This is a genomic window from Vibrio sp. Of7-15 (assembly GCF_022347565.1).
Classification (GTDB): Bacteria; Pseudomonadota; Gammaproteobacteria; order Enterobacterales; family Vibrionaceae; genus NORP241.
The window spans coordinates 230687-285301 of the sequence record NZ_JAKRGH010000005.1 but is presented as its reverse complement, the minus strand read 5'-3'; the positions used below and the strand labels follow the sequence as shown (position 1 = coordinate 285301).

The following is a 54615-nucleotide window of genomic DNA, read 5'->3' as shown; positions in this document are numbered from 1 at the left end:
TTTAGCTTCACCACCGTATACTTTAGATAAAGTAGTACAGATTGCAGCAGTTAGAGTTGTTTTACCGTGGTCAACGTGGCCGATAGTACCAACGTTTACATGCGGTTTCGTACGTTCAAATTTTTCTTTAGACACGATCGTGTTCCTTCCTAGTTAAGAGACGCCCTACCGTCGTATGGACGTATCAGAAGTCTTTTAAAATAAAGCGTTAATGTAATGATTAACGCTCAAAATAACAAGCTATGTACGCTCTGCAATTATACCATCAGCGATGTTCTTTGGAATATCAGCATATTGGCTAAATTCCATTGAGTAAGAAGCACGGCCTTGAGTAGCAGAACGCAAATCAGTTGCGTAGCCAAACATCTCAGCAAGTGGTACTTGAGAACGAATTATTTTAAGGCCTGCTGGCCCTTCATCCATTCCTTCGATCATGCCACGGCGACGGTTAAGGTCACCAACAACATCACCCATCCACTCTTCTGGTGTTGTTACTTCAACTTTCATCATTGGCTCAAGAATAACAGGTTGCGCTTCAAGTGCACCTTTCTTGAAAGCCATTGAACCAGCGATTTTAAACGCCATTTCGTTGGAGTCAACATCATGGTAAGAACCATCAAATAACGTTGCTTTAACGTCTAGAACTGGGTAACCAGCTAGAACACCGTTAGTCATTTGTTCTTCGATGCCTTTCGCTACCGCACCAATGTATTCACGAGGTACAGCACCGCCAACGATTTCATCAACGAAAACGAAACCTTCATCTGGTTCAGAAGGTTCAATTTTCAGCCATACATGACCGTATTGACCACGACCACCTGACTGACGAACGAACTTGCCTTCAACTTCAGTTTTACCACGAATTGTTTCACGGTAAGCAACTTGAGGTTTACCAACGTTACATTCTACGTTGAATTCACGACGCATACGGTCAACGATGATATCTAAGTGAAGTTCACCCATCCCAGAAATCAACGTCTGACCAGATTCTTCGTCAGTTTCAACCCGGAAAGAAGGATCTTCTGCAGCTAGTTTACCTAGTGCAACGCCCATTTTCTCTTGGTCAGCTTTTGACCTAGGTTCAACCGCGATTTGGATTACTGGCTCAGGAAACTCCATGCGCTCTAGAACTACTTTTGAGTTCGGATCACATAAAGTATCACCAGTAGTCACATCTTTAAGGCCGATAGCTGCTGCAATATCACCCGCGCGGATCTCTTTGATCTCTTCACGTTTGTTTGCATGCATCTGTACGATACGACCGAAACGCTCACGCTTCATTTTTACTGAGTTGTACACAGAGTCGCCTGAGTTTACAACACCAGAATAAACACGCATGAAAGTCAGGTTACCAACGAACGGGTCTGTAGCAATTTTAAATGCTAAAGCCGAAAATGGTTCGTTATCATCTGATTTACGTTCAATCTCGTTCTCGTCTTCATCAGTACCAGTAATTGCTGGTACATCTGTCGGAGCTGGTAAGAATTCAACAACTGCATCAAGTACTGCTTGAACACCTTTGTTTTTAAAGGCAGAACCACAAGTCGCTAATACAATCTCGTTGTTAATAGTACGAGTACGCAGGGCTTCTTTGATTTCAGCTTCTGATAAATCACCTTCTTCAAGGTATTTTTCCATCAGCTCTTCAGAGGCTTCTGCTGCAGTTTCGACTAGGTTTTGACGCCATTCATCAGCAAGCTCAACCATATCTGATGGAATATCTTCATAGGTAAACGTGGTACCCATGTCAGCATCATTCCAGTTAATCGACTTCATTTTAATTAGGTCAACAACACCTTGGAAATCTTCTTCAGCACCAATGTTGAGCTGAATAGGAACCGGAGTTGCGCCTAGACGATTTTTGATTTGATCAACAACACGTAGGAAGTTTGCGCCAGCACGGTCCATTTTATTAACGAATACCATGCGAGGAACTTCATACTTGTCAGCTTGACGCCAAACAGTTTCTGATTGAGGTTCAACACCAGAAGAACCACAGAAAACAACTACAGCTCCATCTAGAACACGCAAAGAACGTTCAACTTCGATTGTGAAGTCAACGTGTCCTGGGGTATCAATGATGTTGATACGGTGTTCTTGGAATTGGCTTTCCATACCGCGCCAGAAAGTCGTAGTCGCTGCGGAGGTGATAGTGATACCACGCTCTTGCTCCTGCTCCATCCAGTCCATTGTTGCTGCACCGTCATGTACCTCACCAATTTTGTGAGATAGACCAGTGTAGAACAATACGCGTTCGGTAGTCGTTGTTTTACCAGCATCAACATGAGCACAGATACCGATATTACGGTAGCGCTCGATAGGTGTCTTGCGAGCCACAATTGTATCCTCTTACTAAGGTCGACCTTAGAAGGTAAAGTTGGCGCAGTAAGAAATACTGCGCCATCGATATTACCAGCGGTAGTGTGCGAATGCTTTGTTCGCGTCTGCCATACGGTGAACGTCTTCACGTTTCTTAACAGCAGTACCTTTGTTTTCTGATGCATCTAGCATTTCACCAGCTAGACGCTGTGCCATAGATTTTTCACCACGCTTACGCGCAGCTTCAACCAACCAACGCATAGAAAGAGCGTTACGACGAACCGGACGAACTTCTACAGGTACTTGGTAAGTTGAACCACCCACACGGCGAGACTTAACTTCTACCGCTGGGCGAACGTTTTCAAGCGCTTGCTCAAAAACTGCTAAGCCTTCTTTTTCAGAACGCTCAGCCATGATGTCTAGTGCACCGTAAACGATTTTTTCAGCAGTAGATTTCTTACCGTCAACCATTACGATGTTTACAAATTTTGCCAGCAGCTCAGATTTGAACTTAGGATCTGGAAGGATCTTACGCTGACCGATTACGCGACGACGTGGCATGGATATATCTCCGTTGTCTTCTTCAGGTTATCCAAAACTTTTCAGTTTCTTCAAATTATAAAAATTAGTGTTTGGCCTTACTTAACGGAATCCATTAAGACTTAGGACGTTTAACACCGTACTTAGAACGACCTTTCTTACGGTCATTTACGCCTGCACAGTCAAGTGCACCACGTACAGTGTGGTAACGAACACCCGGTAAATCTTTAACACGACCACCACGGATAAGAACAACACTGTGCTCTTGAAGGTTGTGACCTTCACCGCCGATGTATGAAGTTACTTCAAAGCCGTTAGTTAAACGAACACGACAAACTTTACGTAGTGCTGAGTTCGGTTTCTTTGGAGTAGTAGTATATACGCGAGTACATACACCACGTTTTTGCGGACACGCTTCAAGTGCAGGCACGTTGCTTTTTACAACTTGCTTTGCACGCGGCTTGCGTACCAGCTGGTTAATAGTTGCCATTAAATAGCTCCTGATATTACTTACGTAAACATGTGAAAAATCTAGTCCCACAAAATAGGGACGCGAAATTTTAGGCATCGCGCTATAATGTGTCAAGAAATATACAACGATCTTCGCGATCTTCTTGCTTTTTTTTTCGAACAGCTGACAATAAAACAGAACGCTTGCTCTTAACTACGCCCACGTCAGCGTAGAGGCATGCTCCTCTGTCAGCTCAACAAAACCATTAAAATCAATTAATTTACAATCACTTAAAAAAGAAACAGGCACTCCGCGAGCCCTTAAATCTTCTTCGAGTACAAAAATTTGTACAGCTAGCTCCATTAAACGCGGATATAACGCATGTTTTGTGTTTGCAGCGTAAACTGCGTCTTGCGACAGCAAAATAACGTCATTCTGATCGATATAGTCTAGCCAACTTACGCCAGATTGCATAAATGTGTCTGTTGTTGTAACGATGTGCAGCATATTTTCCCCTAAAACATTAATAGGCGATCACACTCACCCATTAACTGTTTTATCTCTTCGGTTGTTTTTGCTTCTGCATCTAAAATTAGTGGCAAGCCATCAAATCCACGCTCGATTAATGACTGCTGACAAAAGAAAACCTGCTCAATATCGTATAAATCGAGCATCTTAAATGTCGCAATATAGTCTCGGGATTTGATCTTCTCCGGTTGCTGGTTCGCCAGTAGTTGCCCTGTACCATTACCAATGAAAAAGACTCGAATGTCTTCACTGTATGCAGAAGCTGCAAGTAAAGCATCAAGCCCTTCTCGTCCAGCATTGCTTGTATGAGGGGCACTTTGAAAAACAAACCCTAGTTTTTTCATTGCCATATTAAAACTGTATCACTCTATCTGCGGTTAATAAGGCTTCTGCTAACCCACCCAATCCGGCTTGAGAGAAACCGCTGGCTAAGTTAGAGCTGGGTAATTGATGTTGCTTGGCTTCATCTTCACTCACAACCCCACGGCGCAGCGCTGCTGCTACGCAGGTTTCAAGTTCAATATCATGCTGTTGTGAGAGCTCTTGCCATGCTTTAGTCAGATCAAATTCATCTGATGCCGGAACTGTTAATCCCGAGCCATTGGTAACACCGTCTTGATAGAAAAAGATTTTTGCAATGCTATGACCGCGCTGCAAAGCCGCTTTCGAAAACAAATAAGCGCTTCTTGCCGATTGTGAACCATAGACAGGGCCATTTACGATTAAGGCGTAAGTCAGGCTCATTTGTCGCCGTCCTCGGTTTTACGCTGACGGATATACAGGTACACAGTGTGTTTGGAGATGTTAAGACGATCCGCCACGCGATTAATGGCGTCTTTAATGTCAAAAATACCTTTATCAAACAGTTCCATGACTATCTGACGGTTTTTCGTGTTATTCGATACGCTTTTATCTGCGTTGATTTCTTCAATGGTTCGTTCCACTGTTTGGTCAACAAGCTCATCCACATCACTAGCAAAGTTAACTGAAGAAGCGGCATCTTTCGCTTCGTCTGTTGGCATAAAGGCTTGCAGTACTTGTGAAAACGGCGCGTCTAAGTTGATATTAATACACAACAAACCAATCACTCGATCATCGCCATTACGGATCGCAATCGTAATGGACTTCATCAATACGCCACCTTTGGCGCGTGTGAAATAGGAACGTGAGAAGTTTCGCTCTGAGCCTTCAATGTCTCTTAGCATACGGAGGGCAAGATCTGTGATCGGTGAACCAACCTGACGTCCGGTGTTTTCTCCGTTGGCAATTTTGATGGCGGATTTATTGAGGTCGTCTAGCGAGTGAAGCACAATTTCACAATACGAACCGATCAAACTCGCTAAGCCATCAACTACGGCTTCATACGATTTTAAGATCTGGTAATCGTGTTCAGTGAAAGGTTGGCTTTCAATTAGCTCACTCTCGACCAACACATCTGAGGTGAGATTATCTGTTGGTATCACTTGGCACTTAATCCTTGCTGATATTCAGCGTAAATTTAAAATCATTAAGGCAAGTTTATCAGAATATTTGTAAAGAAAAGACAAGACCCGACATTTGCCGGGTCTTAAAAGTGATCTAAAACAAGCGATTAAAGATTATTGATGCGCTGTTTCAGGTTTTGCTTCGTCTGCTTTAATTTCGATTAGCTCAACTTCGAATACTAAAGTTGAGTTTGCAGGAATCGTTGGTGTGTCTTGCTCACCGTAAGCTAGCTCTGATGGGATCACAAACTTGTATTTTGCACCAACAGGCATTAGCTGAACACCTTCAGTCCAACCAGGGATAACACGGTTAAGTGGGAATGTCGCTGGCTGATCACGATCGTATGAGCTATCAAACTTAGTACCATCGATTAGCGTACCTGTGTAGTGGACTACAACAGTATCAGTATCTAGTGGCTTGTCGCCTTTACCTTCACTTAATACTTGGTATAAAAGACCAGAGTCAGTTTTAGCTACGCCTTCTTGTTTTTCAAACTCAGCACGGAATTCTTCACCTGCTTTTAGCGTCGCTGCTGATTTTTCAGCTGCTTTTGCTTGTGCGAGTTCAGCAACACGCTTATCTAGCTCTTGTAGAGCAGCTTGTACTTCTTCATCTGTTAGGCGAGACGTGTCAGAAAATACGTCTTGTACCCCAGCTAAAACCATATCTTGTTTAAGATCTAAGCCAAGTTCCGTTTGTTTTTCTAAGTTAGCACTCAAGTAACGCGCCAGTGATGCACCAATCGCGTAAGCGGCTTTATCATCTTCAGATTCAAATGTGGCTACTGCTGCTACTTCTTCTACCGCAGGCTCTACAGCAACTTCTGCTTTTGGTGCTTCTTCTTTTTGACAACCAACAGCCAGCATTACTGTCGCAGCTAATAACGACACTTTAAGAATAGGTTTCATTAAATTCTCCAAATTATGATGAGGAAACGCCTCAATTTTTTATCTGCTTTTCGTTTGAACCGTGCGAAATGTTCACAACACCAATATACTAGGGTCAGCTGCCATTAGACAAACTGGATATCCATTTTGATGCGAACAATCTCTCACTATCTCACATACTTGGCTACCATCGCACTATTAAGCGGTTGCTTTTTCAATGGCAAAGAACTCCAACGCTGGTCAATTTCACCGGAAGGAGCCACCAGCTTCGCTTTAAGTCGAGACGGTCGGTTTGCCCTACTGTACTCCAAAGAACAAGATATTCTGCTCTGGGATTTAGAGCAAAACAAACAACTAGCTCAGCTTGGAGAACAAGATGCCGATGGTTCAGCAGTGTCTCATATCAAAATATCAGACAACAATCGCTACGCTGTTACCGCAAGTCAGCAAAACTTTGCTGTGTGGGATTTAGCTTGGGGGCAATCTGAGGGACTGTGGTCCATATCAGACAGCTTGATCCGCGATATTGATATCTCTAACAATGGTGAGAAAGTTTTACTGGGGTTATCCAACGGTAAAGCGATCTACGTGGACTTGGGCACCGGAAGACGCTTAGAGTTCCTTGCTCACCGAGAAAAAGTTAATTCTGTTTCGTTATCCGCGAACGGTAGGTATGCCTTGTCCGGCGGAAATGACTATTTTGCTTACCTTTGGGACACCACTTCAGGACAAATCATTCATGCCTTTGAACATACTCAGCGCATTAACCGAGTGGTCTTACAGCGTGATGGAAAGCTCGCATTTACCGCAGACGGGGGCAATGATGGCCAAATTTGGGATTTACAAACTGGCTCCTCTGTCAGTAAGTTAAAAACCTTTTCACGACAGCAAGTGTTCTCCACCGCTCGCTTTTCTGATGATGGGTCAAAATTAATCACAGGAACTCCAGCAAGCCGAATCATGTTATGGGATACCCAAAGCGGTAAGAAGATCGGTCAATGGGAAGCAGAAGCTTTAAAAGATGCCCGTCCAGCAACGGCAGTGGTGTATGATGTGGCCATAGATTCACAAGACCGAGTTATTTCAGGTACTTCTGCCGGAATCGCTCAAGCTTGGTTAGTAGAGTAGAAACAATGCCAGAAACAACAAAGCTACAAGAAAAAATCGACGACTTAGAATGCCGACTGGCGTTCCAGGAACAAACCATCGAAGAGTTAAATGATGCTTTAAGCCAACAACAACTGCTGATAAATTTAATGCAAGATCAAATGAAATACGTGGTAGGCAAAGTCAAAAATATGGATACGTCTAATCTAGCGGACCCATCGGAAGAAACACCACCACCGCATTATTAACATGTCGGTGAATGAGGTTGTTTGTTCTTAATATACGACAACCTCTTATTTCAAGCTCACTCGTGTTTATGCCATCTAAGCCATTTCATCTGCAAAAATGGCAACGTACATTTCTCCTTTCGTATTCACACTCGCACGATACATCCCTGAGCTGTTCATGCCAAAATGAATCTTTCCTTGTGCATCTAATGCGATTAAACCGCCTTCACCACCCAGCTCTTTTAATTCTCCCTGAATGATGGCCTCAGAAGCTTGGTGTACCGACTCCCCTAAATAACGCATTCTCGCACTCACATCACTGGCTACAGTACATCGCAAAAAATACTCCCCCATTCCAGTGGCCGATACCGCGACATTCTCGTTACGTGCGTAGGTGCCCGCCCCAATAACGGAAGAATCGCCAACACGGCCATATTTTTTGTTAGTTACACCACCAGTACTGGTTGCTGCCGCCAAGTTACCATTCATGTCTAAGGCGACCGCTCCCACTGTGCCATGCTTACGATCATCTGGGTATTGAGATTCAGATAGTGCAAACAACCCTTTTTCTTTCATCGACTGCAATTGCTCATAGCGACGATCCGTGAAAAAGTAATCTTGCTCGGTAAACTCATGCTCTTGAGAGAACGCAAATTTCTCCGCACCGTCACCAATCAACATCACATGCTCAGATTTCGTCATAACATCTTTTGCTAACTGAATCGGGTTTTTAATATGACGAACCCCCGCAACAGCACCAGCATCAATACCAGCACCCGACATAATAGAAGCATCCATTTCCACCATTTCATCATGAGTAAGCACCGAGCCTTTGCCTGCGTTAAACAGTGGTGAATCTTCCATTACCGTTACCGCAGCAACCGTCGCGTCCACCGCTGACCCACCTGCCACTAAAATCTGATGGCCAGCTTCAACCGCTTTTTGTAATACTTGGCGATAATCGCGTTCCAATTCTGGAGTCATCTGCGCTTTTAAAATGGTTCCCGCACCACCGTGAATGGCTATCGCTATTGGTCGACTCATGTCCTTACCTCCACCAAATTGATTTTTATTTTTCATATTGATCAAAAAAGGCTCTATCTAAACAGATAAAGCCTTTCAATCTGGACTAATTTATCGATGTAAAATCAATAATTAGTGGCTACCGCAGCTACCGCCGCCACAACAACCGCCTTCGTCACCTTCGTGATCGTGGCTGTGTTCGCCACCACCACAACAACCACCTTCTTTATGGATGTGGCCGTGCTCAGCTTCTTCTGCTGTTGCTTCACGCAGTGCAACCACTTCAACGTCAAAGTCTAACGTTTGACCTGCTAGCATGTGGTTACCATCAACAACAACGTGGTCGCCATCAACTTCAGTCACTTCAACAGGGATTGGACCTTGGTCTGTATCCGCAAGGAAACGCATACCCACTTCAATTTCTTCTACGCCTTGGAATACATCAGCAGGAACACGTTGAACCATTTCGTCCATGTGCTCACCGTATGCTTCTTCAGGAGCAACTGTGATGCTGAACTTATCACCTTGCACTTTACCAGCAAGCGCATTTTCTAAGCCAACAATCAGGTTGTTGTGACCATGTAGATAATCTAAAGGTGCTTCAACAGTGGATTGGTCTACTACGACGCCTTCTTCCGTTTTCACTTGGTAAGCAAGGCTTACAACAACATTTTTTTCAATTTTCATTTTTGCTCCGAATATTGCATACGCAAAGTAATCGCTATGATAACGCTTTTTTTGTCCAACACCAATTACTCAGGTTTGAATATACCAATCACTTGATCTTGGGCATGTTCACTGTTCTCGACAGATTTTGGAGCTCGGCGCTCACTGTGCTGGCACTGAACACACTCAACAACCTCGACGCTGTTTTCTTGCCACCAGCGCAGCGTATCTTGACTATTACATGAGGGGCATACTGCTCCCGCGATAAAACGTTTCTTCACGGACTACCTATCCTTTTGTTTTAAGTACGAGCTACTGCTCCCAATGAGAGCGGCTCTCTCGATCATTTTGCATTTCACGATCAAAAATTTCTTCGAGCTCTTTACGCGCTTCTTTAGCACGAGAAGCCATGGACGTATCTTCGCTGTGTAACGGCAAAAGTTCTTTTAACATCGTCACATCTAGCTTCTTAAAATGCGCTTCTGCGCGTTTCGCTTGATACGGATGCATACCTAATGTGGTTAATGTCTGACGACCTAAGTCCAACGCTCCGTCAAACGTTTCACGAGAAAAATGCTCTATGTCTTGGCTCATCAACTGATAGGCTTCAACTCGGCTACGAGCCCTTGCTAAGATTTTAAGGTGTGGGAAGTGCTCTTTACACAAGGTCACAATTTCCATGACCTGATCAGGTGAATCCGTACACACAACAATGGCTTCAGCTTTAGAGGCCCCGGCCGAGCGTAATAACTCTAACTGAGTTGCATCACCGTAATACACTTTATAGCCAAACTTACGCAACAGCTTTATTTGGCTAGCATCACTTTCCAAAATCGTCACTCGAATTTTGTTGGCAAACAGTAAACGGCCAACCACCTGACCAAAACGACCAAACCCCGCAATAATGACTCTAGGCTCACGATCAATCACATCCGACTCTAATGGCTCTTCATCACTATTAATGGTGCGCAAAAACCATTTTTGTTGACCAAGTAGCAATAACGGTGTGGTTACCATGGATAAGCTCACCACCACTAGCAAAAAGGATGTCAGCTCTTTACCAAGCAGCCCCTCTCCTTGTGCAGCGGTAAAAAGAACAAACGCAAATTCACCACCTTGGCTTAAAATTGCGGCCATTTGGCTGCGTGCTTTAGCGCGGGTTCCAAACGAACGGGCGAGTCCATACAGTAAAAAGGCCTTAATGCTGACCAACGCCACAACCGCTAACAGAATTTCAAACGGGTATAACGCCAATAACCCGAGATTAACCGCCATACCAACAGAAATGAAAAATAGACCAAGTAATAGCCCTTTAAACGGCTCAATAGCAATTTCCAGCTCATGACGAAATTCACTTTCTGCCAATAATACACCCGCTAAGAAAGTACCTAATGCCATGGAAAGCCCTAACGATTGCATCCCCACAGCAATACCAATAACTAATAACAGAGCCGCAACGGTAAATAACTCACGAACTCCGCTCATCACTACATAACGAAATAACGGACGTAATAAGAAATGGCCACCCACTAACAGCACCGCGATGCCTGCCAGCATCCAAGCAAAATCAAGCCAACTTCCGCCACCGCCACCAGCCAAAATAGGCAACATGGCCAACATCGGGATCACCGCAATATCTTGAAAGAGCAAAACCGCAAACCCCGACTGCCCCGTTTCGGAACCAGCCAGCCCTTGCTCATCAATCACCCGTAAGGCAATCGCCGTCGAAGAAAGCGCGAGTCCCATGCCCACCACTAGGCTGTTTGACCAACTTAAGCCATACGCTAAGGCGACGGCCGTGATCACAGCTGTCGTAATGAAGACTTGTCCACCACCTAACCCTAAAATGGGGCCTCGCATTTGCCACAATTTTCTCGGGTTTAACTCCAAGCCAATTAAGAACAGCAGCAGCACCACCCCAAATTCCGAGAAATGTAAAATGGCATCCACATCGCTGATCAGCCCCATCCCCCAAGGGCCAATGGCAACACCAGCAATCAGGTAGCCTAACACCGACCCTAACCCGAGCCGCTGGGCAATCGGCACCGCCACTACCGCCGCGGCCAAAAAAATCACCCCACTTTGCAATAACTCAGACGTCATGAGTCTCTCCTGCTTTTACCTCTACATTAGCAAGTGGGTCTAATAGCCACTGACGATAACTGATCGCGTGCATTTCACGTTCTTGTATCGAAACTTTTCTAGCCCAATACAACACCATCGGTTCAATCCACGTCATGCGACATAACGCCGCCGTTAATTCAAAAGGCTGCAAAATCTCTGTCAGACTGTATTTGTTATAACCTTTGGGGGTAAAAGCATCTTGTGCGCCACCGGTTGTGATCACCGAACGCCAGTATTTCCCTGCTAAAGCATCACCGTCCCCGTAGGCAAATCCCTTCCCTAGTACAATATCAATCCATTCTTTTAATAAAGAAGGACAAGAGTACATATAAAGGGGGTGCTGAAAAACAATTACATCGTGTTCAGCTAACAACTTATGCTCTCGATTCAAATCGATAAAAAAATCGGGGTAATTGGCATATAAATCATGCACCGTGACATGGGGTAAAGCGGTAATAAAGTCCATCATGATCTTATTCGCGACGGAATTGTCCGGATCAGGATGAGCATAAATCACGAGTACTTTCGGTGGTTGGGAATTTCCTGCTGTCATAATTCCTCATTAACTGACGATTGTTGCCAATGCCGTTCCTTGTTATTACTTTGAAAACTCAGATAACACTGAGTATTCGAACCACGAATGAGTAGGGCATTGTTCCTTTTTCTTGTTATTACAACCATCATACCTAATTGTACCTAATGCAGAACAGTGAATGTTCAACCAATTGTTGATATCGACAATTCAAAGCGTAACGCCTACTATGCCTGTCGGACTCTTATAACTTGGAATTTATCGCCAACTCACCATGATTACATTTTCAGATATTCAGCTTTTACGTGGCGGTAAGCCATTACTCGATCAAACTTCTGCGACCATTCACACTGGTGACAAAGTCGGTTTAGTGGGTAAAAACGGTTGTGGTAAATCCACCTTATTCGCTTTACTTAAAGATGAGTTAAGCGTAGATGCGGGCACAGCGCAATTACCATCGAACTGGGAATTAGCGTGGGTAGCACAGGAAACCCCAGCATTAGAACGCAGTGCGATTGAATATGTAATTGATGGTGACCGTGAATATCGTCGCCTTGAACAACAACTTGCCGAAGCAGAACAAGCAGATAACGGTACACTAGTAGCAGAACTTCACGGCAAAATTGACACTGTTGGTGGCTACACCATTAACGCCCGTGCCGCCGAACTATTGGATGGCCTAGGCTTTTCCCAACAACAAATGAGTTGGAATCTAACCCAGTTCTCTGGTGGTTGGCGTATGCGCTTAAACTTAGCTCAAGCTCTGTTATGCCGTTCCGATTTATTATTACTCGATGAGCCTACCAACCACTTAGACTTAGATGCTGTCATGTGGCTAGAGCGTTGGTTACAAACCTACCCAGGCACTCTGATTCTGATCTCCCATGACCGTGATTTTCTTGACCCTGTCGTTAACCGCATCATTCACATTGAAAACCAAAGCTTGAATGAGTACACAGGTAACTACTCGTCATTTGAAAATCAGCGCGCTGAAAAGTTAGTGCTCCAACAAGCCCAGTTTGAAAAACAACAAAAAAACATGGCGCACATGCAGTCGTACATCGACCGCTTCCGCTATAAAGCCAGCAAAGCACGCCAAGCCCAAAGCCGAATCAAAGCGCTGGAAAAAATGGAAAAAGTGCTACCCGCACAGCTTGATAACCCATTTAGTTTTTCATTCAAAGAACCAGAAGCACTACCCAACCCAATTTTAATGATGGATCAGGTTTCCGCAGGTTATGGCGATAATACGATCCTAGAAAAAATCCGCCTGAACTTAGTACCGGGAAGTCGCATTGGTTTATTAGGTCGAAACGGCGCAGGTAAATCTACCCTGATCAAATTGCTTTCTAGTGAGCTAAAAGCACAAGGTGGTGAGTTCAACTACTCTCAAGGCGTAAAAATTGGTTACTTTGCTCAGCACCAATTAGAAACCTTGCATGTGGATGAAACCCCACTGCAACACTTAATGCGCTTAGCGCCCAAACACACCGAGCAACAGTTGCGTAATTACCTCGGTAGTTTCGGTTTCCAAGGCGATAAAGCCCTCGATAAAATTGGTCCGTTCTCTGGTGGTGAAAAAGCCCGTTTAGTACTGGCACTGCTGGTATGGCAAAAGCCAAATTTACTGTTACTCGATGAACCAACCAACCATCTTGATCTGGATATGCGTCAAGCTCTGACTTTTGCTCTACAAACGTTTGAAGGTGCCATGGTTATCGTGAGCCATGACCGTTACTTACTGCGCGCAACCTCAGACGATTTGTATTTAGTTCATGATAAGCAAGTAGTTCCATTTAATGGCGATTTAGATGACTACTACAAATGGCTAACCGAGCAACAACGAACGGAACGCAAAGAGCAGCAAGCACAAGATAAAGGCACCAGCAGCACAGAGAATAATGCTAACAGTGCCGCGGCACGCAAAGAACAAAAACGCCGTGAAGCCGATTTTCGCAGAGAAACTGCCCCACTGCGCAAGCACATTCAAAAACTCGATAAGCAGCTTGAAAAATATGGAGCCGCTTTGAGTGAAGCAGAAGCCGCTTTATCCGAAACGTCCCTGTACGACGCCGAAAATAAAGCCAAGCTTAATGAAGTACTGGCAAAACAAGCAGAGTCAAAAAGTAAACTCGAAGAAATTGAAATGGAATGGATGGAGCAACAAGAACACCTTGAGCAATTAGAGCAAGAGTTCTTAGGTACACCATCATAATATTTTAAGCAGGAACAATAACAATGTTACAGCACGCTTCCCATATGCCCTTTTCTCATGATGATTTTTGGCAATTTAGCCTCAATCATTACCGTAAAAAGGGAGTACAAGAAGCGTGTTTAACTCTGCAAGATACGTATCAAGGCAATGTTAATCTTGCCTTACTACTGATTTGGTTGGATGAACACACAATCTCCATCACCGCTTCTAACATCAGCACACTCATCGATGCCTTAGCACCAAGCCAAACACTTATTCAACCTTATCGTGCTCTGCGTAAGCAAGCGAAAACCTACTTACCCACAGAGCTGTACCAACAACATCTGCAATTTGAGTTAACACTGGAACGCCAACAGCAGCAAGATTTGATCAATAGACTCAATCAACTACCAAGAAGCGGTGCCAATAACTCAGCGCTACTTTCCCACTATTGCCAGCACTTAGGAGCACAGTCCCTTCTTTCTGCTTTGCTTGCTCAGCCTGTTACCAAATAAATGCCACGCAGGCCGCGGTTAATCCACCCATAACCCCATTAAACCAACGCCATGATGCAGGGCTTGATAACCAACGACGTATAAAAGAGCCAAAGCCCACCCATACCGACGAACAAGGCATTTGAACACACATAAAGGTCACCGAAATCACCATCACCGACAACCAATATTGCTCACCGCTGTACGAAAATGATCCCACCGCCGTTATCGACATCAGCCAGGCTTTGGGGTTTAAAAACTGAAACAAAGCAGCAGCATGCCAAGACATGGGGCTAGATTGCTGTTCTGATCCCGCTACTTCTGAAGGCTGCGCCGTTGCAATTTTCCAAGCGAGAGACAATAAGTAACTGCACCCTAAGACTTTGAGCCCCTGCTGAATCACAGGATAAGTTTGAAAAACCACTCCCAACCCCGCCGCGACCAAAACAATCAACGTGACGAGGCCAATACCAATACCCACAAAATGCGGAATACTTTGCCGATAGCCAAAATTAGCACCAGAAGCGGTAAGCATTACATTATTAGGGCCAGGGGTTATCGTCATTACCGCGGCAAATACGGCTATAGTCGTTACAAATTGCCATTCCATGTTACTTTCCTCACAAACTAAAATTGTACCGATACAATATTTCTATATTTTATTGATTCATTCTATTTGTGCGCACAAAATAACCATAACAATTAGACTTTGAATGTTCAAAAGGTTTATTGTCACCATGACAATCCTAAATATTGCTCTCGATAAACAACAAGGGCCAATTTACAAACAGATTGCCGATGCTATCAGCCACAAAGTTGAACAAGGGCAACTATTGGCTAACACTAAGCTACCCACTCACCGCGCTTTAGCGGATCAGTTAAGTGTCACGGTAGGCACCATTACTCGCTCTTATGCGGAATTGGAACGACGAGGTGTTGTGGAAGCCAGAGTCGGAGCTGGCACCTATATTTGTGATAAAAACAAAACCAGCTGGGTATTTGAAGAAAGTACGGAGCAAAGCACTGAGTGCAACTTCGGTTATAACATTCCCCCTAATCTTGATCGCAGCGGTGCAATACAGCAAGCACTGTCTGCACTAATGCTTCAGCCACAGGCTATCAATCAGTACATGATGTACCAAAAGCCAACGGGAATACCTCAACACCGTGAAATTTTGGCCGACTGGCTGAATAACCAAGGCGTGGAACTCAAAGCCGATCGCTTACTGTTCAGCTCAGGAGCACAACACGGCATGCAAATGGTGCTCGATGCCTACACCAGAGCAGGCGACACCTTATTAGTAGAAAAGTACACCTACCCTGGCCTACTCAGCCTTGCCAAACAAAAGCAGCTCACGGTAAAGGGAGTTGAGATGGATGACGAAGGGATCATCCCAGAATCGTTGATCGCAGCCTGCCGTCAGCATCAACCTCGGTTTATTTACTTAACGCCAACACTGCAAAATCCCACCACCGCCATCATGTCCTTCGAACGGCGTAAGCAAATCATTCAAATTTGCAAAGACAACAAACTGATCATTATCGAAGATGACGTCAACGGGCTATTGTCATCAACCCGGCCACCACCTCTGGTTAATATAGACTCAGAGCAAGTGATTCATATTGGCTCCTTATCCAAATGTCTAGCGCCTGGTCTGCGAGTGGGCTACGTACAAGCTCCTAAGCATTTGCATACCCAACTTATCAATGTACTGCAAAATCACAGTTGGATGATCAGCCCCTTATTAACCGCCCTCGCTTGTGAACTGATACTGCAAGGTCATGTCGAAAAAACACAGCAAGGGATCAGAGCAATAATGGAGCAAAGGCACCGCATGGCCGATAAGTACCTGGATGACTTTAACCCCATTTATAAACAGGGTGGCTTCCATTTATGGCTAACATTACCAGAACAATGGCGTTTGAGTGACTTTATCCACGCCGCGGTGCAGCAACAGGTGATCGTCAAATCCGGGGAATTATTTGCACCACCAGCAGGGATGATCCCACCAGCGGTTCGCCTGGCCCTCAGCTCACCTGCGACACTAGAACAGCTAGAACAAGGGCTAATCACCTTACGCGATTTACTTTTAAGTGATCCTATTAACGAGTTTGCTTTATGATGAATTTTCAGCCCATGGCCGGGCTCAGTAACCCGCATTTACAAACCCTATTACCGCGCTTTATTCGCCGTAACCCGCTGTTTACCCCACACTGGCAACGGTTAATGACCCCTGACGATGATTTTGTGGATTTAGCTTGGACAGAAAAACCAGAACACGCGTGCAACAAACCTCTATTTATTCTTTTTCATGGCTTAGAAGGCAGCTTTCATAGCCCCTATGCCAATGGCCTGCTACATGCTGCCGCCCAAGAAGGTTGGCTTGGTGTAATGATGCACTTTCGTGGCTGCAGTGGCGAAGCGAACAAGCAGCCCCGAGCTTATCATTCAGGCGAAACCAGCGACGCCCGCTTTTTCTTAGAATACCTTGATGAACATTTTCCAAACAACCATAAGGCCGCTGTGGGGATTTCCCTTGGTGGCAATATGCTGACCAACTACCTCGCCCAATACAATCATGAACCAATTATCAATAAAGCAGCCATTATCTCAGCGCCGCTCGATCTGGCTGCGTGCTCCAGTCGTATCCAACAAGGTTTCTCAACGGTATACCAAAATTATTTACTGCGCTCTTTGAAAAACAACGCCCTCAAAAAGCTGCCATTACTGCCAACCTCACTACAATTAGATAAAGGCAAAGTCAGCAACATTCGCTCTTTATATCAGTTTGACGATCACATCACCGCACCACTGCACGGGTTTGAAAGTGCTGACGATTATTACCAGCGCTGTAGCGGACTTCAGCACTTGCCTGACATTAAAGTCGATACCTTAGTGATTCACGCAAAAGACGATCCTTTTATGACTAAGGCGGTGATCCCAACTCAGCAGTTGCCAAACAACATCACCTACCACCTTACTAATCATGGCGGACATGTCGGTTTTGTTTCTGGCTCATGCTGTAACCCAACGTTCTGGCTGGAGCGCTGTTTACCCTATTGGTTTAGTCAATAACATCATGTCAGGAGAAGTTTATGAAAGCATGCCTGTTACTCTTCACCATCATTACCATGCCTTCTCCTGTTCTTTCTGCTCATCAACACGTCGATTTTGGTCCTTTAGCCGCCAGAGCACAGGCTCCGTTACAAGCCATTGGAGTATCAACACGGCTTCGCAACGCAGCCCCTTGGCAAGCCGATCATAAAGAGGTGTACTTAGCCGGTTCCTTCGCCAGTGTTTGGGCAGACAGCAGCGAATATTCGATGGATTATTACCAGAATGAAATCATGGGCGGCTTTTCTTTTAGGCCAGCCAACAACTGGAAACTGGAAATGTCTTATCTCTATCGCTACGCCGCAGACAACAAATTAGATAACCTCAGCATCGCTTTTCATGATCTCTTTAACATCAATCAAAATGGCCGAGAAGACGTAGCTAAACACCGATTTTATATTGAAAACAAAATCACAGGGCAACGCATTGAAAATTTTAAAGGGGAGGTCTTTAACAACGCGGTGGAAATGTATGCCGAGCGGCTCCTTTTCAGTACAGGCAAGCAATATCTGTCTCTTGGCGGGACGCTTTATTACAATCACGTCAATAATGGGCCTTTTCAAGCCGCTTCCTTTGAACAAGCCCTACAAGTCAACTACACCAATTCTCTCACTCAGCAGCACCATTTATATGTGAATGCCAGCATCACTCACCGTGACAACGAGAACTTTACCAACATCCACCTTAAGCCCATCACCACCAACGGCGGAGTTGGCTATCAGTACCGGCTCGATAAAACTCATTCCTTCTTGCTTGAACTACAAAGCCATGAAGGAGAATCTAAAAGCGACAATGAGCTCAGCCGCCGCGTCTTTGAATTTTCATTTGGATACCGCTTTCACTTTAACGAAAACAACAGTGCCATTGAATTTACGACCATCGAAAATTTATTTAACCACGACAATAGCACCGACATTACATTTACATTAGGATACCGAAAGAAGTTATAACTAGGGCAAACGCAGTATGATTATCCCATGGCAAGAGATTGCTCCAGATACATTAGATAACCTGATCGGAGAATATATTCTAAGAGAAGGCACCGACTACGGTGAACATGAAGTCAGCTACGAAACAAAAATAGAGCAAGTGAAACAACAACTAAAAAATGGCGATGCCGTAATCGTATTCTCTGAATTGCATGAGACTGTCGATATAAAATCGCGCCGCGATCTAGGTTAAGTTTCACTTGTTGCATAACATCTGTTTCTTGATCTCCACGCCAACCCTGTTATAACAGTAACGTAACTTTTAACGACAGGGTTTGTCATGTCTGCTAAACACCCCATTATCGCCGTAACGGGATCTTCTGGTGCGGGTACCACCACAACCTCAGAAGCTTTCCGTAAGATGTTCAATATGATGAACGTCAAAGCTGCGTGGCTAGAAGGCGACAGCTTTCATCGCTTTACACGCCCAGAAATGGATGTTGAAATCCGTAAAGCAAAAGAGCAAGGCCGCCACATCAGCTACTTTGGCCCTGAAGCCAATGACTTCCAAGCGCTAGAGAACTTCTTCCGGCAATATGGTGAAGATGGTACAGGCCAATACCGTCGTTATTTACATACCTTCGACGAGGCGGTGCCATTCAACCAAATGCCTGGTACGTTCACACCATGGCAAGAGTTAGAAGAGAACACCAATGTTCTGTTTTATGAAGGTTTACATGGCGGCGTAGTAGACAAAGACATCAATGTCTCCCAGCATGTGGATATGTTGATCGGCATGGTGCCCATTGTAAACTTAGAATGGATTCAAAAATTTGTGCGTGATACCCGTGACAGAGGCCACTCACGCGAAGCCGTTATGGATTCCATCGTACGCTCAATGGATGATTACCTAAACTACATTACACCGCAATTTTCACGTACCCACATCAACTTCCAGCGGGTTCCGACCGTCGATACCTCAAACCCACTGAACGCCAAAGGCATTCCCAGTTTGGATGAAAGCTTCGTGGTGATCCGTTTTCGTGGCATGAAAAATGTTGATTTCCCATACTACTTATCGATGATCCAAGGCTCCTTCATGTCTCGCCATAACACGCTTGTGGTCCCCGGCGGAAAAATGGGCTTTGCTATGGAGCTGATCATTCGCCCATTACTGCAACAGTTAATTGAAACAGGCAAAATTGGCTAAACATCAATATATAAAAATGCTGAATATAAAAAGCTCTTACCTAACTAACAGGCAAGAGCTTTTTAAAACAGTGAAATCCCAAGCGATTAGCTAGCAACAATCTCGTAGCTGTGCGTCATCTTAATGCCTTCTCCCAGCATTAAACACACTGAGCAATATTTCTCTAATGAGTCAGCCGTGACTTTAGCCACCACACTCTCATCTAAGTCATCGCCTGCGACCACAAAATGAATGTTTACTTCGGTAAATAGCTTTGGCGCTTGATCGCGACGAGTAGCACTTAATTGTGCTTCACAGCCCGTTACATTTTGTTCGGCAGATTTTAGTCCATCCACCACATCCACGGAACTACACCCTCCCGCAGCCATTAAAACCATCTCCATTGGGCTTGGTGCTTTACTGCCACCATTACCATCCATTACCACACTGTGGCCAGAATTTGACTGCCCTAAGAACGTCATATCCTCTACCCATTTCACTTGCGCTTGCATTGTTTTCTCCAACTTACTAATAAGGTCGTGATCATGTGCACACTTTTGAGTACTTGAACGCTGTTTCATAGCGATCAAAGTCAAGAAATCATTTTCGAAAAAGGATAATATTTCATATTGAAACTCAAGTGAGCTTGCAGCCTGTCTGCATTATTCATATCCTAACAGTCGTCATGACATTAGGCTCAGTAAATTTATTATATGGATATTGCTGCTGGGCGATACCTGCAGAGGAAGTTAGATATTATGGTTCTAGGTAAACCGCAAACCGACCCTACATTAGAGTGGTTTCTTTCACATTGTCACATTCATAAATACCCTTCTAAGAGCACGCTAATTCATGCGGGTGAAAAGGCAGAGACTTTATACTACATCGTAAAAGGCTCTGTAGCTGTTCTAATTAAAGATGAAGAAGGCAAAGAGATGATCTTGTCTTACCTTAACCAAGGTGACTTCATTGGTGAGTTAGGCTTATTCGAAGAAGATCAAGAACGTACCGCATGGGTACGAGCTAAAACTCCGTGTGAAGTTGCTGAAATTTCATTTAAGAAATTCCGCCAGCTGATCCAAGTTAACCCAGATATCTTGATGCGTCTCTCAGCTCAAATGGCGAACCGCCTACAAGTTACTAGTCAGAAAGTGGGCGACTTAGCCTTCCTTGACGTAACAGGCCGTATTGCACAGACTCTACTAAACCTTGCAAAACAACCAGATGCAATGACACACCCAGACGGTATGCAAATTAAGATTACTCGTCAGGAAATTGGTCAGATCGTAGGTTGTTCACGCGAAACCGTTGGTCGCATTTTGAAAATGCTAGAAGAGCAGAACCTAATTTCTGCCCACGGTAAAACGATTGTAGTTTACGGCACTCGTTAATTTCATCGTACCCAAATGATAAAGGCCACTCCCATCCGGGTGTGGCCTTTTTTTATTGTTATGTTTTACCCTAAAACGTGCTTAAACACGTAGGGCTCTTATGTACAACTAGAAGTGGTGCTGTGACAAGACAAAGGCCACCTTAACCTTCCAGCTGTCCTCTCTATGAAACATAAAAAAGACACCGAGCAAGGCAAGATGAAAAGGAGGTGCCTCTCTGGACAAAAGACACCTCGAATTATGTTATTGGCCCAGAAAACTCACTCAGTTTACCGCGTGTGAACGAAACACAAAACCGAAGTAAACTAAGATTTAATTTCTAAGCCCACCGTTATTGAACATTAGTACTTTCAAAAATTTTATCGGCAGATGCTGCCACAAAACCCGAATACAGTTCACCACTTTCAAGTGGATAACGTTTAGCAAACTCGTAAAAACCGCCTGGGACCGTTTTATCACCATCCGTGAAGTTCACACTGACCTGATCTGCCATGGTGGAAGACTGCTCTAACAAAACGTCAGGAGAGCCTTTCACTTCCCCACCCGCTTCATTAATTACAAACCCTGCACCACGAAGCACATCATTCACTGTTTTTACTTCTTCTAGCGTATCAAGCTGATTCACACTCACCGTGAAGTGATTCGCGCCAAAGCCATGAGCCGCTAGCCATGCCGCGTATTCACTTTCTTCACTCAACACCTGATAGTCGTCAAAACTCAGTGACCACGGACGTCCGCTGTACAAGAATTCAGAATTATTAAACAAACTCTCAGGTACCTGTTCCACCAAACTACGAACGGTTTCCTGCAGCTTCGCAGAGCACTGACCAACCAACAACTCACTAATAAACACTTTAGGAGCACGTGGATCAGGATGTTCAAAATGACGAGCAAATAACTTCTTCGCTTCAAAGTGGTATTCACCACACGGAACGTAACCAATTGCAATAAATGGCGCAGCTAATCTGTCTAATCCCACTTGTGGTAGGTTAAAAGTACGCAGTGCAATGTGGTCGTTCAATAATGCCTCAGATCCTGCCAATAACTTCTGTACCTTAGCGGCGGATGGACACAAACGAGTGGTATAGTCTTGCCATAAATGTTCAAAAAGTTGCTCTACTGCTACAGTCATTCCTTTCTCCTTAAAGGGTAATGCCTGGTGAGAGGGTTGCAGGTAATACCGTCGTATCCCCTTCCATTGATGCCATTGGGTATGCACAATAATCAGCGGCGTAATAGGCACTTGGTCGTAAGTTGCCAGAAGCACCTGGGCCACCAAATGGCGCATCACCACTTGCACCTGTTAACTGGCGATTACGGTTCACAATGCCAGCACGAATATGTTCAACAAAGTATTCCCATTCATCATCATTGGTGGAAACCAAACCCGCAGATAAACCATAACGAGTGTCATTAGCCAATTCCACAGCTTGCTCTAGTGAATCGTAACGCACCACTTGCAATAGTGGGCCGAAGTACTCTTCATCTGGTAGCTCTGCGAGCTTAGACACTTCAATAATGCCTGGGGTAACAATCGCACCAGACACCAGTTTAGCTTCAAGTAGGCTTTCTCCGCCAAGAGACTGCAAATTCGTTTGTGCTGCTAAAATATGCTCCGCCGCCGCAATAGAAATTTGTGGTCCCATGAATGGCTGAGGATCTGCGAATGGTTCATCGACACGCAACTGCTTCGTCACTTCAAGTAGACGAGCGATCAGTGCATCGCCAGACTCACCATTTGGTACGTATAAACGACGCGCACAAGTACAACGCTGACCAGCACTGATAAATGCCGATTGAATAATGGTGTATACCGTCGCTTCTAGTTCACCGTAATCTTTCGAGATCACCATTGGGTTATTGCCACCCATTTCTAGTGCTAACATCTTGCCTGGTTGACCAGCAAACTGACGATGAAGAATATGACCCGTATTGGCACTGCCCGTAAACAGCAACCCATCAATGCCTTTTGCCCCCGCTAGCGCTTCACCCGTTGAACGAGCACCTTGAACTAGGTTAATAACACCATCAGGCAGACCCGCTTGTTGCCACAACTTCATCACAAACTCACCAATCCAAGGGGTTTGATCTGAAGGCTTAAACACAACGGTATTACCCGCTAACAAAGCAGGTACGATGTGACCATTTGGTAAATGGCCCGGGAAGTTATAAGGGCCAAATACCGCCATCACACCTAATGGGCGGTGACGTAAGACAATATTATTGCCCGCCGCTTCACGCGCTTTATGGCCCGTACGATCGTGGTAAGCACGAATAGAAATAGCTAATTTCCCCACCATCGCACCCGCTTCTGTACGAGTTTCCCATAATGGTTTTCCCGTTTCTTCAGCAATGATGCGAGCGATTTCTTCGCTGTTTTCTTTTAATAACTCACCAAACGCCAGCACAATGGCTTCACGCTCTTCAAAACTTAATTTTTTCCACGCGGGAAACGCTTTACGAGCTGCCTTCACAGCAGACTCAACTTGCTCAGCGGTTGCTGCTTCACCTTGCCATAATTCACGGCTGTCTACAGGGCTAAGTGAAACCATAGCTTCACCTTGGCCAGCAACCCACTGACCCGAAATCCATTGTGTCATTACTATCTCCTACTGCTTGGGGGTAACAACTACGACTTAAAGTGTAGCTGTTACCGCACAAGAGTTATTGCGCTAACAAGCGAACCATATCGCCCGCTTTTACCTGAAGTGCGGAAGCCACTTCCTGGCTAAGATGAACCGTATCTGTTTCCTTATCGACTGCCGCTGCGGCCGCCGTTGCTCGGAAATGTTCAAACGATGTGTTTGCGATCAGATACTGCTGGGCACTTGTGTGCTCACCAATCACCACTTTACAGCGGAAAGAGTGGCGCACCGATTCCACGTTACGTAAATCACATTCAACCGTTGGGCCTGCATCAAAGATGTCTACGTACCCACGGCATGAAAAGCCTTCTTTCTCTAACAAACGCAAAGCAGGGCGTGTTTTTTCATGCACCTGACCAATCACCGCTTGGGCTTCTGGGCTAAGCAGGTTAATGTATATAGGCAGCTTTGGCATTAAATCGGCAATAAAGCCTTTTTTACCAATACCTGTTAGGTAATCAGCTAATTTAAAGTCGATAGAGAAGAAATGCTCTTGTAGCCACTCCCAAAATGGCGAGTTACCATCTTCGTCCGATACACCGCGCATTTCAGCAAACACAGTTTCAGAAAAACGCTCTCTGTGCTCTGCCATCATTAAAAAACGGCTTTTTGACATTAAGCGGCCATTTAATCCACCACGGAACTCCGGGCGTAAAAACAGAGTACAAATTTCAGAACAACCCGTGTAGTTGTTACCAAATGTCAGTAACTTAACCACGTTATTCACCCCAAGACGATGAGATGAATGCACAACTTTACTGATGTGATAGCTATAAAATGGGTTGTCTAACCCAATCGCCGCTTCAATGGCCGTGGTTCCTGCAACCTCACCGGTCTCAGTGTCTTCAGCCACCATTAAATAGCCTTCATTGCCGGGCTCTGTAACGGTTGTTTTAAAACTCTCGATCGAATGTTCAATTCGATTGCGTAATAACTCTTCATTCACTGGCAGCGAGGTAAAACCGTGACCGGACTCCTCAGCACAACGCATAAGCGCCGGATAATCTGCGTCAGTAATTGGACGAATAACCAGCATCGATACTCCCTCCTGATGCGGGTAGCAACATTAAGCTGCTGCTACAAGTTTCGCGATTGCTCGATCTAGGCGAGCTAAACCTTCTTCAACTTCTTGTTTGGTGATCACAAGTGATGGCGTGAAGCGCACAATATTCATACCTGCAACTAGCACCAATAAACCTTCTTCACCAGCGGCAACTAATACGTCACGCGCACGGCCTTGCCATTCTTCATTAAGAACAGCACCAAGTAATAATCCTTTACCACGAATTTCTGAGAACACGTTGTGTTTAGCATTAATTGTAGCTAAGCCATCACGGAACCATTGCTCACGCTCTTTCACACCCGCCAGAACGTCTGGTTTGCTGATTTCATCCACAACAGCTTCAGCAACTGCACACGCCAGTGGGTTACCACCGTATGTTGAGCCATGCGTGCCTACTTTCAGGTGTTTCGCAAGTTCAGTCGTGGTAAGCATTGCGCCAACAGGGAAACCACCACCCAGTGATTTTGCCGTGCTTAGAATATCTGGCGTAACACCCAGACCTTGATAAGCGTAAAACTCACCAGTACGGCCGTTACCTGTTTGAACTTCATCAAAAATAAGCAGCGCGTTGTGTTTGTCACACAGTTCACGAACGCCTTTTACAAATTCAGACGTAGGGGAAATGATGCCACCTTCACCTTGAAGTGGTTCCATCATGATCGCACACGTACGCTCAGACATGTGTTCTGCCAGCGTTTCAAGATCGTTGTACTCAAGGTGAGTCACATCGCCCGGCTTAGGACCAAAACCATCAGAGTAAGCCGCTTGACCACCAACCGTTACCGTAAAGAAAGTACGGCCGTGGAAACCTTGTTTAAAGGCGATGATTTCAGACTTTTCGTCACCGTGAACGTCTGCTGCCCAACGACGAGCAAGCTTAAGTGCCGCTTCATTAGCCTCAGCCCCTGAGTTGGCAAAAAAGACTTTCTCGGCAAAAGAAACTTCCGTTAGCTTCTTCGCTAAACGGATTGCAGGTTCATTGGTCATGACATTACTCAAGTGCCACAACTTATCAGCTTGACCTTTTAAAGCATCAACCATGGCTGGATGACAATGACCTAAACAGCTCACCGCAATACCACCAGCCAGATCAATGTATTCACGATCGTCTTGATCCCAAATACGAGCACCTTTGCCCTTCACCGGAATAACCTGCATTGGGTTGTAGCAAGGTACCATTACATCATCAAACTGTTTACGTTCTACTTTCTGTTCCATTGTCATCACATTTTCCTTCTGTGCATACTGCTATAAGCATAGTATTTACATTTTATTAACCAGTTCAATAGCAGAAAATTTTTTTCGTTTGGGATAAAACCAGTGTTTTTTGCTAGAGGGGTTATATTTATGCACAAGAATGGAAAGTTTATGAAGCGCTAATTGATTAAATCACTATTTCTATATGGGCAATAAAGCCATAACGCGGAAATGTAGGATGAATAAGGTTGCACTGGAATAGCAACCCGTAAATGCAAAAGAATTGTTAAAAAAGGTGAGCTAGATCGCCTTAGCGGTTAAGGAAGTTCTGAAGTAGCTGGTGCCCTTGCTCAGTAAGAATCGATTCAGGATGAAACTGTACAGCCTCAATTGGCAAGCTATTGTGCACGAAACCCATGATTTCATCGGGCTCACCGTGTTCATTCTCAGTCCAAGCCGTAACAGTAAAACACGCCGGGAGAGTTTCTTTCTTCACCACTAAAGAGTGATAACGGGTCACCGTAAGTGGGTTATTCAATCCCGTAAATACGCTTTGATTCGTATGCTTTATGGGTGAGGTTTTACCGTGCATGACTTGCTTCGCGCGAATCACATCGCCACCAAATACTTGTGCGATGGATTGATGACCTAAGCACACCCCTAAAATAGGTAATTTACCTGCAAAGTGCTCAATAGCCAGCAAAGAAATACCTGCTTCATTGGGAGTACAGGGGCCGGGAGAGATCACTAAGTGGCTCGGCGCCAATGCTTCAATGCCAGCAATATCGATCTCATCATTACGAACTACTTTTACCTCGGCACCAAGCTCGCAGAAGTATTGGTATAGGTTGTAAGTAAAGGAGTCGTAATTGTCGATGATTAATAGCATAGCGAATTGGGCTCTCACATCTGGCTCAAACAATAAGGGCAGTATTGTGCAGCATGAAATAATAAAGGCAAGCTCGAACTTATCAAGCTTGCCTTCTCATTAGTGAAAACTATCGTTTCTGAACTTTAGTAAGACAGATTACTTAACTCGACAGAATGTACCGTTGTAAACCGCCTTAAGATCACCTTCTAACTTTAATGGCGCGTAGCCACACGGTACATTAAACACACCGTAAGCCAACACACCTACATCCACTTTTTGGCCTGCTTCGATGCCAACATGGTTTAGGAATGCGTCACTTTCGTCATACACACGCTTATCGTGAGGCATCATCCAAGGCTTCGTTGAATCCCAGTACCATGAGTTAAATACAGGGTATAGCGGCTGATTACTCTTGTTTTTAATGGTTAATGTAAAGCTTGGCTTTTGCTTACCATATTTAAGGCTAATGATGATTGGATCATGATCCGACGCTGAATATGGGCCTTCTGATTTCACTAAATCACCAGAATATTTACCCGAGTATTCAAACAAGCTGTTTTCTACCGAGTTGATGTGCCAATCTTCAATGCCCACGACTTTTTTCAGTAATGATTTATTACCTAACGCGTGATCTAAACTGCCTAGCTCACCGTCGTAGCTGTATGAATACGCCTCTGGGCCATGGAACTCAACACTTAGGTTTTTAAGCCCTAGCCCTTTTCCAGCTTCGATGCCCACTTCATGCATTGGCTCACCAGCAATTGAAGTGCCAGATGCCGAGACAATCTTACGCTCTGCGGTTGTTGGATCGTAGTCAGTAAGTAAACGAATCGGATCTTCCATGCCGTAGGCGTTCATGTCACCCATGACCAACACGTCACCTTTCACGTCTTTGATCTTCTCGCTCAGTGCCATGGCAGCAGAAACACGGAAGCTATTACAGCGACCTTGTAAATCAGCAGGATCAGACTCAAACTCGTCATTAACCCAATCTTCATAACAACCAGAGCCTTTCGACTTCAAGTGATTCACCACAACCGTTAACTTCTTACGGCCTTTGCCTTCCGCTTTCACCTTAAAGGTTTGCATTAAGCTATCACGCTGGTATTTATCTAGGGTTTTCTCTTCACCTTTCGAGTTAGTACCAGTGATGTGCTGCTCAGGCATGCGGATCACTTCTGCATCCCCTTTAAGAGCAACCTTAGACTCACGGTATAAAATAGCCACCGTAATGGCATCACTGCCTAAGAACTTGCCTTGGTTTTTATCCACATCAGCAATTTCAACAAAACGGTAGTGGTCTTCTTCATTGCTGAACTCAGCATTCAAAGTGTCAACCAAATGCTGAATAGCACTGTTATCACCAAAGCCGTTATTTTCCATTTCCATCAAGCCAACAATGTCAGCGTCCATGGTCACTAACGCATTCACGATTTTAGTGCGCTGAAGAACAAACTCATTCAGATCTTTCGTACCACGGTTACAGCCACGTGATGCATCGGCATCAGCTTGGTCACTACAGCTCGCGTTCAGATCACCGCCAATGGCACTTGCACTGGTGAAGAAGTTCAATACGTTGAAGCTGGCAACTTTTAAGTTAGTTCCTTCCACTTCCACTGGTGCGGCTGTGCGGTCATCAAGATGAACAAAATCGCTCGCTTCAACTTGGTTGGTTGGGATCATACGGTACTGACCGTAACTGTAAGCAATCACCCCTTCTAAATTTTCAAAGCGATCACCAATACGAATGTAACCTTGCTCGGCATCTAAGCTTGGGAAGTATGGGATCACACCATTTGGTGCTTTTTGATCGGTATCGATAAACAGTTTGTTCTGCGCATTTTGGCTTGCCAATAATTTCGCTTCTTCGCTACCTGCTATGTGTACTTGGGTGGGTTTAATCAATGGCGCTTTGTGTGATAGCACCATGTTGTTGCGGTATGAATCGAAATCAAAACCAAAGTTACGTGTCACTTTCATGTCACTTTGTTCAGTCAGCTTAACCAGCATACCTTCGTAACGCTCTAGAGCCTGACGTAACGTTTCATCCTCACGAATCACAAGTTCTGTTGCAACTGGCGCATCAACCGTATCAGTCACAACGTAGTGGCTATTGTCAGACTTCAGCTGAGTCTGATTATAGAATTCTTGAACTTTACCTTTAACACAAACGAACGCACCCGGTTGAATATCGGCACTTGCTTGATCGCCAGTATGGATAAACAAACCATCAGAGGTGTCTGCATTGCCATCGGCATCTTGGGCAGCAAGGTAAAAACCTTTTAATAAACTATCAACACGCGCACTCACGACACCTTGAACAAAGTACTCATCGCTGGTAATAAAACCAGAGCTGATAAGTGGTGATTTATCGCCATCACCTTGAATCGCATTAATCGAAGTAAACTCAGGTTGTTCACCAGATTCAGTGGTACACGTAAACGCAGGCGGAGGCTCAACCCCTTCTAAAGAACCTAAGCCATCAAAGTTATCTTTGGCTAACTTTGTCCACTGGCTTTCATCGTACGTACTGCTCGCTTTTGCAGTATCAATATTACGAACCAGAGTCACGTCTTTACCAAAATCAACATCACCCATGACACCAACAACATCCACAACCACGTTGTCTAGCATCAATGCTAATGGGTCATCACCATTGTGGCTCACAATGCCATCTAATAGATTCGCTTTGGCTTTTAACTCATCAGATGCGCGAGAGTTAGCAATCACATAAGCTTGACCCGCCTCTAGGGTCACATTGGATAAATCCAGATTGCTTGACCAACTGCCATTACCGTTAGTTGAGCGAGCTAACTGATACCCTGACAGTTGAACAGCGGTATCTCCTGTATTCGCAATCTCAATGGCTTTGTTATAACTAGAACCTTCTACATACTCAGAAATCAGAATATCGGCTTGTGCACTCATAGAGATGGCCGAACCAATCGCTACTGCTAGCGTTGAACGCATAATCGTTGTTTTCACTTTCTTACCTCAATGATCTACAGGCCAACTTCACTCCATGAATGTAGAGGCACACCTGTAATGGTTATGGTTAATGTCACACTATTGATTTTATAAACAAGCTTCTGAGCGACCGATTCTGGTCTTTTATGAAAATCTTAAAAGCATTAACCATACTAATTGAGATTTCTGTCACTTTTGTGAATCTAATATGTCGATCTTGATCAGACTTTATATAAAAAATAAAAACAACGAATGTAAATAAATAAAAATGAGCTAAGGAAGGTCAGCAAAAAATAATAAAAAACCCTACCGAAGCAGGGTTTTTAAACATATAAAACGACATGTTTATATTAACGACGGCGACGCCAGAATGCTAAACCAGCCAGTGCCAGTAAACCACCAAAGCCGAATGAGCCACCATCTTCTTCAACAGGAGCTGGAGTTGCGCTCTGCTCTGACAAACTAACTGAACGAGTCTCGCTTTCTTTAACTGTAGTGCCTGAAGCATCAGTTAACGTTTCTGTCATTTCATAGTTACCCGCCGGAATGTCTTCTTTAAACACCACATCCACTTTCTTCGCATCAACATCGTCTTGAGTTAACGTTGCTGTCGCTTCATAAGGCGTGGCTACCGACTGTGCAGATACCTTAGTGGCTGACTCAGATAGCGTTACCTTAACGATATCACCGACCGACGCGTTAGATGATAATGTGTATTCAACCGTAAACTGCTTACCAGGCTCTGGAAGCGCTAACTCTTTCTCAGGTAAGTCAATAGCGATGATGATTGGGTCATGATCTGATGCTGAGAACTGATCGTTGTACTTCACCATGTCACCTGTGTATTTGCTGCTGTATTCAAACAAATTACTTTCAGATGCATTGATGTGCCAATCTTCAATCGCAACCACTTTGTCAGCCAATGATGAGTTAGCAAGAGCGTGGTCTAAGTTACCCAGCTCACCTTCATACGTGTATGAGAAGGTATCTGCGCCATGTAATTTCGTGTTTAAATTAATGTAGCCGTAACCTTGAGTGATCTTAGAGCCTTCTTTCTCATACTCTACTGGTTCCCCCTTATCATCAACACCTAAGGTTGTGTGCGAAGCTGTCATTAGAGTACGACCATACTTCGCTTCACTGTAGTCCGTTAGCGCAAGCATTGGATCTTCCATACCATAAGCGTTCATGTCACCCATCACTAAGATGTCGCCTTTTACGCCCGCTAAATGATCACCAATGGCTTTAGCAGCAGAAACACGGAAGTTATTACAATTACCTTGCAAGTGCGCTGGATTGCTGTTTTCATCAAAAGTCGCCCACTCTTCAAAACACTCAGAGCCTTTTGATTTCAGATGATTCACCACCACAGATAAACTTTCGTCATTGTGCTTTAACTTAAAGGTTTGTAATAAGCTGTGACGTTGGTATTTATCGTAAGCTGGGTTTAGCTCAAGCTCACCGTTATCTTTGGTACGGTACTGTGTATTCGCAGGTACATGTTGCTCAGGAGTGATGATAACTTGTGCAGCGCCATCTAATTCCACTTCACTTGCACGGTACAGAAGAGCGACCATGATGGCATCTGAACCTAAGTACTCATCTTGATACTTGTCAGCCGCTTCTATTTCAACATAGGTGTAATGGTACTTTTGCTGCTCTTCTACTGTTTTATCGCGATGAACGTCATCCTGTTTACTGTTTAGTGCAGTAATTAAGTTCCTGATTGCACTATTGTCCCCAAAGCCATTATTTTCAATTTCCATCAAGCCAATGATGTCGGCATCCATTTTAGTCATGGCTTCAACAATTTTGGCTTGCTGAACTAAAAACTCTTTATTGTTCGTTGCACCACGATTGCTACCGGTTGGATTGCTCGCACCACCATCAGCCACTGAGGTGAAGTAGTTCAATACATTAAAGCTAGCAACACGAAGATCTGAATCAGCAATTGCTGGAGCATCTGTACGCTGAACATCAAAAAGCACTTTACCTTCAGAGTCCACTGCTTTGGTAACAAAAGCCTCTTTCGTGATTTCATTCGTTGCAACTAAACGATACTCATCATAGCTGTAAGTCACCATGGCTTCGAGCTGTTCAACACGAGACCCTAAACGAATGTGGCTTTCTGATGAACCATCTTGATCCACGTCTTGGCCAAACGTCGGGTAATAAGGAATTTTGCCACTTGCGGCTTTGTAATCGGACTCGACAAATACGCGGCGTTCAGCATTTTCTTTTGTCAGAGCTACCGCTTCGTCACTTTCGGCTGGATGTAATTGGGTAGGTTTAAATAGTGGCGCTTTATGCGCAAGTACCATGTTATTGCGCTGTGCTGGGTGGTCGTAGCTAAAGTTGCGTGTCACATAAAGATCAGAATCAGCATCTAATACCACTTTCATACCTTCATGGCGCTCTAGTGCATCACGTAATGTTTCACCTTCTTTAATCACTAGCGGAACAGGGGCGACCTCCTCACTCGATCCCGTCACCTCATAACTATCATTAGTAGAAGAAAGCTGAGTTTGATCGAAATACTCTTGTACCTTGCCCTTCACGCAAACAATCGCGCCAGGCTGAATATCATCATTTGGCGCGTCGCCAGTATGAATAAACAGACCATCAGAAGTGTTGTCATCACCATCAACATTAATATCTGATAAGTAAAAACCTTTAAATAAGCTTTCACCGCGAGCCGTTACAACACCTTTAACAAAGTAGTCCTTTTCAGTAATGTCACCTGATTCAATTAATGGTGATTTATCGCCATCACCTTGAATATCACTAATGGCAGTAAACGTTGGTTCGCTGCCATCTGCAGTTGTACAGCTAAATGGCGGTGGTGGCTCCGTCCCTTTACCAACGGTTCCTAAGTTATCCGAATTATCTTTCGCAAAGGTGTCCCACATTGAAGCATCGTAAATAGCGGATGGCGTCATAACTTTACGAACAAAAGTTTTATCTTTACCCCAATCAACATCACCATCAGTTCCGATATTGTCGTGTGGGTTGCCATCTTTAAACAGCATATAAGTTTCATCACCATTGTGATTAATAATGCTTGCTGTCGCATCAGACACAGCTTTAATCGCATCATTAGCACTAGGATGAGTTAAAACATACACGTCATTGGCAGGAATAGTTACACCTGATAAATCATGATCAGACTGCCAATCGCCTTTACCATCATATTTAATTTTTAAGGTATAACCATCAAGAACTACAGCTTCAGTACCAGTATTGGCAATTTCAATCGCCTTATTAAAAGAGCTTCCTTCGATATACTCTGAAATAAGAATATCGGCCTGAGCCCCCATCGAAATCGCTGAGCCAATTGCCACTGCCAGCGCTGAACGCGTGATTTTATTATTCATTTTACCCACCTCAATTAGCTATAAACTGACACAGCTTCCAACAACTGGCTGACACCTTATTTATAACCACTATTAATAATTAGAGTTAAAGCTCTATTAGACTGCGTTGAATTTTGTACTTTTATGAAAATGTTAAAAGAATCAACAATGCTAATTGAGAGATGTATCACTTTTGTTTCACTGATATGTCGATACCCGTCAACTTTTCAACAAAAACAAAAAACCACTGACCGAAGCCAGTGGTTTGATATATTTAAAACTATGTTTTAGAGATTGCGACTATGGGCGAGCAACAAAACCCACCGCTTCATAAGCTTTTTTCAGTGTCACTGCTGCACGTTCAGAAGCTTTCTCCGCACCCGCTTTCATTACGCTATCCATGTATGCACGATCTTCACGAATACGACGATATTCAGATTGAATAGGCTCTAGCATTTCAACGATGGCTGCACCTACGTCTTTCTTAAATGGGCCGTACATCTCAACACCTTGATATTGCGCTTCAATCTCTTCAAACGTTTTACCCGTTGCTGCTGAATACAAACTCATTAAGTTGGAAATACCCGCTTTGTTTTCCCAATCACTTGCAATACGTGGTGGGGTATCTGTGTCTGTTTGCGCTTTATTGATCTTCTTAATGATCGATTTTGGCTCTTCAAGCAGAGTGATAACATTCTTACGGTTATCATCTGACTTAGACATTTTCTTCGTCGCGTCTTGCAAACTCATTACACGTGCATTCACCGTTGGAATATACGGTTCTGGAATTTGGAAGATTGGCTGTTCCGGCGTGCTGTACAGATTGTTAAAACGAGTCGCGATATCACGGGCAAGTTCTAAGTGCTGTTTCTGATCGTTACCTACCGGAACTTGGTGAGCACCATACAATAAAATGTCCGCAGCCATTAGCACTGGGTAACCGAATAGACCTGCGTTTACATCGTTCGCGTAACGTGCAGATTTGTCTTTAAACTGAGTCATACGGCTCAGCTCACCCATTTGGGTGTAACAATTAAGAAGCCAACCAAGCTGAGCATGCTCTGGTACATGTGACTGAACAAATAGCGTGCTCTTCTTTGGATCAACACCAACCGCAAGACAAATTGCTAATGCGTCGAGAGTTGCTTCATGCAGCGCTTTTGGATCCTGACGAACCGTAACGGCGTGAAGGTCTACAACACAATATTGGCAATCGTAATCATCTTGCATCTGTTGCCATTGACGTAGAGCACCCAAGTAGTTACCGATACTTAGTTCACCTGATGGTTGAACGCCACTCAATACGATGGGTTTGCTCATGCTTATGATTCCTTTGACTTCATAATAATTTGATTAAAAAAACCGCGCCGAATTTATCGACACGGTTTACGCAGTGTACCCATTGGCGAGTATATTACTAGAGGCTTTCGCCAAGTTTTCTCCGCTTTATGCTGAAACGAGGACTACTTCTAGTAATTGAGCAATGTCATCTGCCACGTAATCAGGATTAGACGCAGAAATAGGCTCACCATGGTTATACCCATACGTCAGACCAAATGAATAACAACCTGCGTTTTTAGCTGCCTTGATGTCGTTACTTGAATCACCCACCATCAGCATTTCTTCGGCTTTTACATTGTGTTTTTCCAGCAACCAGTTCAGCGCCATTGGGTTTGGTTTCTTCTCTGGGAAAGAATCACCACCAATGACATCCACAAAATATTTATCAATACCGTGCTGTGCTAGTACGTCTGGTACAAATTTCGATGGTTTATTGGTAACCAACGCCATGGTGAACCCGGCTTTATTCAGCTCGGCCAAAGTTTCTTTCACCGAAGGGTATAAATGGCTTAACTTGTGACCACCCTGTTCATAAAAATCATCAAACAAAACACGGGCTTTTTTACGTGTTTCTTCGCTTAATTCAGGGTTAACCGTTAAAGCTTGGCTAAGCGCACGACCAATTAAAATATCCGCACCATTACCTACGTAATCACGAACTTGCTCTTCCGTTACTGATGGAAAACCCATCTCTTGCACTGCTTGATCCGCAGCCACCGCTAAATCGGGAACACTGTCTAACAAAGTTCCATCGAGATCAAACGCGATCAGTTTAATTGAGCTTAACGACATGTTTATTCCTACTAAATCACTTATTAAAAAAGGGGCATGATCGCCCCTTAATATAAAATCTATCTGTCTTTCTACGATTATGCGTTTACTTTTGCAAGCTCTGCACGCATTTCATCGATAACTTCTTTGTAGTTTGGTTGATTAAAAATAGCAGAACCAGCAACAAACATATCTGCGCCCGCTTCTGCGATTTCTTTAATGTTATCAACCTTAACCCCACCGTCGATTTCAAGACGAATATCACGACCTGATTCGTCAATCATTTTACGAACGGCACGCAACTTATCGAGTGTATTTGGAATGAAAGACTGACCGCCAAACCCTGGGTTAACAGACATCAGTAAGATCATGTCCACTTTATCCATGATGTAATCAAGGCAAGATAATGGCGTTGCAGGGTTAAGAACCACACCGGCTTTACAACCGTGCTCTTTAATCAGCTGGAGCGTACGATCGATATGCTCAGAAGCTTCTACATGGAAGGTGATCATCGATGCCCCTGCTTTAGCAAACTCAGGAACAATGTTATCAACTGGCTTAACCATTAAATGAACATCAATTGGAGCCGTGATGCCATAGTCACGTAGCGCTTTACAAATTGGTGCACCAAATGTCAGGTTTGGCACATAATGGTTGTCCATTACATCAAAGTGAACCACATCCGCACCAGCAGCCAGTACTTTTTCAACGTCTTCACCTAAACGAGCAAAATCAGCAGATAAAATTGATGGAGCAATCAGAAAATCTTTCATGTCGGGCCTTATTGTACTAAACACAGTCGAGTTAAATCGGCGCAATTCTACCCGATAACGGTTGCGCTGTCTTATTCACAACTTGATGAAGGTATCAACTATGCTTGAAAAGGGTAAATGACGGAGGAAACAGCGTGCCTTTTTTCATACAAGTATTAAAAAGTGTCGCGGGGGCTTTTTTTGGTGTGCAATCGGAACAACAGCGCCAACAAGACTTCCAACAGGACCAAATCTGGCCCTATATTTTAATGGGGATTTTCGGTGTATTACTGTTTATTGCTCTATTAGTCACCATTGTACAATGGGTGCTATAGGCTAATCTGACTCAGGCGTGGTCTCTTCTTTGGCATGAAAAAGTGCCATTAATTCATCGACTTTATTACGCCCAGCGCCATTACGACTGATGGTACGCTTAACCTTAACCACGTTTAAATCCGCCCCATGATATAAACGGCGAGTTAAGGTTGTATCATGATTTGAAATAAGAACCGGTATACCACGCTCTGTTGCCGTACGCTCAGCTTGATCAGCCAGTGCTGCCTGATCATCTAATGAAAAACCATTGCCAGCATAAGAGGTAAAATTTGCGGTATTGGAAAGCGGCGCATACGGTGGATCACAATAAATCACACTGCCTTTACGAGCTCGGGCAAAAGTTTGCGCATACCCTTCACACACAAACGTGGCTTTTTTGGCTTTCTCAGCGAAAAAAAGCATCTCCTGTTCAGGGAAATAAGGCTTTTTATACGAACCAAATGGAACGTTAAAACCGCCTTTTTGATTATAACGACACAGACCATTAAAGCCGTGACGGTTCATATATAAAAAAAGAAGTGAACGACGATAGGGATCGTCCGTACCATTAAACTCAGCACGCAACTCTAAGTAAGCTTCTTTTTTATTAAATTCAGGCTGGAATAGTTTTCTCGCATCCTCAATAAACGTCTCTGGAGAAGATTTAAGGATATTATAGAGATTAATAAGATCGGGATTGATGTCCGCCAGTAAATAATGCTCGTATTCCGTGTTTAAAAACACAGAGCCGGCACCTACAAACGGTTCAATGAGCTTCTTAGCTGGCGGCAAATGGCGCTGAATGTCTTCAACAAGACTATACTTACCACCTGCCCACTTAAGAAATGCGCGTTGTTTCTTCATTTACGCTAAGCCCACTACCTGAAAAATAAGGGAGCGGATTGTACCCTATTTTTTGCTTAAGCTCAGTGTTATTTCGCACGATCAATCTCTCTATGTACCTGAGAGAAAGATTTTGCCCACGGGCCGACAGCTTGAACCGAAGCAGGTAAGTCATTTTCAGCTCTTCTGGCAGCAGCAACACTGGTGTAGTTACCCACGGTAACAATGAACCACTGTGAGCCATTTCTAACCGTTTCATACACTTGAACAATGCTGCCGATATCATGCTCATCAATAAACTGCTGAACGGCAACCTTTGACGTCAACGCTGCCAACTGCAGAGTATAATAACGAGCAGAAATTGTGCGCAGCTCTTGATTAGAGAAAGTAAATCGAATGGCTGGCTCTGCTTCTTCTTTGGCAACAACAGGTTCTTCTTTTTCAGAAGGTGTTGCAACTTGTGACTGCTCTTCTGCCACAACTGGCTTTGTTACCGCAATATCATCAGTTTTTTCCACGACATCAGTTTTGACCGCCGTCAGATCGGATTGTGCTGTTTGTTTTTCCGTAGATTCAGGTGCGCTAGCTGGTTGCTCATCAATAATAGCAGCCATTGCGTCAGTCCCATCACCACCGATGGTTTGATCTTCAATTAACGCATCAACCACCGTCGAAGGAACCACAACACGTTTTTGGTCTGCGACACTGTCTCCTACCGATTCTGGATCTTTTAATACTTCAGGTGGTAATGCTAAACCATCATCTTGAGTTAAAGTGACTTCTTTTTCAGCCGTATCTTGCTCAGGAGCAGCAGCAGTTTCAGCCTGTGGAAGTGTTGACTCTACGGCCATACCTTCTTTGTCTGATGAAGCTTCGCTCTTTTCCTCTAATCCTGGCTCAATGGCTGGCACAGCTTCACTGGTATTCATAGACAATACTGGTACTGGCTGACTTGAGTTTAGCCACCAATAACCACTGCCTGCCAGTAAGACCGCAACACCAGCAGCAAATAACGCTTTTTTCGGTGATTGGACAACAGAGCGAATAATAATTCGTTTTTCTTTTTGTCTGTGGTTCAGATTGAGAAGTTTACCAGGTAAACGAGCGCACTTTTCCGCACGCTTTTTCACTTCACGCTTGTTCTCTTCACCGCGGGCCTGCCCCATCACTAAAGTATCAACAAACGTATTTGCCTCTTGTTCGCTAAAAGGTTCAATTTCAACTTCAAGGGGTTTTTGCTCTTGGCCGTGGCTAATTTGTGATAAAAACTTATCGAGTTTCCCCTTCTGTGAGAAGAGCAAAACATTAATTTTCCAGTTTGGAGTGGATTGTGCTTTTTGCACTAGCGCCCATAATTCCGCCACCATGTCACTGCTAAGCTGATGCGCATCATCAACCACAATAAGCATTTGGCATTGCTGTCCGGCCAGCATGCGACCAAGACTGTCAATTATCGGGTCGTGCTCATTAAAAAGCGGGTCATTAACAAGCTGTTTCAGCAGAATAGCCCGTTGTTGACTGTCACTCTGAGTCGGGTAACACATCAACAACGACTGATTCTGATCCTCTGCCCATGCTTCCAAATAACGTTGTGCTAGCCAGGTCTTACCCGACCCTTCTGCTCCGGTTATTTGAATACAATTAGAACCAAACCGAGTTAAAAACTGGATTCGGGACAGGAGCTGAACTTGAGATTCAAATTCAAGCGCCATCATTTCATAGGCTAGAGTCATATTGGTTACGCTTTACAAGATTCGATAACTTGAGCAATTACAGCATCTGGAACATCAGCAACGACATCCGCACTGCCTATCGCAGTTGGTAGCACCAATCTTAACTGACCAGACAAGACCTTTTTGTCTCTCATCATATGTTTCATGAAACAGTCATAATCCATATTTTTTGGTGCTAAAATCGGTAACTTCGCTTTTACCAAGATACGTTTAATGCGTTCTACATCTTCCATACTCAGTAAACCATGTTTATGAGCCGTTAAAGCAGCCATTACGGTACCTGCTGAAACTGCTTCACCATGGAGCCAATTACCATAGCCCATTTCTGCTTCAATCGCATGACCGAAAGTATGACCTAGGTTCAAAAGTGCACGAACCCCAGACTCTTTTTCATCGGCCGCGACAACATCCGCTTTGATCTGGCAACAACGAGCAATAGCGTACGATAATGCTTTCTCATCTAACTGATAAAGCTTATCCATATTATCTTCAAGCCAAGTAAAAAAGTCTGCATCAGCAATAATGCCGTACTTAATCACTTCAGCCATACCAGCAGCAAGCTCACGTTCTGGCAGTGTTGCAAGACAGTCTGTATCAATCACTACAGCTTGAGGTTGATAGAATGCACCTATCATGTTCTTACCAAGTGGATGGTTTACAGCTGTCTTACCACCGACAGAAGAATCGACTTGTGATAACAAGGTGGTAGGTACTTGAACAAAATCTACCCCGCGTTGATAACACGCAGCCGCAAACCCCACGACATCACCAACAACCCCCCCCCCTAGAGCAACAATCACTACATCACGACCGTAATTACCTTCCAGTAAAAAAGACATGATGGTATTGAAGGTGTCTAGTGTTTTGTATTGTTCGCCGTCGGGCAATTCAAGCAAGGAGACATCACAATCTAAACTGCGAATAACAGAGGTGATTGTATCTCCGTAAAGAGGAGCAACCGTTTCATTACTCACTACCACTACCCGCTTTCCTGCTTTTATTGCCGCAGAAAAGTACGCCGAGTCAGCAAATAACCCGGCGCCAATAGAGATAGGGTAACTTCTTTCATCAAGATTTACGTTGATCCGTTCCATGGTCAGCTTCTCTATACTTTTTACTTAACGCTCTTCTAGCATTTTTATGATTTGATTTGCTACAACTTTCGCACTTTGATCATCAGTACGAACCACGTAATCCGCAATTTCTTCATACATTGGATTACGCTCTGCCGCTAGCGCTTCTAACACTTCGCGTGGCGTATCCGTCTGTAGCAGTGGACGTTTTTTATCACGTTGCGTACGAGCCAATTGTTTTTCAATGGTCGTTTCAAGATAAACCACGATACCACGAGCAGAAAGACGGTTACGACTCTCCTTACTTTTTACAGAGCCTCCCCCTGTAGCAAGTACGATTCCGTGTTCTTCCGTTAAATCATTAATAACGTTTTCTTCACGGGCACGAAAACCTTCTTCACCCTCAACATCAAACACCCAAGCAATGTCTGCGCCTGTACGCTCTTCAATCTCAGTATCAGAGTCAAAGAACTCCATATGCAGTTGTTGAGCTAGATGTCTACCAATTGTACTTTTGCCGGCTCCCATAGGACCAACAAGAAAAATATTTCGTTTTTCAGCCATTTTCAGCAGTATTACACACGTTAATCAAAGTATACCGCCACTAGACATCCGAAGACTTAAGCCTGTGGCACCAATTTCCTCACAGATAATTCGTGATCTGACCGAAAATTATCTCAGTTATCATGCTACCTTTGCAATAGCTAGAGCAATTGTTAGGCATAAATTACTGAATCACGACTTTTGGTGTGACAAAAATCAGCAATTCACGCTTCCCTAACTGCTCATATGTACGCCTAAACAACGCACCCAATAATGGAATATCACCAAGCAGAGGCACTTTTTCAACGTTATTTATGAGAGAGTGCTGAAAAATCCCCCCTAAAACGACGGTTTCCCCATTATTAACTAATACTTGAGTGCCTATTTTTTGCGTACTGATCGCCACCGCTTCACCCGTACCAATTTTGACTACTTGCCCCGGTTTATCTTGTGTGACTTCCAGGTCAAGTACCAAACGATTATCTGGTGTTATCTGTGGGGTTACCTTTAAGCTTAGCACTGCCTTTTTAAATGAAATAGAAGTCGCACCACTTGAAGAAGCTTCAAGATAAGGAAGCTCGGTTCCTTGCTCGATGTAAGCAGACTTTTTGTTGGTGGTAATTAAACGTGGGCTGGAAATAATTTCGGCCTGATTTTCCGCTTGTAACGCAGATAACTCTAAATCTAATAACGTATCTGATCCGAGCTTCGCCACTTGAAAAGCAATACTGGAAGCCGCTGGATTCGACACGCCCAAATTCACATTTAAGAAATCATCAATTGGTACAGAGCTGCCACTGCCATCTTCACCGCCTCCTTCATATAGCCCCACAGTCGCCAAGTTGCTTTCAATGGAACCACCAATGGTCGAGCTGCCATTGGTACTACTGAAACCCCAACGCACTCCAAACTCATCCAAATTGCCTTCTTCAATGGTGACGATTCGTGCTTCAATCTGCACTTGCTTTACGGGAACATCCAACGTTTTAATGATGTCTTTAATCACTACGATGTTTTGCGGCACGTCACGCAATAGCAAAGAGTTTGTTCGTTCATCAATCGTGATACTGCCACGGCTCGATAACATCGTAATATCGCCTTCCCCACCGATTAACTCAGCGACTTCCGATGCTTTAGCATAATGAATTTGAAGGATTTCAGACTGTAGCGCAGCAAGCTCAGACGCTAGTTTAGCCTGCTCCAGCGCTTGCTTCTCTTGGGCGGCTAGTTCACTCTGGGGAGCGACCAGCACGATATTGCCTTCAATCCGTTTATCAAGGCCCTTTAATTGCAAAATAATGTCCAGCACTTGTGGCCACGGCACACCGTCTAGCCGTAAAGTCAGATTCCCCGTGACCGAGTCTCCAACCACAAGATTAAAATCGTTATAATCCGCGATTAGCTGCAAAACATGACGAATGGGAATGTCTTGAAAGTTAATAGAGATAGGCTGTGCATCCGCTTCCAGAGACGCCATGTTAGGTTGATAAGAATCTTGAGTCACGACCGCTACCGTTGGCGAGATCGACACTTCGAGAAAACGACCTTTCATCTGATAACTGTATTCAAAAGCCCCCCTGACCTTCACCTCAACATTGACGTTATGGCCCTCACGAAAAGATTCTATTTGCTCCACTTCAGTGGAAAAGTCCCTGACATCGATGATCATTAAACGCTCATCCACGATGTCCGTATTATGCAGCTCGATCATCACGCCAGTGTCCGATTGACGTAAGTCCACCACAAGAGAAGGTGAAGTCAGCTCAACAATAATAATGGATTCTTTATGTTGGCCTAACCTGAAGTCAAAATTAACCACTTCATTCTTTACCGCGTTTGACGGCAATGTACTTGCTAGTGCAATACCTACGGTCAAAAGCCAAATAAAAGTGCTTTTCATCCACCATAATGCACTTGTTGTACGCCACTTTGTTCTCATTCTTTCTACCTAGCGTTATGTCACTGAACCTAATAGGCAACCATTACTTTAATGCCAACTTCGTATTTCTTTGGTGCCAGCAACCTAGTCCATCAGAAAACGTTTCTTGTACTTCCAAATATTGCGCCTTCACCGCCATGATCTTGCCATGGTTGTGCCCTAGGTATTCACCAGGGTTCACTTTCACTACATTTCCTTTTGGCGTTTGGACTAATCCAGTTAAGCTCTTCCCATTTCCCATAATTCCTTTTAGTTTCAAAGCGGCTAACGAGTATGACTCTAACTGGTCTTTTTGCTGCCTTACTTCTGGTTGCCAACAGTTTTCTAACCGTGCCTTTTCCGCCGCGACAAAAATCTCCGGCAACATAAACGGTGAGCGCTCCTCTCGTCCTTGATACGCCCTAACTTGGAAAGATTTATTTGGGCTGAGCGCATCAACTTTTGCTCTCGCCTGTGCTTCCGATTGCTGAATAAAATCATCCAGAGGATCCTGATGGGCATTACATCCACCAAGAAATAAAGAAAAAGCGATAAAATATGCCCCACGAGGTTTAAGGAACATAAGACTCCTTAGCATTAAATTGATAGGTATGCGCCAGTACCCGAAAATGCAGTGTGCTACTTTCATGGCTCACCCTTTGCAGCTCAATATTCTTGAGATTCACAATCCTAGGTAAACGAGCCACAGCCTCAGAAAAGTCCCCGATATTGTGGTATTTTCCTGTCAACTCAATGTTCAAGGGCAACCGATATAAAAACTGCTGATGCTCTTTCGCCCCCCAGTCAATACGGGTAAACGTCAATTGGTTTTCCATGCCAACCTGATTAATGCTAGATAACAAACTGGCCAACTCTTTTTGCACTGGCAGTTGCTCAATCAATAACTGATAACGCACATTCAACTCATCGAGTTGCGCCTGTAATTGCGGTAAGGCAGCCACTTGATTGGACTTAAATCGAACGGTACTTTTTAAGGAAGTTTCTTGCTGCTTTAAATAGGCTAACTCGTCCTCTAATGGCATTAACCACTGCCAAACCCCAAAGCCTTGAATGATCACCGCCATTAACACCACCACACAAATTTGTGGGATCAATGGCCACTCTGTAATCTCATCAACATCCAAATCACGCCAATCAGCCATCGCTTCTTAGTTCCTCTTCAGTCAATAACCGAAATGACACCTTGAAGCTTTTTAGTTCGTGGCTCAGCAAAACTTTACCTGCCACAATAGAATGCATGTTTACATCCATAAGCCATGGGGAATCTTCAAAGTTATCTAACATAGAAGCCAACCTAGCTGTAGAATCACTTAACCCATTAATGTCCACCTGACGACCATGAAAACGAATCTTATTAATATAAACACCCTGAGGAATAAGCTTCGGAAGTAGCGTTAACAAATCGGTTGTTTTATTGCGATCATTTTGCAGCTCTTGAACCATTTCTAATCGTGTCAAAATGGATTCATGCTGTTTTTCTATATTAGCAAGCCCTGCTAACTTCATATCCAGTTGAGCAATGTGTTGGGTAAGAAACTGATTACGCTGAGTTTGAAGGTGTTTTTGCTCCTTTAAATAGTCCGCTATTAGCCATTGAAGCCCCACAGACAAAATTACTCCAGCCACCAGCATGACAATAAAACGACGTTGATATCGCAGTCGCTGCTGATCTCGCCATGGCAGTAAATTAATATCATGCAGCATAACGTCCTCCAGCCCATTGCATACCACGAATAGCCAACCCAAGCGCACCACCAAAACAGCTACCTGGCAACGATGATTGTTTGAGTGATAAGGTTTTATGTCGTTCAACCAACCCAAATGGATTCAACAACATAACAGGCACCCCTAACTTAATACTCAAGGTCATTTCAATATTGGGAAAACACGCCCCCCCTCCTGTAAGCCAAATTCCTTCGATGGATTGCTGATGCTGTACAGAACGGTAAAGCGACATCTGGCGAGACAAACGATCGGCGAGCTCCGTAACAAATTCCTCTAACAAGGCGTCATGACACGTTGGGTTCGACAGCTCAGATTGGTTGCCTTTCATCTGCTGAGTTCCCAGTGCCATTTCACGGTAGTATGCCGCACGGCCACGCGGTAATAGACACAAAGAAGTTTGAGATAAACCCACATCCACCAGCATCCAATTAAAGCGATTTTGCTGTTGAGCAACAAATTGCCACAACTTTAATAAACCACTTGAATGAATATCGATAACTTTTGGATAAAAGCCTGCAGCTTTACACGCATTAATGCGGCTAGAAATCACTTCTTTTCGGGTCGCGTACACCTGATAAGTCGCACTACTTCCTTCTGTGTCTGGTATTTCCGTATGGATAGGCACATAATCAATGCTTAATTCTTCCAGTGGCAATGGCGACTGTTGAGCAAAGCTGTGGTGAATAGCAAACTCTTGTTCTTTATCATCAAGATCACTGTCTATTTGAAGAACCTTGCTGATCACCGCACTTTCAGGTACCGATAACACAATATTTCTAACACCAAATGGCAGTTGCTTTTTAAGCTGCTTTAATCTCGTGACAAGTGGTTCATGCGCTAAGGTTTGTTTTTCCAAAAAAATGGAGGGCGTAGACGGAATTTCTTTGAAGTTCATGAGCTGAAGTTGTTCGCTTTTTGTCTTCATCACAACCGCTTTGATGCTGTGATGACCAATATCAATTCCAGTCATTGATGAAAAAAGCATAGCGACAACTCCTAATGCTCATGCATAAGTTATTTCAAAATTAACCACGATAAGGTGTTATTTTCTCGGTGCTTGTCTTTATACTATTCAGCTCAATGTTTGAAACGGCACAAATTTAACCAAACAGGAAATATCCGGTGAAGTTCATAAAGCGATTACTTATCTTTGCATTCATTTGCATACTTCTTGGAGTCGGTACAATATTCGGTTTTTATATGCATGTGAAACCTGAACTACCCGATGTGGCGACGCTAAAAGAAGTTCAGCTACAAACTCCAATGCAGATCTTCAGTAAAGATGGAAAGCTCATCTCTCAGTTTGGTGAAAAACGCCGTATCCCATTGAAAATTGAGGATATGCCACCTCACCTTCTTGAAGCGATCATCGCAACCGAAGACAGCCGTTTTTACGAACACCCTGGCATTGACCCTATTGGTATCGCTCGTGCTGCCTTCGTGGTTGCTACCTCAGGTTCAGCCAAGCAAGGAGCCAGTACCATTACGCAACAGCTGGCTCGAAACTTCTTTCTCTCCAATGAAAAGAAGATCATGCGTAAAATTAAAGAGATCTTCATTGCGATTCACATTGAGCAACTGCTTTCTAAAGATGAAATCTTCGAGCTTTACCTTAATAAGATTTACTTAGGCTACCGTTCTTATGGTTTTGGTGCTGCAGCCCAAGTGTATTACGGGAAAGAAATTGGCGAACTGACGTTAAGTGAAGTCGCAACCTTAGCGGGATTACCAAAAGCACCGTCAACCATGAACCCGATCTACTCCGTTAACCGAGCTACAGCGCGCCGCAATGTGGTCTTAGCTCGTATGCTGGATGAAAAGTACATCACCCAAGCCGAGTATGATCAAGCTCGCGCCGAACCTATCGTGGCTCGCTACCATGGTGCAGAGATCGAATTAAGTGCGCCTTATGTGGCTGAGCTTGCGCGTGCCTGGATGGTTGAGCGCTATGGGGAAGATGCCTATACCTCTGGCATGCGTGTTTACACTACCGTGGATTCCAAACTGCAAACCGCAGCCAATGATGCCGCGATCAATAACCTGTTATCTTACGACGAACGTCACGGCTACCGTGGTGAGGTAAGTACTCTGTGGCAACCGGATCAAGCACAATGGGAACTGGCCGCCATTGAAAAACACCTAAAACGTCAACCAAGCTATGGCGCTCTTATCCCTGCCGTGGTGGTTAAAGTCGATGACAAAAGCGTGGATGTCATTACCAAAAATAACGGCCAACTCACCTTAACTTGGGATGGCATCAAATGGGCTCGTAAATTCATTACGGATCAACGCCAAGGCAGAGCCCCAAAAAAAGCCAAAGACATTGTTGAAGCTGGGCAACAAATTTGGGTTAGACAAGTCACAAAGACTCAAAAATCGAAAGATAAGGAAACCACAACCGAGCAATGGCAATTAAGCCAAGTTCCAAATGCGAACACAGCCTTTGTGGCCATGAACCCTGAAGATGGTTCTATTTTATCTTTAGTGGGGGGCTTCAACTTCGTCCACAATAAATTTAACCGTGCAACACAGTCTATACGCCAAGTTGGTTCGGGCATTAAACCGTTTATTTACGCTGCCGCCATTGATAAAGGACTAACTCTTGCTTCCCTTATTAATGATGCACCAATTAATAAATGGGATAAGAGCCAAGGTACTGCATGGCGACCAAAAAATTCACCACCAACTTATGTGGGTCCAACTCGTCTTCGTATTGGTTTAGCACAATCGAAAAACGTAATGGCAGTTCGGGTATTACGTGAAGTGGGTCTAGACGACACCATCTCCTACCTCACTCGTTTTGGTTTCCAACGAGATAATTTACCTCGCTCTGAAACCTTGGCTCTGGGTGCTGGTAGCTTAACTCCAATGGAAGTTGCCCAAGGTTTCTCTGTGTTTGCCAATGGTGGTTATTACGTTGATCCTTTCTATATTGAACGAGTAGAAACACCGTTTGGACAAGTTGAATTCCAAGCGAAACCAAAAGCCGTATGCCACTCAAATTGCGAGCCAAACCCAGACACCTTTGAATACAAAGACAGCTTGGCTGAATCACCTTATGCAGAACAAGTGATCTCAGAACAAACGGCGTTCTTAGTTCGAGAAATGATGTACAGCAATATTTGGGGTGGCGGTAACTGGAAGCATGGTACTGGTTGGAATGGAACAGGCTGGCGTGGCCAAGTATTAAAACGTCGTGACATTGGTGGCAAAACCGGAACGACAAACGACTCTAAAGATACTTGGTTTAACGGCTATGGGCCTGGCATCGTTGCGACCTCTTGGGTAGGCTTTGATGATCACTCCCGCAAATTGGGCCGAACTTCTTACAACAACAACCTAGATAAAAACCAAATCACAGGAGCAGAAGCAGGGGCGAAAACCGCTCAACCGGCTTGGGTGAACTTCATGAAAGTGGCACTTGAAGACACACCAGCACAACCGAAAAAAGCCCCTGTGAATGTTGTTAAAGTGCGTATTGATAGAGAAACAGGATTGCTGACACATCGTAGCGATCACACCACCATGTTTGAATACTTCGAACGAGGCACAGAGCCAACCGAGTACGTAGGTAGCGCATCGGCAGGCAATGTCTTTGAAAGTGATGAACTCTTCTAAGCGTTAATCTAGCAACATATCAATAATCACGAATAAAGGAGAACAAGTCCAAAGCTTGCTCTCCTTTTTTATTTACCTTGTTCACAAGCAGGAATAACACCTTCCATTTGCTGTTTAATCACCGACGCTAACTTTTCATATCGAGGGCGCAGAGGCGAGCCAGGGCGATACGCCAGAACTATTTGCCGATTCGGGATTGGGTGCTTTGCAGTTAGGTAGCAGACACCGTCACGCTGCCTTTCATTGGGTGCCGCTAAATAAGGCAATAGGGTGATCCCCCCTCCAGCCGCAACCATATTACGTAACGTTTCAAGACTGGTGGCCTTAAATCGGTCATCGTCTTTTGCACCTGCGGCAAAACAAAAACCCAACGCCTGATCACGCAAGCAATGGCCATCTCCGAGCATCAAAACCGTATGACCGTTGAGTTTCCCCATGTCAATATCCTCCTCTTCCGCCCATTCATGCTCACAAGGCACAGCCAGCACCATTGGCTCGTTATATACCGGGAGCTCAATAAACGGCTGGGTTTCATCTACGGCCGCTAACACCACACAATCTAATTTTCCATCTTCAAGCTGCTGCACCAACTGATGAGTTTGGGCTTCATGAAGAAACAGCTCCAAATCAGGAAACTGCTCACGTAACAATGGCACAATAAGCGGCAATAGATATGGACCAACCGTAGGAATAAAGCCAATATGTAAAGGGCCGGACATTTCCTTGCCTTGCTGACTGGCTAGCTCAGTAAAACATTTCACCTCTGTTAAGATTCTTTTGGCTTGCTCCACCAGCTGCAACCCTGCATCAGTAAACAATACCCGACGACTGGTACGCTCCAGTAAAGCCACACCAACTTCTTCTTCCAACTTTTTAATTTGGCCACTCAAAGTCGGCTGGCTAACAAAACACGCATCTGCCGCTTTACGAAAGTGCCGATGCTCAGAGAGCGCCACCAAATATTCAAAATCTCGGATATTCATCGAAATCCTCTTTATTGCCATTGATAGAAAACAACTATCAAAACCATAGCATTAAACGATTAGAACTATCAAAGTCAAAATCGCATAATTATCACATCAAAACGGAGCAACACTTACTACACTCCGATTGGAACAATCATTATCAAAATTAAAGGAAACCATTATGTTCGCATCAAAAGAAGGTCAAGCAATCCCACAAGTCACTTTCCCAACTCGCCAAGGTGATGAATGGGTAAACGTAACAACTGATGAGTTATTCAAAAACAAAACCGTCATCGTATTTAGCTTACCAGGTGCCTTTACACCAACCTGTTCTTCAAGCCACCTACCACGCTACAACGAACTAGCATCTGTATTTGCAGAGCACGGTGTTGACGACATTTTATGTGTATCAGTAAACGACACTTTTGTAATGAACGCATGGAAAGCTGACCAAGAAGCAGAAAACATTACTTTCATTCCTGATGGTAACGGTGAATTCAGTGAAGGCATGGGCATGTTAGTCGACAAAGCGGACCTAGGTTTTGGTAAGCGTTCATGGCGCTACAGCATGCTAGTGAAAAACGGCGTTGTTGAGAAAATGTTCATTGAAAACGACGAGCCAGGCGACCCGTTCAAAGTATCTGATGCTGACACTATGTTGTCTTACGTAGCACCAGAATACAAAGTACAAGAGTCTATTACTGTATTCTCAAAACCTGGTTGTCCGTTCTGTGCTAAAGCGAAACAAAACCTAATCGATAAAGGCTTAGCATTTGAAGAAGTCATTCTAGGTAAAGATGCAACAACCGTGAGCCTACGTGCAGTAACAGGCCGCAGCACAGTGCCACAAGTGTTCATCGGTGGTAAACACATCGGTGGCAGCGAAGAGCTAGAAGCTTACTTAGCGTAACCTACAATATATAACAAAAATGAGGGAGCCACGACTCCCTCTCCTAAACACCAGCCCAGAGAGAGAACCAAAATGAACGTATTGAATGTAGATGTTGCCGTTATTGGTGGTGGTACCGCAGGTTTAGGCTCATACCGAGCAGCAAAAGCACATACCGACAGCGTCGTGATGATTGAAGGCGGCGCATACGGCACCACTTGTGCTCGTGTTGGCTGCATGCCATCAAAACTACTGATTGCTGCGGCGGAAAGTGTTCACCACATTGAAAAAGCACCTGCATTCGGTGTTCATCCTCAGGGCAAAACTGTAATTAACGGTCGCGAAGTTATGGACCGAGTCAAACGTGAACGCGATCGCTTTGTTGGCTTTGTGCTTGAAGGGGTAGACGAGATCCCAGCAGAAGACAAAGTGGTTGGTTTCGCTAAGTTCATTGATAACAACACACTACAAGTTGATGATCACACAACCATTCATGCAAAACGCGTTGTTATCGCGACGGGATCTCGCCCGGCTTACCCAGCAGTATGGAATGAACTGGGTGATCGCCTGATAGTAAACGACGATGTTTTTGATTGGGACGATTTACCAGAATCTGTCGCGGTATTCGGCCCTGGTGTTATCGGCCTTGAGCTTGGTCAAGCACTGCACCGTTTAGGTGTAAAAGTAAAACTGTTTGGCCTTGGTGGACAAGTTGGCCCGCTGACAGATCCAGAAGTCATGGCGTACGCTGACAAAGCATTTAATGAAGAATTCTACCTTGATGCCGATGTGAAAGTAGAGCGCATGGAACGCAAAGGCGACCAAGTGGAAATCATGTTTATCAACAAAGAAAATGAGTTAGAAACCATTCTTGTTGACTACGTACTGGCTGCCACAGGCCGTCGTCCAAACGTCGATAAATTGGATATTGAAAACACGACACTAACGCTTGATGAGCGTGGTGTACCAACAGCGGATTTCTACACGCTGCAAACATCGGTAGAGTCCATTTTTATTGCTGGTGATGCAAGCAACCAACTGCCACTACTACATGAAGCTGCGGATCAAGCACGTATTGCTGGTGACAATGCCGGTCGTTTCCCTGATATTCGAGCAGGTCTACGTCGCTCAAAAATCTCAGCCGTATTTTCCGATCCACAAATTGCGATGGTGGGGGAAACATACCAAGAAATCACTCAGCGTCTAGGCTCATGTGGTTGTTTTGAAACTGGTATTGTTTCTTTTGAAAATCAAGGTCGCTCCCGTGTGATGCTGCGTAATAAAGGGGTATTACACGTTTATGGTGAACAAGGAACAGGTCGCTTCTTAGGCGCAGAAATGATGGGGCCGAATGCTGAACATTTAGCGCACCTACTGGCTTGGGCACACCAAAATAAAATGACCGTTGCTGAAATGTTAGACATGCCGTTTTACCACCCAGTGATTGAAGAAGGTGTCCGCACTGCACTTAGAGATTTAAATGCCAAACTGCACCTAGGTCCAGAAATGATCAAACACTGTCTAGACTGCGGCCCAGGCTGTTAAGACTTAATAAATTACGCTCTCCCAGGCACTTTGCCCTCTGTTCCAGGGGGCTTTTTTCGTTATACTCAAAGCACCTTTTTCTAATTGGCTTATACACCGATGGGATGCAAAACTTGTAAAGACACAACTCTTTTTAAACAGAAACTAGGCCGATGTAAGCAATGTATGATTCAGCTCAGTATTTTAAGCTTTGTCACTTGGGCTATCTGGTTTCTCTTTTTTAAAAATAATCCTACGTCAGTTTCCTCCATCACAACCCTTTTTGCCGCCAGCGCCTTCAGTGGTTTACTCACCTTGCATTTCATTGTCTTATTAAAAAGAAAAAGCCACTCCCGCCTCCAGAAGTAGCTCTATTCAGTAAACACAAAGACAACGCGTTACTTCGACAGCCTTAGCGCATCGTCCATCACATGGAAAATGTAGTTCTGCTCAACCACACCTTGGAATAACCAAGCTTGAGGACCACGAGCAAAAATGGCCACATCTTCACCCGAATGAGTTTCCGAGCCAAGTTTAACCAAAGATTGCTGAAGGTAATTCACATCTAACACTTCTTTCTCCGTTAAGTCCGAACGCGCCCCTTCCACCGCACCAGGTCCGTTACCATAAACAAGCGTGGTGTAGTTTTTACCAAACTCATCTTTGTTCAGTTTACCTTTTGATTTGGATAGGCCTAAAATCGGATTGCCACGCTCAGCATAGCCATTAGAGATCAGCGTATGAGCATGATCGGCCGTTGCAATGATCAACGTATCATTTGGATTGGTATTCTCCATCGCTACACGTATCGCTTCATCGTAAGCCACGGTATCTTCTAACGCTCGCGCTGCATTACCATCATGATGAGCATGATCAATACGGCCAGCCTCTACCATCAAAACGTAACCATCGTCATTTTTGCTTAGTATCTCAATCGCCTTTTCCGTCATTTCAGCAATCGACGGTTCATTGTTCTTTTCTTTACGGTCCGCTTCGTACTGCATGTGACTGTTTTCAAATAAGCCAAACGCACGTTCTGTCTCTGCATCTAGTTTGTCAAAACCAGAGCGGTCATAAACGTATTGCCCTTCAGGGTAACGCTGCTGCCATTCATTAATCAGGTTACGACCATCTTTACGCTTACCGGCTTTTTCCTGATTTTCTGGATCATGCATTTCTGCAGGAATAAACTCTCTGCGGCCGCCACCAAACGCCACTTGAAAACCATTACCATAATCAAACTCAACAAACTGACGAGCAATATCCACACAGCCTGTATTTTTAGCAAAATTTGGTAACTTCGCGTCATTTTCCCAGTTACGATCTGCACTGTGCGCGTAAGTCACTGCTGGCGTCGCATGAGTTAAACGAGCAGTAGTCACCACCCCCAACGACATGCCTTTTTCTGCCGCCATCTGAAACGCAGTTTTCACTTCATTGCCTTTCGCCGTACTACAAAAGCCACGCTGAACATTATCATTCACGCTGATCACACCCGCTTTCGTTTTAACCCCCGCCACCATGGCCGTTGCCGTTCCCGCAGAATCTGGGGTTTGCATGTCGGTATTGTAGGTTTTTGCCAAAGCCACATGAGGCAAACGCTCCATGTATAAAGAGTGCTCTTCTCCTTTCATGCCCTGCTGCTGACCCGCATAAATACGCGCGGCAGTTAACGTCCCCACACTCATGCCATCACCAACAAATAAAATCACGTTTTTCGCGGGGCCATTAATTGGCTGACGCTCTTTTGCTGCAGCAAGTGAACTTTGTGCTTCTTTATACCAAACATCACTCTGCTGAGGGACTGCGGCATTTGCTACAGAAGACGCGACCAAGCCAGTTAGTACGGTGCTAATGGCTGTTGTAACCAGGTTCCTTTTCACAATGTAAACTCCATAACGCACTGCTTCCTGCCCGTAAGCAGGTCAGGTAATAGTTGTAATAATAAGTAGTTAGAACGCAGTGCATCATCACAGCGAATTGTTTCAGTAACTTTTATAAAAAATTAAAATTTAATGACAGTACAGACAATCCACAAATTATCGTCTAGCAAAAAAGACCAACGAATATTAGAAAAGCAAGAAGATAGAAAGGAGAGGGTTAGATAAAACAAAGCCTCATAACCAGAAAAGTCATGAGGCCTCTTAGATTCATTTCTAAGAAAAAGCAGTGGTATTATGTATGACTACGACTAAAAGTAATAGTTCCATTTATCACTGCGTTTTCTTGCATAATTTATTTCTTTTTTAAGCAACGTGAGTTTTTACAATCACTTGCTCATTCACACTGATCTCTAAGGCCACTTCATCACAAGCGTGTTGGCGTGGGCACTGATCACAATCTTTTAATACTTTTTCAGGCAATAACATTTTCGATGTTGGTATAAAGTTCTGCTTCATAAAGAACTCAGGCACACGAGTTAAAACAAATACTTTTTGAATCGCCATCTGTTTGGCTTTATCCACTAAGTGCTGAACAATCGCTCTGCCCTGCCCCTGATTTTGCCACCCCGCCTCGACGCCTAATGAGCGGATCTCTGCCAGGCCAGAGTCGTAGACATACAAAGAGGCACAACCCGTCACTTCACCATGGTGTTCAGCAACAGAAAAAGAACCAATATCTCGCACCAGCTCATTACGAGTCCTTGGTAAGTTTTCACCTAAACCAGCCCAGTACGCGACCATACCTTCCAAAGCATCTAAATCTGTTAAGCGTGCCGCACGAACTTTCACCTCTACGGAATCACGATCTTCCAAACGCTGCTGAGCCTGCTCAACTGCATACGCCACCTGCTTAGGCGCAACCCCGCCCAACGCACACCGTTTTTCCAAGCACGACTCAATGGTTAAAATGTCATACACATCTTCATCAATGACGTCTGAGAATGATTTCAGTTCTTCTATCGACAGCTCTTCCAATGCACAACCTTTAGCAATGGCGCCCACTACCGCAACGCCAACAATATGGTGTGCTTCACGGAAAGGAATGCCTTTCGCAACTAGGTAATCGGCAAGCTCAGTGGAATTGGCATAACCTTGCTGCGCCGCTTCTAGCGTACGATCGCCGTTGACTTTAATACCATCAAAACATAAAGCGGCCATCTCCATGCAATCGTTCCAGGTGTCCAACGCATCAAATAGGCCTTCTTTGTCTTCTTGCATATCTTTGTTATACGCAAGAGGCAGAGCTTTAACAGTCATCATCATGCCCGTCATGGATGCGTACACACGACCGCATTTACCACGGATCAACTCCAGTGCATCTGGGTTTTTCTTCTGAGGCATTAA

General features: G+C 44.3%; 53 protein-coding genes (1 of these 53 running past the window's edge). 15 read left to right on the top strand and 38 right to left on the bottom strand.

Annotation, left to right across the window (positions count from 1 at the left end; all coding sequences use genetic code 11):
• From MHO82_RS08805 to fkpA, 9 genes are all read right to left on the bottom strand, one after another.
• Positions 1 to 135 (bottom strand): GTP-binding protein (locus MHO82_RS08805; protein ID WP_239183521.1); only part of this gene is annotated, 135 nt, incomplete at its 3' end.
• Between the two features lie 105 nt (positions 136 to 240).
• Positions 241 to 2337 (bottom strand): elongation factor G, encoded by a 2097-nt coding sequence (gene fusA, locus MHO82_RS08800; protein WP_239183500.1) that lies wholly within the window; start codon positions 2335 to 2337, stop codon positions 241 to 243.
• 72 nt (positions 2338 to 2409) lie between these two features.
• Positions 2410 to 2880 (bottom strand): 30S ribosomal protein S7, encoded by a 471-nt coding sequence (rpsG, locus tag MHO82_RS08795; RefSeq protein WP_239183499.1) that lies wholly within the window; start codon positions 2878 to 2880, stop codon positions 2410 to 2412.
• 94 nt (positions 2881 to 2974) lie between these two features.
• Positions 2975 to 3349 carry a 30S ribosomal protein S12 gene (gene rpsL / locus MHO82_RS08790; RefSeq protein WP_005417208.1) on the bottom strand — a complete coding sequence of 125 codons (375 nt, stop codon included), beginning with the start codon at positions 3347 to 3349 and terminating at the stop codon, positions 2975 to 2977.
• 174 nt (positions 3350 to 3523) lie between these two features.
• Entirely contained in the window at positions 3524 to 3817 is a 294-nt protein-coding gene (gene tusB / locus MHO82_RS08785) for a sulfurtransferase complex subunit TusB (RefSeq protein ID WP_239183498.1), read from the bottom strand.
• An 8-nt stretch (positions 3818 to 3825) separates the two neighbouring features.
• Positions 3826 to 4182 carry a sulfurtransferase complex subunit TusC gene (tusC, locus tag MHO82_RS08780; RefSeq protein ID WP_239183519.1) on the bottom strand — a complete coding sequence of 119 codons (357 nt, stop codon included), beginning with the start codon at positions 4180 to 4182 and terminating at the stop codon, positions 3826 to 3828.
• 7 nt (positions 4183 to 4189) lie between these two features.
• Entirely contained in the window at positions 4190 to 4582 is a 393-nt protein-coding gene (gene tusD / locus MHO82_RS08775; protein ID WP_239183497.1) for a sulfurtransferase complex subunit TusD, read from the bottom strand.
• On the bottom strand, positions 4579 to 5301 hold the full coding sequence (locus MHO82_RS08770; protein ID WP_239183496.1) for a transcriptional regulator: 723 nt from the start codon (positions 5299 to 5301) through the stop codon (positions 4579 to 4581). The genes tusD and MHO82_RS08770 overlap by 4 nt, the downstream gene beginning before the upstream one ends.
• Positions 5302 to 5436: 135 nt before the next feature.
• Positions 5437 to 6231, bottom strand: a complete 795-nt coding sequence (gene fkpA / locus MHO82_RS08765; RefSeq protein ID WP_239183495.1) for an FKBP-type peptidyl-prolyl cis-trans isomerase — start codon at positions 6229 to 6231, stop codon at positions 5437 to 5439.
• A 129-nt stretch (positions 6232 to 6360) separates the two neighbouring features.
• On the opposite strand from fkpA, the gene MHO82_RS08760 reads away from it, so the two are divergent.
• Positions 6361 to 7338 carry a hypothetical protein gene (locus MHO82_RS08760; protein WP_239183518.1) on the top strand — a complete coding sequence of 326 codons (978 nt, stop codon included), beginning with the start codon at positions 6361 to 6363 and terminating at the stop codon, positions 7336 to 7338.
• Positions 7339 to 7343: 5 nt separating this feature from the next.
• Positions 7344 to 7565 carry a SlyX family protein gene (locus MHO82_RS08755; RefSeq protein WP_239183494.1) on the top strand — a complete coding sequence of 74 codons (222 nt, stop codon included), beginning with the start codon at positions 7344 to 7346 and terminating at the stop codon, positions 7563 to 7565.
• A 75-nt stretch (positions 7566 to 7640) separates the two neighbouring features.
• Here the strand turns inward: MHO82_RS08755 and MHO82_RS08750 are convergent, their stop codons facing one another.
• The 5 genes from MHO82_RS08750 to kefG all read right to left on the bottom strand — a co-directional run bounded on the left by MHO82_RS08750 (position 7641) and on the right by kefG (position 11910).
• Positions 7641 to 8588 carry an isoaspartyl peptidase/L-asparaginase gene (locus MHO82_RS08750; protein WP_239183493.1) on the bottom strand — a complete coding sequence of 316 codons (948 nt, stop codon included), beginning with the start codon at positions 8586 to 8588 and terminating at the stop codon, positions 7641 to 7643.
• A 111-nt stretch (positions 8589 to 8699) separates the two neighbouring features.
• Positions 8700 to 9254, bottom strand: a complete 555-nt coding sequence (gene slyD, locus MHO82_RS08745) for a peptidylprolyl isomerase (RefSeq protein WP_239183492.1) — start codon at positions 9252 to 9254, stop codon at positions 8700 to 8702.
• A 65-nt stretch (positions 9255 to 9319) separates the two neighbouring features.
• Complete coding sequence (locus MHO82_RS08740) at positions 9320 to 9514, bottom strand: YheV family putative zinc ribbon protein (protein WP_239183491.1); 195 nt, start codon at positions 9512 to 9514, stop codon at positions 9320 to 9322.
• A gap of 31 nt (positions 9515 to 9545) precedes the next feature.
• Positions 9546 to 11336, bottom strand: a complete 1791-nt coding sequence (gene kefB / locus MHO82_RS08735; protein ID WP_239183490.1) for a glutathione-regulated potassium-efflux system protein KefB — start codon at positions 11334 to 11336, stop codon at positions 9546 to 9548.
• Positions 11326 to 11910, bottom strand: a complete 585-nt coding sequence (gene kefG / locus MHO82_RS08730; RefSeq protein WP_239183489.1) for a glutathione-regulated potassium-efflux system ancillary protein KefG — start codon at positions 11908 to 11910, stop codon at positions 11326 to 11328. Before kefG ends, kefB begins: the two co-directional genes overlap by 11 nt.
• 253 nt (positions 11911 to 12163) lie before the next feature.
• On the opposite strand from kefG, the gene MHO82_RS08725 reads away from it, so the two are divergent.
• Together MHO82_RS08725 and MHO82_RS08720 are read left to right on the top strand one after the other, a co-directional pair.
• The gene (locus tag MHO82_RS08725; RefSeq protein WP_239183488.1) at positions 12164 to 14104 is read left to right on the top strand and encodes an ABC transporter ATP-binding protein; all 1941 of its coding nucleotides are present in this window, start codon (positions 12164 to 12166) and stop codon (positions 14102 to 14104) included.
• A 23-nt stretch (positions 14105 to 14127) separates the two neighbouring features.
• A complete protein-coding gene (locus MHO82_RS08720) occupies positions 14128 to 14598 on the top strand; it encodes a TIGR02444 family protein (RefSeq protein ID WP_239183487.1) in 471 nt (156 codons plus the stop codon).
• Here the strand turns inward: MHO82_RS08720 and MHO82_RS08715 are convergent.
• On the bottom strand, positions 14588 to 15187 hold the full coding sequence (locus MHO82_RS08715) for a LysE family translocator (protein WP_239183486.1): 600 nt from the start codon (positions 15185 to 15187) through the stop codon (positions 14588 to 14590). The genes MHO82_RS08720 and MHO82_RS08715 overlap by 11 nt on opposite strands.
• A 127-nt stretch (positions 15188 to 15314) precedes the next feature.
• Between MHO82_RS08715 and MHO82_RS08710 the strand changes: the two genes are divergently transcribed.
• The 5 genes from MHO82_RS08710 (at position 15315) to MHO82_RS08690 (ending at position 19831) form a co-directional block, all read left to right on the top strand.
• Positions 15315 to 16700: a PLP-dependent aminotransferase family protein gene (locus MHO82_RS08710; RefSeq protein WP_239183485.1), complete on the top strand. Its 1386-nt coding sequence runs from the start codon at positions 15315 to 15317 to the stop codon at positions 16698 to 16700.
• Positions 16697 to 17653, top strand: coding sequence for a hydrolase (locus MHO82_RS08705; protein ID WP_239183484.1), 957 nt, complete (start codon positions 16697 to 16699; stop codon positions 17651 to 17653). The genes MHO82_RS08710 and MHO82_RS08705 overlap by 4 nt, the downstream gene beginning before the upstream one ends.
• Positions 17654 to 17673: 20 nt before the next feature.
• Entirely contained in the window at positions 17674 to 18642 is a 969-nt protein-coding gene (locus MHO82_RS08700) for a DUF3187 family protein (protein ID WP_239183483.1), read from the top strand.
• Positions 18643 to 18658: 16 nt separating this feature from the next.
• Entirely contained in the window at positions 18659 to 18874 is a 216-nt protein-coding gene (locus MHO82_RS08695; protein WP_239183482.1) for a YheU family protein, read from the top strand.
• An 87-nt stretch (positions 18875 to 18961) separates the two neighbouring features.
• On the top strand, positions 18962 to 19831 hold the full coding sequence (locus tag MHO82_RS08690; RefSeq protein ID WP_239183481.1) for a phosphoribulokinase: 870 nt from the start codon (positions 18962 to 18964) through the stop codon (positions 19829 to 19831).
• Positions 19832 to 19917: 86 nt separating this feature from the next.
• Here the strand turns inward: MHO82_RS08690 and MHO82_RS08685 are convergent, their stop codons facing one another.
• Positions 19918 to 20322 (bottom strand): OsmC family protein, encoded by a 405-nt coding sequence (locus MHO82_RS08685; protein ID WP_239183480.1) that lies wholly within the window; start codon positions 20320 to 20322, stop codon positions 19918 to 19920.
• 246 nt (positions 20323 to 20568) lie between these two features.
• Here MHO82_RS08685 and crp point away from each other — a divergent pair, with 246 nt between their 5' ends.
• On the top strand, positions 20569 to 21201 hold the full coding sequence (crp, locus tag MHO82_RS08680; protein WP_239183479.1) for a cAMP-activated global transcriptional regulator CRP: 633 nt from the start codon (positions 20569 to 20571) through the stop codon (positions 21199 to 21201).
• 331 nt (positions 21202 to 21532) lie between these two features.
• Here the strand turns inward: crp and MHO82_RS08675 are convergent, their stop codons facing one another.
• From MHO82_RS08675 to rpe, 10 genes are all read right to left on the bottom strand, one after another.
• Positions 21533 to 22333: a DUF1338 domain-containing protein gene (locus MHO82_RS08675; protein ID WP_239183478.1), complete on the bottom strand. Its 801-nt coding sequence runs from the start codon at positions 22331 to 22333 to the stop codon at positions 21533 to 21535.
• Between the two features lie 10 nt (positions 22334 to 22343).
• Complete coding sequence (gene astD, locus MHO82_RS08670) at positions 22344 to 23801, bottom strand: succinylglutamate-semialdehyde dehydrogenase (protein WP_239183477.1); 1458 nt, start codon at positions 23799 to 23801, stop codon at positions 22344 to 22346.
• 64 nt (positions 23802 to 23865) lie between these two features.
• Positions 23866 to 24882: an arginine N-succinyltransferase gene (astA, locus tag MHO82_RS08665; protein ID WP_239183476.1), complete on the bottom strand. Its 1017-nt coding sequence runs from the start codon at positions 24880 to 24882 to the stop codon at positions 23866 to 23868.
• 30 nt (positions 24883 to 24912) lie between these two features.
• On the bottom strand, positions 24913 to 26133 hold the full coding sequence (locus MHO82_RS08660; RefSeq protein WP_239183475.1) for an aspartate aminotransferase family protein: 1221 nt from the start codon (positions 26131 to 26133) through the stop codon (positions 24913 to 24915).
• A gap of 283 nt (positions 26134 to 26416) precedes the next feature.
• On the bottom strand, positions 26417 to 26995 hold the full coding sequence (locus MHO82_RS08655; protein ID WP_239183517.1) for an aminodeoxychorismate/anthranilate synthase component II: 579 nt from the start codon (positions 26993 to 26995) through the stop codon (positions 26417 to 26419).
• 138 nt (positions 26996 to 27133) lie between these two features.
• Positions 27134 to 29947, bottom strand: a complete 2814-nt coding sequence (locus MHO82_RS08650; RefSeq protein WP_239183515.1) for an ExeM/NucH family extracellular endonuclease — start codon at positions 29945 to 29947, stop codon at positions 27134 to 27136.
• A 347-nt stretch (positions 29948 to 30294) separates the two neighbouring features.
• The gene (locus MHO82_RS08645; protein WP_239183474.1) at positions 30295 to 33318 is read right to left on the bottom strand and encodes an ExeM/NucH family extracellular endonuclease; all 3024 of its coding nucleotides are present in this window, start codon (positions 33316 to 33318) and stop codon (positions 30295 to 30297) included.
• Between the two features lie 279 nt (positions 33319 to 33597).
• Positions 33598 to 34617 carry a tryptophan--tRNA ligase gene (gene trpS, locus MHO82_RS08640; protein ID WP_239183473.1) on the bottom strand — a complete coding sequence of 340 codons (1020 nt, stop codon included), beginning with the start codon at positions 34615 to 34617 and terminating at the stop codon, positions 33598 to 33600.
• A gap of 126 nt (positions 34618 to 34743) precedes the next feature.
• The gene (locus tag MHO82_RS08635; RefSeq protein ID WP_239183472.1) at positions 34744 to 35430 is read right to left on the bottom strand and encodes a phosphoglycolate phosphatase; all 687 of its coding nucleotides are present in this window, start codon (positions 35428 to 35430) and stop codon (positions 34744 to 34746) included.
• Positions 35431 to 35507: 77 nt separating this feature from the next.
• Positions 35508 to 36182 carry a ribulose-phosphate 3-epimerase gene (gene rpe / locus MHO82_RS08630; RefSeq protein ID WP_239183471.1) on the bottom strand — a complete coding sequence of 225 codons (675 nt, stop codon included), beginning with the start codon at positions 36180 to 36182 and terminating at the stop codon, positions 35508 to 35510.
• A gap of 134 nt (positions 36183 to 36316) precedes the next feature.
• Here rpe and MHO82_RS08625 point away from each other — a divergent pair, with 134 nt between their 5' ends.
• Entirely contained in the window at positions 36317 to 36496 is a 180-nt protein-coding gene (locus MHO82_RS08625) for a DUF2970 domain-containing protein (RefSeq protein ID WP_239183470.1), read from the top strand.
• Between the two features lies 1 nt (position 36497).
• Here the strand turns inward: MHO82_RS08625 and dam are convergent, their stop codons facing one another.
• The 9 genes from dam to pilM form a co-directional block, all read right to left on the bottom strand.
• A complete protein-coding gene (gene dam / locus MHO82_RS08620) occupies positions 36498 to 37340 on the bottom strand; it encodes an adenine-specific DNA-methyltransferase (RefSeq protein ID WP_239183469.1) in 843 nt (280 codons plus the stop codon).
• Between the two features lie 68 nt (positions 37341 to 37408).
• Entirely contained in the window at positions 37409 to 39052 is a 1644-nt protein-coding gene (locus MHO82_RS08615) for an AAA family ATPase (RefSeq protein WP_239183468.1), read from the bottom strand.
• 5 nt (positions 39053 to 39057) lie between these two features.
• Positions 39058 to 40146: a 3-dehydroquinate synthase gene (aroB, locus tag MHO82_RS08610; protein ID WP_239183467.1), complete on the bottom strand. Its 1089-nt coding sequence runs from the start codon at positions 40144 to 40146 to the stop codon at positions 39058 to 39060.
• 24 nt (positions 40147 to 40170) lie between these two features.
• Entirely contained in the window at positions 40171 to 40689 is a 519-nt protein-coding gene (gene aroK / locus MHO82_RS08605) for a shikimate kinase AroK (protein ID WP_239183466.1), read from the bottom strand.
• Between the two features lie 163 nt (positions 40690 to 40852).
• A complete protein-coding gene (locus tag MHO82_RS08600) occupies positions 40853 to 42568 on the bottom strand; it encodes a type IV pilus secretin PilQ family protein (RefSeq protein ID WP_239183513.1) in 1716 nt (571 codons plus the stop codon).
• Positions 42569 to 42650: 82 nt separating this feature from the next.
• A complete protein-coding gene (locus MHO82_RS08595; RefSeq protein ID WP_239183465.1) occupies positions 42651 to 43169 on the bottom strand; it encodes a pilus assembly protein PilP in 519 nt (172 codons plus the stop codon).
• A complete protein-coding gene (gene pilO, locus MHO82_RS08590; protein ID WP_239183464.1) occupies positions 43159 to 43749 on the bottom strand; it encodes a type 4a pilus biogenesis protein PilO in 591 nt (196 codons plus the stop codon). Before pilO ends, MHO82_RS08595 begins: the two co-directional genes overlap by 11 nt.
• A complete protein-coding gene (locus MHO82_RS08585) occupies positions 43742 to 44311 on the bottom strand; it encodes a PilN domain-containing protein (protein WP_239183463.1) in 570 nt (189 codons plus the stop codon). Before MHO82_RS08585 ends, pilO begins: the two co-directional genes overlap by 8 nt.
• On the bottom strand, positions 44301 to 45317 hold the full coding sequence (gene pilM, locus MHO82_RS08580) for a type IV pilus assembly protein PilM (RefSeq protein WP_239183462.1): 1017 nt from the start codon (positions 45315 to 45317) through the stop codon (positions 44301 to 44303). The genes MHO82_RS08585 and pilM overlap by 11 nt, the downstream gene beginning before the upstream one ends.
• Before the next feature lie 137 nt (positions 45318 to 45454).
• Between pilM and MHO82_RS08575 the strand changes: the two genes are divergently transcribed.
• On the top strand, positions 45455 to 47950 hold the full coding sequence (locus MHO82_RS08575; protein ID WP_239183461.1) for a PBP1A family penicillin-binding protein: 2496 nt from the start codon (positions 45455 to 45457) through the stop codon (positions 47948 to 47950).
• Positions 47951 to 48018: 68 nt separating this feature from the next.
• On the opposite strand, the gene oxyR is transcribed toward MHO82_RS08575, so the two are convergent.
• Positions 48019 to 48933, bottom strand: coding sequence for a DNA-binding transcriptional regulator OxyR (oxyR, locus tag MHO82_RS08570; protein WP_239183460.1), 915 nt, complete (start codon positions 48931 to 48933; stop codon positions 48019 to 48021).
• A 163-nt stretch (positions 48934 to 49096) separates the two neighbouring features.
• Here oxyR and MHO82_RS08565 point away from each other — a divergent pair, with 163 nt between their 5' ends.
• The 3 genes from MHO82_RS08565 to MHO82_RS08555 all read left to right on the top strand — a co-directional run bounded on the left by MHO82_RS08565 (position 49097) and on the right by MHO82_RS08555 (position 51697).
• Entirely contained in the window at positions 49097 to 49825 is a 729-nt protein-coding gene (locus tag MHO82_RS08565) for a glutathione peroxidase (protein WP_239183459.1), read from the top strand.
• Between the two features lie 72 nt (positions 49826 to 49897).
• Complete coding sequence (locus MHO82_RS08560; protein ID WP_239183458.1) at positions 49898 to 51349, top strand: dihydrolipoyl dehydrogenase; 1452 nt, start codon at positions 49898 to 49900, stop codon at positions 51347 to 51349.
• Between the two features lie 99 nt (positions 51350 to 51448).
• Positions 51449 to 51697 carry a DUF3624 domain-containing protein gene (locus tag MHO82_RS08555; RefSeq protein ID WP_239183511.1) on the top strand — a complete coding sequence of 83 codons (249 nt, stop codon included), beginning with the start codon at positions 51449 to 51451 and terminating at the stop codon, positions 51695 to 51697.
• A gap of 29 nt (positions 51698 to 51726) precedes the next feature.
• Here the strand turns inward: MHO82_RS08555 and MHO82_RS08550 are convergent, their stop codons facing one another.
• Both MHO82_RS08550 and argH read right to left on the bottom strand, forming a co-directional pair.
• A complete protein-coding gene (locus MHO82_RS08550; protein WP_239183457.1) occupies positions 51727 to 53211 on the bottom strand; it encodes an alkaline phosphatase in 1485 nt (494 codons plus the stop codon).
• Positions 53212 to 53574: 363 nt separating this feature from the next.
• Positions 53575 to 54615 carry the 3' portion of an argininosuccinate lyase gene (gene argH, locus MHO82_RS08545; protein WP_239183456.1) on the bottom strand. It continues 834 nt past the right edge of the window, so 1041 of the gene's 1875 nt are visible here — the last part of the coding sequence; the start codon falls outside the window, past its right edge; its stop codon occupies positions 53575 to 53577.

Bases quoted from the DNA above. Each gene is read 5' to 3' on its own strand.
- MHO82_RS08690 (WP_239183481.1), top strand. From the start codon at position 18,962: ATGTCTGCTAAACACCCCATTATCGCCGTAACGGGATCTTCTGGTGCG.
- kefG (WP_239183489.1), bottom strand. From the start codon at position 11,910: ATGACAGCAGGAAATTCCCAACCACCGAAAGTACTCGTGATTTATGCT.
- fkpA (WP_239183495.1), bottom strand. From the start codon at position 6,231: ATGAAACCTATTCTTAAAGTGTCGTTATTAGCTGCGACAGTAATGCTG.
- pilO (WP_239183464.1), bottom strand. From the start codon at position 43,749: ATGGCTGATTGGCGTGATTTGGATGTTGATGAGATTACAGAGTGGCCA.
- oxyR (WP_239183460.1), bottom strand. From the start codon at position 48,933: ATGAATATCCGAGATTTTGAATATTTGGTGGCGCTCTCTGAGCATCGG.
- MHO82_RS08655 (WP_239183517.1), bottom strand. From the start codon at position 26,995: ATGCTATTAATCATCGACAATTACGACTCCTTTACTTACAACCTATAC.
- tusC (WP_239183519.1), bottom strand. From the start codon at position 4,182: ATGAAAAAACTAGGGTTTGTTTTTCAAAGTGCCCCTCATACAAGCAAT.
- MHO82_RS08595 (WP_239183465.1), bottom strand. From the start codon at position 43,169: ATGTTCCTTAAACCTCGTGGGGCATATTTTATCGCTTTTTCTTTATTT.
- MHO82_RS08645 (WP_239183474.1), bottom strand. From the start codon at position 33,318: ATGAATAATAAAATCACGCGTTCAGCGCTGGCAGTGGCAATTGGCTCA.
- MHO82_RS08755 (WP_239183494.1), top strand. From the start codon at position 7,344: ATGCCAGAAACAACAAAGCTACAAGAAAAAATCGACGACTTAGAATGC.
- tusD (WP_239183497.1), bottom strand. From the start codon at position 4,582: ATGAGCCTGACTTACGCCTTAATCGTAAATGGCCCTGTCTATGGTTCA.
- MHO82_RS08615 (WP_239183468.1), bottom strand. From the start codon at position 39,052: ATGACTCTAGCCTATGAAATGATGGCGCTTGAATTTGAATCTCAAGTT.
- rpe (WP_239183471.1), bottom strand. From the start codon at position 36,182: ATGAAAGATTTTCTGATTGCTCCATCAATTTTATCTGCTGATTTTGCT.
- rpsG (WP_239183499.1), bottom strand. From the start codon at position 2,880: ATGCCACGTCGTCGCGTAATCGGTCAGCGTAAGATCCTTCCAGATCCT.
- aroB (WP_239183467.1), bottom strand. From the start codon at position 40,146: ATGGAACGGATCAACGTAAATCTTGATGAAAGAAGTTACCCTATCTCT.
- MHO82_RS08565 (WP_239183459.1), top strand. From the start codon at position 49,097: ATGTTCGCATCAAAAGAAGGTCAAGCAATCCCACAAGTCACTTTCCCA.
- MHO82_RS08720 (WP_239183487.1), top strand. From the start codon at position 14,128: ATGTTACAGCACGCTTCCCATATGCCCTTTTCTCATGATGATTTTTGG.
- aroK (WP_239183466.1), bottom strand. From the start codon at position 40,689: ATGGCTGAAAAACGAAATATTTTTCTTGTTGGTCCTATGGGAGCCGGC.
- MHO82_RS08600 (WP_239183513.1), bottom strand. From the start codon at position 42,568: ATGAAAAGCACTTTTATTTGGCTTTTGACCGTAGGTATTGCACTAGCA.
- rpsL (WP_005417208.1), bottom strand. From the start codon at position 3,349: ATGGCAACTATTAACCAGCTGGTACGCAAGCCGCGTGCAAAGCAAGTT.
- astA (WP_239183476.1), bottom strand. From the start codon at position 24,882: ATGCTGGTTATTCGTCCAATTACTGACGCAGATTATCCGGCGCTTATG.
- slyD (WP_239183492.1), bottom strand. From the start codon at position 9,254: ATGAAAATTGAAAAAAATGTTGTTGTAAGCCTTGCTTACCAAGTGAAA.
- pilM (WP_239183462.1), bottom strand. From the start codon at position 45,317: ATGCTTTTTTCATCAATGACTGGAATTGATATTGGTCATCACAGCATC.
- MHO82_RS08585 (WP_239183463.1), bottom strand. From the start codon at position 44,311: ATGCTGCATGATATTAATTTACTGCCATGGCGAGATCAGCAGCGACTG.
- MHO82_RS08700 (WP_239183483.1), top strand. From the start codon at position 17,674: ATGAAAGCATGCCTGTTACTCTTCACCATCATTACCATGCCTTCTCCT.
- MHO82_RS08560 (WP_239183458.1), top strand. From the start codon at position 49,898: ATGAACGTATTGAATGTAGATGTTGCCGTTATTGGTGGTGGTACCGCA.
- MHO82_RS08650 (WP_239183515.1), bottom strand. From the start codon at position 29,947: ATGCGTTCAACGCTAGCAGTAGCGATTGGTTCGGCCATCTCTATGAGT.
- MHO82_RS08685 (WP_239183480.1), bottom strand. From the start codon at position 20,322: ATGCAAGCGCAAGTGAAATGGGTAGAGGATATGACGTTCTTAGGGCAG.
- MHO82_RS08635 (WP_239183472.1), bottom strand. From the start codon at position 35,430: ATGTCGTTAAGCTCAATTAAACTGATCGCGTTTGATCTCGATGGAACT.
- MHO82_RS08695 (WP_239183482.1), top strand. From the start codon at position 18,659: ATGATTATCCCATGGCAAGAGATTGCTCCAGATACATTAGATAACCTG.
- MHO82_RS08675 (WP_239183478.1), bottom strand. From the start codon at position 22,333: ATGACTGTAGCAGTAGAGCAACTTTTTGAACATTTATGGCAAGACTAT.
- MHO82_RS08710 (WP_239183485.1), top strand. From the start codon at position 15,315: ATGACAATCCTAAATATTGCTCTCGATAAACAACAAGGGCCAATTTAC.
- MHO82_RS08555 (WP_239183511.1), top strand. From the start codon at position 51,449: ATGGGATGCAAAACTTGTAAAGACACAACTCTTTTTAAACAGAAACTA.
- MHO82_RS08715 (WP_239183486.1), bottom strand. From the start codon at position 15,187: ATGGAATGGCAATTTGTAACGACTATAGCCGTATTTGCCGCGGTAATG.
- dam (WP_239183469.1), bottom strand. From the start codon at position 37,340: ATGAAGAAACAACGCGCATTTCTTAAGTGGGCAGGTGGTAAGTATAGT.
- crp (WP_239183479.1), top strand. From the start codon at position 20,569: ATGGTTCTAGGTAAACCGCAAACCGACCCTACATTAGAGTGGTTTCTT.
- kefB (WP_239183490.1), bottom strand. From the start codon at position 11,336: ATGACGTCTGAGTTATTGCAAAGTGGGGTGATTTTTTTGGCCGCGGCG.
- MHO82_RS08750 (WP_239183493.1), bottom strand. From the start codon at position 8,588: ATGAGTCGACCAATAGCGATAGCCATTCACGGTGGTGCGGGAACCATT.
- tusB (WP_239183498.1), bottom strand. From the start codon at position 3,817: ATGCTGCACATCGTTACAACAACAGACACATTTATGCAATCTGGCGTA.
- MHO82_RS08705 (WP_239183484.1), top strand. From the start codon at position 16,697: ATGATGAATTTTCAGCCCATGGCCGGGCTCAGTAACCCGCATTTACAA.
- MHO82_RS08760 (WP_239183518.1), top strand. From the start codon at position 6,361: ATGCGAACAATCTCTCACTATCTCACATACTTGGCTACCATCGCACTA.
- MHO82_RS08660 (WP_239183475.1), bottom strand. From the start codon at position 26,133: ATGACAATGGAACAGAAAGTAGAACGTAAACAGTTTGATGATGTAATG.
- trpS (WP_239183473.1), bottom strand. From the start codon at position 34,617: ATGAGCAAACCCATCGTATTGAGTGGCGTTCAACCATCAGGTGAACTA.
- MHO82_RS08725 (WP_239183488.1), top strand. From the start codon at position 12,164: ATGATTACATTTTCAGATATTCAGCTTTTACGTGGCGGTAAGCCATTA.
- astD (WP_239183477.1), bottom strand. From the start codon at position 23,801: ATGACACAATGGATTTCGGGTCAGTGGGTTGCTGGCCAAGGTGAAGCT.